This is a genomic window from Photobacterium sp. GB-56 (assembly GCF_003026105.1).
In the GTDB taxonomy this organism is placed as follows: Bacteria; Pseudomonadota; Gammaproteobacteria; order Enterobacterales; family Vibrionaceae; genus Photobacterium.
Map to the genome: position 1 here is coordinate 1 of NZ_PYNW01000021.1, position 47359 is coordinate 47359.

35 protein-coding genes are annotated in these 47359 nt (G+C 39.5%); 13 read left to right on the forward strand and 22 right to left on the reverse strand.

What is annotated here, in order from left to right; translation table 11 throughout:
- The first annotated feature begins 697 nt into the window (after positions 1-697).
- The 4 genes from C9J42_RS19290 to mnmH all read left to right on the forward strand — a co-directional run bounded on the left by C9J42_RS19290 (position 698) and on the right by mnmH (position 5362).
- The gene (locus C9J42_RS19290) at positions 698-2347 is read left to right on the forward strand and encodes an APC family permease (RefSeq protein ID WP_107302242.1); all 1650 of its coding nucleotides are present in this window, start codon (positions 698-700) and stop codon (positions 2345-2347) included.
- A 126-nt stretch (positions 2348-2473) separates the two neighbouring features.
- Positions 2474-3022 carry an NAD(P)H nitroreductase gene (locus C9J42_RS19295; RefSeq protein WP_107206121.1) on the forward strand — a complete coding sequence of 183 codons (549 nt, stop codon included), beginning with the start codon at positions 2474-2476 and terminating at the stop codon, positions 3020-3022.
- Positions 3023-3236: 214 nt separating this feature from the next.
- Positions 3237-4271: a selenide, water dikinase SelD gene (selD, locus tag C9J42_RS19300; RefSeq protein WP_107259701.1), complete on the forward strand. Its 1035-nt coding sequence runs from the start codon at positions 3237-3239 to the stop codon at positions 4269-4271.
- Positions 4271-5362 (forward strand): tRNA 2-selenouridine(34) synthase MnmH, encoded by a 1092-nt coding sequence (gene mnmH, locus C9J42_RS19305; RefSeq protein ID WP_107287156.1) that lies wholly within the window; start codon positions 4271-4273, stop codon positions 5360-5362. Before selD ends, mnmH begins: the two co-directional genes overlap by 1 nt.
- Positions 5363-5430: 68 nt before the next feature.
- On the opposite strand, the gene C9J42_RS19310 is transcribed toward mnmH, so the two are convergent.
- The gene (locus C9J42_RS19310; RefSeq protein ID WP_107206124.1) at positions 5431-6210 is read right to left on the reverse strand and encodes a glucosaminidase domain-containing protein; all 780 of its coding nucleotides are present in this window, start codon (positions 6208-6210) and stop codon (positions 5431-5433) included.
- A 166-nt stretch (positions 6211-6376) separates the two neighbouring features.
- On the opposite strand from C9J42_RS19310, the gene C9J42_RS19315 reads away from it, so the two are divergent.
- Entirely contained in the window at positions 6377-8362 is a 1986-nt protein-coding gene (locus tag C9J42_RS19315; protein ID WP_107302243.1) for a DNA topoisomerase III, read from the forward strand.
- 55 nt (positions 8363-8417) lie between these two features.
- Here C9J42_RS19315 and C9J42_RS19320 read toward each other — a convergent pair whose 3' ends face one another.
- Positions 8418-10037, reverse strand: a complete 1620-nt coding sequence (locus tag C9J42_RS19320; protein ID WP_107302244.1) for a GGDEF domain-containing protein — start codon at positions 10035-10037, stop codon at positions 8418-8420.
- 280 nt (positions 10038-10317) lie between these two features.
- Between C9J42_RS19320 and C9J42_RS19325 the strand changes: the two genes are divergently transcribed.
- A complete protein-coding gene (locus tag C9J42_RS19325) occupies positions 10318-10593 on the forward strand; it encodes a hypothetical protein (protein WP_107206127.1) in 276 nt (91 codons plus the stop codon).
- Between the two features lie 57 nt (positions 10594-10650).
- Here the strand turns inward: C9J42_RS19325 and C9J42_RS19330 are convergent, their stop codons facing one another.
- Both C9J42_RS19330 and C9J42_RS19335 read right to left on the reverse strand, forming a co-directional pair.
- Positions 10651-12534, reverse strand: a complete 1884-nt coding sequence (locus C9J42_RS19330; RefSeq protein ID WP_107206128.1) for a DUF3413 domain-containing protein — start codon at positions 12532-12534, stop codon at positions 10651-10653.
- A gap of 51 nt (positions 12535-12585) precedes the next feature.
- Positions 12586-12804 (reverse strand): YejL family protein, encoded by a 219-nt coding sequence (locus C9J42_RS19335; RefSeq protein ID WP_045083319.1) that lies wholly within the window; start codon positions 12802-12804, stop codon positions 12586-12588.
- A gap of 75 nt (positions 12805-12879) precedes the next feature.
- Between C9J42_RS19335 and yejK the strand changes: the two genes are divergently transcribed.
- Both yejK and C9J42_RS19345 read left to right on the forward strand, forming a co-directional pair.
- The gene (gene yejK / locus C9J42_RS19340; protein ID WP_107206129.1) at positions 12880-13893 is read left to right on the forward strand and encodes a nucleoid-associated protein YejK; all 1014 of its coding nucleotides are present in this window, start codon (positions 12880-12882) and stop codon (positions 13891-13893) included.
- Between the two features lie 326 nt (positions 13894-14219).
- The gene (locus tag C9J42_RS19345) at positions 14220-16220 is read left to right on the forward strand and encodes a methyl-accepting chemotaxis protein (RefSeq protein ID WP_107287155.1); all 2001 of its coding nucleotides are present in this window, start codon (positions 14220-14222) and stop codon (positions 16218-16220) included.
- Between the two features lie 51 nt (positions 16221-16271).
- Here the strand turns inward: C9J42_RS19345 and C9J42_RS19350 are convergent, their stop codons facing one another.
- The gene (locus tag C9J42_RS19350; RefSeq protein ID WP_107206131.1) at positions 16272-16883 is read right to left on the reverse strand and encodes an HAD family hydrolase; all 612 of its coding nucleotides are present in this window, start codon (positions 16881-16883) and stop codon (positions 16272-16274) included.
- A gap of 275 nt (positions 16884-17158) precedes the next feature.
- Here C9J42_RS19350 and C9J42_RS19355 point away from each other — a divergent pair, with 275 nt between their 5' ends.
- A complete protein-coding gene (locus C9J42_RS19355) occupies positions 17159-17554 on the forward strand; it encodes a nitrous oxide-stimulated promoter family protein (protein WP_233217614.1) in 396 nt (131 codons plus the stop codon).
- Positions 17555-17667: 113 nt separating this feature from the next.
- Here C9J42_RS19355 and C9J42_RS19360 read toward each other — a convergent pair whose 3' ends face one another.
- The 3 genes from C9J42_RS19360 to nhaC all read right to left on the reverse strand — a co-directional run bounded on the left by C9J42_RS19360 (position 17668) and on the right by nhaC (position 20776).
- Positions 17668-18789, reverse strand: coding sequence for a M20 family metallopeptidase (locus C9J42_RS19360; RefSeq protein WP_107206132.1), 1122 nt, complete (start codon positions 18787-18789; stop codon positions 17668-17670).
- Positions 18790-18917: 128 nt separating this feature from the next.
- Positions 18918-19073, reverse strand: a complete 156-nt coding sequence (locus tag C9J42_RS21545) for a hypothetical protein (RefSeq protein WP_158259266.1) — start codon at positions 19071-19073, stop codon at positions 18918-18920.
- A gap of 251 nt (positions 19074-19324) precedes the next feature.
- Positions 19325-20776, reverse strand: a complete 1452-nt coding sequence (gene nhaC / locus C9J42_RS19365) for a Na+/H+ antiporter NhaC (RefSeq protein ID WP_107206133.1) — start codon at positions 20774-20776, stop codon at positions 19325-19327.
- Positions 20777-21486: 710 nt separating this feature from the next.
- On the opposite strand from nhaC, the gene asd reads away from it, so the two are divergent.
- Positions 21487-22605 carry an aspartate-semialdehyde dehydrogenase gene (gene asd / locus C9J42_RS19370; protein WP_158259666.1) on the forward strand — a complete coding sequence of 373 codons (1119 nt, stop codon included), beginning with the start codon at positions 21487-21489 and terminating at the stop codon, positions 22603-22605.
- 73 nt (positions 22606-22678) lie between these two features.
- Here asd and C9J42_RS19375 read toward each other — a convergent pair whose 3' ends face one another.
- From C9J42_RS19375 to sodB, 3 genes are all read right to left on the reverse strand, one after another.
- Positions 22679-25771, reverse strand: a complete 3093-nt coding sequence (locus C9J42_RS19375) for an efflux RND transporter permease subunit (RefSeq protein ID WP_107302245.1) — start codon at positions 25769-25771, stop codon at positions 22679-22681.
- A complete protein-coding gene (locus tag C9J42_RS19380; RefSeq protein WP_107206135.1) occupies positions 25758-26915 on the reverse strand; it encodes an efflux RND transporter periplasmic adaptor subunit in 1158 nt (385 codons plus the stop codon). Before C9J42_RS19380 ends, C9J42_RS19375 begins: the two co-directional genes overlap by 14 nt.
- 232 nt (positions 26916-27147) lie before the next feature.
- Positions 27148-27732, reverse strand: coding sequence for a superoxide dismutase [Fe] (gene sodB / locus C9J42_RS19385; protein WP_107206136.1), 585 nt, complete (start codon positions 27730-27732; stop codon positions 27148-27150).
- A 329-nt stretch (positions 27733-28061) separates the two neighbouring features.
- Here sodB and C9J42_RS19395 point away from each other — a divergent pair, with 329 nt between their 5' ends.
- Positions 28062-28400, forward strand: a complete 339-nt coding sequence (locus tag C9J42_RS19395) for a Grx4 family monothiol glutaredoxin (protein ID WP_107206138.1) — start codon at positions 28062-28064, stop codon at positions 28398-28400.
- A gap of 109 nt (positions 28401-28509) precedes the next feature.
- On the opposite strand, the gene C9J42_RS19400 is transcribed toward C9J42_RS19395, so the two are convergent.
- The 4 genes from C9J42_RS19400 to rnt form a co-directional block, all read right to left on the reverse strand.
- A complete protein-coding gene (locus C9J42_RS19400) occupies positions 28510-29832 on the reverse strand; it encodes a Na+/H+ antiporter family protein (protein WP_107206139.1) in 1323 nt (440 codons plus the stop codon).
- Between the two features lie 280 nt (positions 29833-30112).
- A complete protein-coding gene (locus C9J42_RS19405; protein ID WP_107302246.1) occupies positions 30113-32509 on the reverse strand; it encodes a VolA/Pla-1 family phospholipase in 2397 nt (798 codons plus the stop codon).
- Between the two features lie 37 nt (positions 32510-32546).
- Positions 32547-33809, reverse strand: a complete 1263-nt coding sequence (locus tag C9J42_RS19410) for an outer membrane protein transport protein (RefSeq protein ID WP_107206141.1) — start codon at positions 33807-33809, stop codon at positions 32547-32549.
- 274 nt (positions 33810-34083) lie between these two features.
- The gene (rnt, locus tag C9J42_RS19415; RefSeq protein ID WP_107245882.1) at positions 34084-34749 is read right to left on the reverse strand and encodes a ribonuclease T; all 666 of its coding nucleotides are present in this window, start codon (positions 34747-34749) and stop codon (positions 34084-34086) included.
- 228 nt (positions 34750-34977) lie between these two features.
- Between rnt and C9J42_RS19420 the strand changes: the two genes are divergently transcribed.
- A complete protein-coding gene (locus C9J42_RS19420; protein ID WP_107259676.1) occupies positions 34978-35871 on the forward strand; it encodes an OmpA family protein in 894 nt (297 codons plus the stop codon).
- Between the two features lie 68 nt (positions 35872-35939).
- Here the strand turns inward: C9J42_RS19420 and C9J42_RS19425 are convergent, their stop codons facing one another.
- Together C9J42_RS19425 and C9J42_RS19430 are read right to left on the reverse strand one after the other, a co-directional pair.
- Positions 35940-36383, reverse strand: coding sequence for a DUF2753 family protein (locus C9J42_RS19425; RefSeq protein ID WP_107206144.1), 444 nt, complete (start codon positions 36381-36383; stop codon positions 35940-35942).
- Positions 36384-36417: 34 nt separating this feature from the next.
- Positions 36418-37032, reverse strand: a complete 615-nt coding sequence (locus C9J42_RS19430; RefSeq protein WP_107245884.1) for a superoxide dismutase — start codon at positions 37030-37032, stop codon at positions 36418-36420.
- 180 nt (positions 37033-37212) lie between these two features.
- On the opposite strand from C9J42_RS19430, the gene C9J42_RS19435 reads away from it, so the two are divergent.
- The gene (locus C9J42_RS19435; protein ID WP_107245886.1) at positions 37213-37662 is read left to right on the forward strand and encodes a hypothetical protein; all 450 of its coding nucleotides are present in this window, start codon (positions 37213-37215) and stop codon (positions 37660-37662) included.
- 581 nt (positions 37663-38243) lie between these two features.
- On the opposite strand, the gene C9J42_RS19440 is transcribed toward C9J42_RS19435, so the two are convergent.
- From C9J42_RS19440 to C9J42_RS19460, 5 genes are all read right to left on the reverse strand, one after another.
- Positions 38244-42353 carry a triacylglycerol lipase gene (locus tag C9J42_RS19440; protein WP_107302247.1) on the reverse strand — a complete coding sequence of 1370 codons (4110 nt, stop codon included), beginning with the start codon at positions 42351-42353 and terminating at the stop codon, positions 38244-38246.
- Positions 42354-42830: 477 nt separating this feature from the next.
- Positions 42831-43760 (reverse strand): DUF6236 family protein, encoded by a 930-nt coding sequence (locus tag C9J42_RS19445; protein ID WP_107302248.1) that lies wholly within the window; start codon positions 43758-43760, stop codon positions 42831-42833.
- 135 nt (positions 43761-43895) lie between these two features.
- Positions 43896-44849, reverse strand: a complete 954-nt coding sequence (locus C9J42_RS19450) for a hypothetical protein (RefSeq protein ID WP_107302249.1) — start codon at positions 44847-44849, stop codon at positions 43896-43898.
- A gap of 284 nt (positions 44850-45133) precedes the next feature.
- Positions 45134-46120: a hypothetical protein gene (locus tag C9J42_RS19455; protein WP_107302250.1), complete on the reverse strand. Its 987-nt coding sequence runs from the start codon at positions 46118-46120 to the stop codon at positions 45134-45136.
- Between the two features lie 592 nt (positions 46121-46712).
- Entirely contained in the window at positions 46713-46985 is a 273-nt protein-coding gene (locus C9J42_RS19460; protein WP_107302251.1) for a hypothetical protein, read from the reverse strand.
- Positions 46986-47359: the final 374 nt, after the last annotated feature.

Consider the following 47359-nt stretch of genomic DNA (forward strand, 5'->3'; position numbering starts at 1 on the left):
GGGGAGATTTTGATAATAAGAGACATGATACATATTGGATGAATGATTTATTTTCATATTGAATAAAAGTAAGGGTGATAAATATACCCATCGCTAATTGATATAAAAAACACTTAGAAATATTCCATGTTTTTAAATGAAACGTGTAAATATATTTACTTAAAGATGTGGTATAGATCTTAAAAATGCGTAGTGCAATTAATGGTGTTTCAAAGTAAATGATGGGGCTTTGCTTTTATCTTTATGTTTTTAAAGTGGATTTTTTGATTTTCTTGGTGGTGGTAAGAAAAGGAAATTGTTCTGTTTTGATGATATTAATCAGATGTGGCGAATAAACATTAAAATAATATATAAAAAAGTGAAAATATAAATGTGAAATTTACGCCCATTCCCAATATATTCAATACTCAGAGAATAAAATAGAAATTTTTAGTTGGTACTGTCGTGTTAGTAAAAGACTGTCGTTATTGACCTACGACTTTATGAAATGATAAAAAATATAGGAATCGCTAAAAACATATAAGTAAACGCTTCTGCTTAGTTACCTCTGCTACAGCATTATTAATATTACAACTACAAAACCACTTTTTATTAATGTTAATTTTTTGAATTTTCACTTTGGATAGCATTGTCTGCTTTTAGTTCTAATAAGAGCAGTTTGTAAAGTCAGTATTAATAACAGGAAGGATAACTATAAATGAATAATAATTTAGAGCTAAAGCCTAAAAGGAAGATGGGCTTAGTATCATTAACCATGACAGGTATTGGCTCGATAATTGGTTCGGGGTGGCTTTTTGGCGCCTATCACGCGGCAAAAATTGCGGGACCTGCCTCACTCGTCTCATGGGTGATAGGCGGTATAGCTGTGTTGGTTGTCGCGTTGACATATACCGAGGTCGCAACCTTGTTCCCTAAATCTGGTGGTCCTGTTCGATTTTTAGAGCTGACTCATGGCTCCATTGTTGGCTATATGGCGGCTTGGGCTACTTGGCTTTCAATTGTGACCGTTATTCCTATTGAAGCTGAAGCCTCGGTACAGTACATGCATTCTTGGCAGTGGGAATGGGCTAAACCTATTACATCAACAATATTTAATGCTCAAACCCAAAGTTTGTCGTTCGTTGGGTTACTTATTGCGGCGGGATTAATGCTGATTTACTTTCTACTTAATTACTGGAGTGTCAGTTTATTTAGTAAATCTCAGACCAGTATTACGATCTTTAAAATAGCGATCCCAATTTTCAGTGTCGCTTCGATTGTCGCAGCTGGATTTCATCCGCAAAACTTTACCGCTGTTAATCATTCCTTTGCGCCCTATGGATGGGCTGGCTCACTAACGGCCGTAGCAACAGCAGGTATCGTTTTTGCTTATAATGGCTTTCAAAGCCCGATGCACTTTGCTGGAGAGTCTAAAAATCCCGGTAAAGATTTACCAAGAGCAATCATTCTGACGCTTATCATCGCTGTATTTTTGTATTTAGGGTTACAAGCCGCTTTCATTGGTGGTGTTGAACCATCGGAGCTTGCTGTAAAAGGTTGGAGTTTGGATTTCTCATCACCATTTGCTCAATTAGCGATAGCACTAAACCTTAACCTTGTTGTGATGTTGCTTTATGTTGATGCTTTTGTTTCTCCGTCTGGGACTGGTATTACCTATATGGGGACAACAACGCGGATGTTATTTGCGATGAGTGAGTATGGCCACCTACCAAAATCGTGGTCAAAATTACACCCTAAATATCATATTCCCCGTGCAGCATTGTGGGTGAATTTATTTGTCGGCTTTATTTTCTTATACCTATTCCGAGGCTGGGGACAATTAGCTGGGATTATTTCTGCGGCAACGGTTGTCACCTACATTGTAGGTCCGATGGCGGCGATGTCACTGAGAAAGCTTGCTCCAGATGCTGAACGTCCTGTTCGTTTAAAAGCGTTACAAATCATTGCACCATTAGGTTTTGCTATCTCATCTGAAGTGCTTTATTGGTCTCGTTGGCCGTTGACGGGCAAAGTGATCTTTATTCTACTGCTAGGGTTTGTGATTTATGCTTACTTTCAAAATAATCGCGGTTGGAAAAATATTAAACAACACATGAAGTCGAGTGCTTGGTTACTCGGTTATTTTGTCACTATGGTTGTACTTTCGTTTATTGGCAGTGATCAATTTGGTGGGATCAATATTATTCCATTTGGTTATGATATGGCTGTTGTTGCTGTAGTCAGTTTATTTTTCTTTTACTGGGGAGTTAATTCAGCGTGGTTAACACCAAAATTAGAGCATGAGTTAGCGCAATTGGAAGTGAAATCTGAGCCAGCAAAAGCACTATTGGTTAAGCACTCTATCTGATATTGCTGCGATAGCCCTCTATATTTAGACAGGTTATGAATATACTAAAAATAAAGGGTTAGAATCTTAATCTCTTGTAGTGTCCATGATACATTTAAAAAATAACTATTTTCATTTGAGGTTGTCATGGACGCGTTATCACTATTACTCAATCGTCGCTCTATTCCTAAACTTGTTGAACCTGCACCTGAAGGGGAAGCATTGGATAATATCTTTCGAGCGGGTCTGCGTGCCCCCGATCACGGTGGTTTAATGCCATGGCGTTTTATTGTTTCTCAAGGTGATGGATTACAACGTCTTGCTGATATTTTAGTTTCAGCGGCTAAAGCCGACGATCTCGAAGAGTTTGTAATTGAAAAAGCATCTAAGGCTCCATTTCGTGCACCCATGGTCATTACGGTTGTCAGTAAGGTAACAGAAGGGCATAAAGTCCCTGTGATTGAGCAACATTTATCAGCAGGTTGTGCGGTACAAGCGATGCAGATGGCGGCGGTAGCACAAGGCTTCTCTGGATTTTGGCGCACAGGTTCATGGGCTTATCATCCCGTAGTACGTGAAGCATTAGGCGTACAAGGTGAAGATATGATCGTGGGCTTTTTATATTTAGGTTCGGCGAATTGCCGTGAAGCTAAACTGCATGAGCGTGACTTAAACCAGTTCGTTGAATATCTTTAACGCTAAAGCATTTCAAAACTATATTTTAAAGAGGTGATACCTATTCGGTGAACAATACCGTGAGGGGTGTCACCTTTTTTAGCTCAGATTGATTGTTTTTAACGCTATTTTTGATTTATATCAATGGAAAAATAGCATGATATTCGCTCTAAAGATGACAGGTGTTAGGGGCAGGAGTAGAATCCCTGACTCTTTCCCTTTTTTGGAGCGTGTCATGGAAAATGTTCGCCTAACTCAATACAGTCACGGTGCCGGATGTGGTTGTAAAATTTCTCCCCAAGTTCTCGACACCATTTTACGCACCCAGTTAGCCCCATTCTCAGATCCTAACCTTTTGGTGGGTAATGAAAGTAAAGATGATGCTGCCGTTTATGATTTAGGTAATGGTACAGCAGTGATAAGTACTACCGACTTCTTCATGCCAATCGTTGACGACCCATTTGATTTCGGTCGTATTGCCGCAACGAATGCGATCAGTGATGTGTACGCGATGGGTGGTAAACCTATTATGGCGATTGCTATTTTAGGTTGGCCTGTCAATATCTTAGCCCCTGAAATTGCGCAACAAGTCATTGAAGGCGGTCGCTCTGTATGTCGTGAAGCAGGGATCTCACTTGCTGGCGGCCACTCTATTGATGCCCCTGAGCCAATTTTTGGTCTTGCTGTTACAGGTATTGTTGATACTGCTCGTGTGAAGCGTAATGACAGTGCTGAAGCAGGCTGTAAGCTGTATATCACTAAGCCATTGGGTATTGGTGTATTAACAACAGCAGAAAAGAAATCTAAGTTGGCTGATGAGCACCAAGGATTAGCACGCGATTGGATGTGCAAATTAAATAAACCGGGCGCAGATTTTGCTGACGTTGCGGGTGTTAAAGCCCTAACGGATGTCACAGGTTTTGGCTTAATGGGTCACTTAACAGAGATCTGTGAAGGCAGCAATTTAAAAGCAAAGCTGTGGTTTGATAAAGTGCCCACATTGCCTGGTGTGTATGAGTACATTGAGCAAGGTTGTGTACCAGGTGGTACTGAGCGTAACTTTATGAGTTATGGCGATAAACTTGGTGAAATGACCGATCAGCAAAAAGCAGTATTATGCGATCCACAAACATCGGGTGGCTTATTATTAGCAGCAACACCTGATTGTGAAGCTGAATTAATTGAAATTGCGAAAAAATACGACATTTTGCTGGAAGCGATTGGTGAGTTAGAGCCGATGGATGGCGATATCTTAATCGAGGTTTGCTAATGCAACGTCCCAATTGCGAAGATTTTCGCAGTCTGTTTGTTAATGATACACCGTTAATGGATATGCGTGCGCCGGTTGAGTTTACTCAAGGCGCATTTCCTACTTCTGTTAGTCGTCCTTTGATGACGGATGATGAACGTGCAGCAGTAGGTACATGTTATAAAAATCAAGGCCAACAAGCAGCGATTAAACTGGGTCATGAATTAGTCCATGGCGAAGTAAAAGCAGCACGTGTTGCCCAGTGGAAAGCGTTTTGTGAAGCGAATCCTAGCGGGTATTTATATTGTTTTCGTGGTGGATTACGTTCACAAATTACCCAACAGTGGCTTAAAGAAGCGGGGATTGATTTTCCTTTTATTACTGGTGGTTATAAAGCGCTTCGCCGTTTTTTAATCGATACCATTGATGAAATCGCACAAAAGCCTACTGTGATTGTGGCGGGTAATACGGGGAATGGTAAAACCATTATGGTCAATGAGCTTACGAATGGTATTGATCTTGAAGGTGCAGCCCATCACCGTGGTTCATCATTTGGTCGGTTTGTTACCCCACAGCGTACGCAAATCGCTTTTGAAAACGATTTAGCGGTACAAATGCTAAAAAAACACGATCGTGGTGTGACACAGTTTATCTATGAAGATGAAAGTAAGAGTATTGGCTGCGTGATGGTGCCATTATCGCTTCAAGCTGCGATGAAACAAGCATCCATCGCCGTTATTGAAGATCCAATAGACGTGCGTTTAGGCCGTTTATTGGATGACTATGTGATCACCATGCAACGTGATTATGTAGCCCACTACGGTGAAGAGCAAGGCTGGATCTTGTTTGAAGAATACCTTGAAAAAGGCATGTTTAATATTCGTAAGCGTTTAGGTCTAGAGCGTCATCAAGAAATACTCGATGCGCAGAAACATGCGATTAACGTGATGCAATCAACGGGATCTGTGTCAGATCATGATGGCTGGTTAGTGCCTTTACTTGAACAATATTATGATCCAATGTACACCTATCAGTTAAGTAAAAAGGCAGAACGTATTGTTTTTCGTGGTGATTATCAAACAGTAAAAGCGTGGTTTGAAGCGCAATCATAATGTGATTGAGAACATGAAATAGAAGCTGATCAGTTAATGCCATCATTAACGATCAGCTTTTTTAATATCTATGAAGAAGACGTGGTTGGAATAAGATCTTTATTTGAGTTTATTAGGTCTAATAAGCGTTGGATGTATTGATGCCCAATTTGCGAATATTCGAGTAAGCCATGAACTAATGCTTGTGCGGTGATCGGTTTATTATCCTGTTGCAGTTTTGCACGAATATTACGCAGTTCACTATAAGCATCATTAGTATTGATGTTATTAAAATAAGATTCTACTGCTGCATGGATAGAAGGAAAACTTTTCACTTCATGATAATGTTCAAGATCAATATCTAATGGCGGAATACCGCACCCTTCGGTAAAGCACCATTCGCCAAAATAACTATTTCCTTTTTCAGCAAAGCGTGATGTTCCCCATGATGATTCTAATGCGGCCTGTGCGAGGACTAATTGTGTAGGTATAACATTAACGCGCTTTAATAATTCTGTTAGCCATTGCTGGGTAATTGTTTTTTTTGGTAATGGCAGATCATATTGCTGACTAAGCGTTGTAATCAAGTCGTTATCTAAATCTATCTTGGCTGGATCTTTACTCAGGAGTTCTAGTTGTTGACGATCTTCTAAGATCTGGTGATTAGTTTCTTCAACAAACGGATATAGATAGTCAAAGAAGGCTTTCTTTTTTTCGTCAATGTTGAGGAAGGCACCAAAGTTTGGTTTATCGGGATGGCTGAAATCATTATGTTCAATAAAATCATGCAATGAGTCTCTCCCAACCCAGAGCAAGCCAAGTAGCAATACAACAGCGAATACGGGGGTCAATGTTTTTAAATTAAGCATTTATCTCTCTTATGAATCGACTGTTCAGTATTGATTAAGACGCATTTTATCACATCTAAGAAACAAAATTAGGCGTTGCCAACTGGTTTTATATCCAGTATTTCTTGCTGCACTGCGCTGTTTTAGGTACAGTTTCAGCATTATTCACTGTCATATAAAGATTTTGATGAGCCGTTTATATATTGCAGAAAAGCCAAGTTTAGGTCGGGCGATTGCCGCAGTGCTTCCTCGACCTCATAAAAATAATAATGGTTATATCGAAGTCGGTAATGGCGATATTGTTACGTGGTGTATTGGACATCTACTTGAACAAGTCGAGCCTGATGCTTATAACGAGCGCTATAAAAAGTGGAATTTAAATGATTTACCCATCATTCCTGAAAAATGGCAGCTTATTCCACGTAAAGCGGCGAAACAGCAATTAGCGGTAATTAAAAAGTTAGCTAAATCGGCTTCAGAAATTGTCCATGCTGGCGATCCTGATCGTGAAGGGCAATTGCTGGTGGATGAGGTGATAGATTACGCTAAATTACCTACGACAAAGAAAAAGACCGCATTACGGTTACTTATTTCTGATCTTAACCCAGCCGCAGTTAAAAAAGCGTTATCTTCTATGCGCAGTAATCATGATTTTGTACCATTGTCGGTATCAGCCTTAGCTCGCTCTAGGGCTGATTGGCTTTATGGTATGAACATGACTCGAGCTTATACTTTACTTGGGCAAAAAGGGGGGTATCGGGGGGTATTGTCTGTTGGGCGAGTACAAACACCGATTTTAGGTTTAGTGGTGCGTCGTGATGATGAGATCGCTAATTTTATTCCTAAGCCTTTTTATGATGTGTTTGCACTTATTCCTTATGCAGAGCAAGAGATTCAGGCGCGATGGCTACCAAGTAAAGCTTGCGAGCCTTATCAAGATGAAGAGGGAAGAATACTCAGTCGGCAGCTTTGTGAAAATGTGGTGAGTCGTATAAAAGGACAAGCCGCGGAAGTCACCGAATCTGAGCGTAAAGAAACCAAGCAAGCGGCGCCTTTACCTTACTCTTTATCAGCATTACAAATTGATGCTGCTAAACGCTATGGTATGAGTGCGGCAGATGTTTTAAGTATCTGTCAGTCGTTATATGAAAAGCATAAAGTGATCACTTACCCACGTTCTGATAGTCGCTATTTACCTAACGATCATTTCAAGCAAGCTGGTGAGGTTTGTGGTGCTATTGCCAATACAGACAATAGCCTATCGAATGCGGTTTCTGGCGCAAATACAGCATTAAAGTCCAAAGCATGGAATGATAAAAAAGTGGATGCTCACCATGCAATTATCCCTACGCCAAAAGCGGTGAACCCACAAAGCTTAAGTTCCAGTGAAGCGAAGATCTATCAGCTAGTAGCAAGACAATATTTGATGCAATTTTACCCAGCAGCGATTTATGCGGAAGCGAAGTTAGTCTTTACTATCGCTAACGGGCAGTTTGTAGCAAAAGGACGTCAACTAATGGATGCGGGCTGGCGGGTATTATTAGGGCGAGATGATAAAGGTGATGATAACGATCTGGCTGATAAAGTGCCGCCGTTGACAAAAGGTACGGTATTAACTTGTCGAGATGGTGTAATAAAAGACAAAATGACGGAGCCACCCAAAGCGTTTACGGAAGCGACCTTATTGCAAGCAATGACGGGGATTGCTCGCTTTGTTTCTGATCCATCGTTAAAGAAAATTTTACGTGATACCGATGGTTTAGGCACTGAAGCGACACGTGCTGGGATTTTAGAAATTTTATTTAAGCGTCAGCTATTACATCGACAAGGTAAAACCATTCATGCAACCGAGGCAGGGAGAGGCTTGATTTATGCCTTGCCGAATGAAGCAACCTATCCTGATATGACAGCGCATTGGGAACATCAACTACAGGATATGGCAGATAAAAAATATGCTTATCAACCCTTTATGGGCGCACTAGAGGTACAGATAACAGCCCTGATGGAAAAAGTAAAAGTCTCCGATATTCCACAAAGCTTACGCGATCTAAAGTCACCCGAATGGAGTAAGGGGGGAGCGAAGCGTCGATACTCAAAGAAAACGACAAGTGCAAAATCTTCATCTAATACTGCAGGTAAAACAACGCGAAAACGAAAGCTAAAAGAAAAATAGAAGATACAGAGGACACAAAGTGGTTACGTTATTGAGTCGCCACTTTGTATTGAAACTAGAGTAAGAGTCTGTAACAGTTTCGCCCTTCATCTTTTGCGCGGTACAAGGCCTTATCAGCAGTATTAAATAGCATTTTATAACTACTGCCTTGAGTCGGTACCATAGAGCTCACACCAATACTGAGGGTGACTATCGGATTTTTTTTCGTTTCTGACTCTTCATTCTGCGGGAAAGGCAATGCCATTTCATTCATTGTGGTTAAGATCTTTTTCGCAGAAAAAACAGCGGCTTTACTGTCTTGACCTGGAAGTAATAAAACAAACTCTTCACCACCGAAACGAGCAAATAACGCCCCTGCTCGTCTTTCAATATCAGCTAGCCCGTGAGCTATTTTCTTTAAGCAGAGGTCACCCGCGTCATGGCCTAAATGATCGTTATATTGCTTGAAGTGGTCAATATCCATGATTAATAAAGAAATAGGCAACTGATGTCTTTCAGCTCGACGCCATTCATCTGCAATCGATTTATCAAATACGCGACGATTAGCGATATTGGTTAATGGGTCAAGACGAGAAATTTTTTCCAGCATCTTATTAACGTTATTAAGCTCTTCAGTACGGGTAAGTACGCGCTTTTCGAGATCTCTATTGAGCCGTTTGAGACGATCTTCAGCCTGATGACGAACGAGATGCTGCGAAATGATAAACCCGTATTGTTTTAATAACTGGTGGTGATAAGTACGGAAAGGGCGACCTGTTAACAGATTATCGCAAGCAATCCAACCTATTGGGGTATCTTCATCCCATAAAGCAATATAGGCGCTCCAGCCAAAGCCAACCTGCTTTAAATCGTGATAAAGCGGGGTGTTTTCTTGAACGGCGAGGTATTCTTTTTCTTCAAGTGTTCGTGCGGCGTACCATTGTTCTGGGATCACTGACTCAAAATAATATTCATCAATAGTATTGCCCGCAATATCAGTACCATAGGTACCATGCATGCGGTATTCTTTATCAAATAGAAAGACTGCCATACGATCGATTTCGAGTTGTTTTTTTCCTTCATCAACGGCAATAAAGAGCATTTCTTTGATTGATTTTGTTCGCCATAGCATGAAAGAAATACTATGCATAGCTTGGAGTTGCTCAAGTAGTAGATCTTGTTCGTATTGGCTGTTTCTTAATTCTTGCTCTACATGTCGGCGAGAGCTATTTTCAGTTTTAATTGTTTGCGATAAAAGGTTGGCATCAATTTCAGTGGCAAGGAGTGTACACAATTGACTAAATGCCCCAATATCTACTTTCACGGCATGAGGAAAATCTATAATTAGCCAGCCGATACGTTGTTCACGACGTTGTAGTGGCAGCCACACTCGATGAAAATCAGAATTAGAAGTAGTGAAAGGTTGTGTGCTGTTTTGCCCTAAAAGTGATTGGTAAATATCGGCATGTGTTTCTTCTGAAATGACAACAGGTGGAAAACTATACTGGATACCGGCTTCATTCTGTTGCACGAGAGACTGCCAATGTCCTTTATAAGCCACAATAAGCTGGCAATGATGGACGTTAAAAAACTCCATAAGATTACGGCAAGTTAGTTCACATATGGTACGTAAGCTATGCGCATTCCCCCATTGCTTTGTAATGTTTTGATAAAAAAGATCAACGTGCTTCTTCATTAAAGGATATATTCCAATTGAGCCTAATTCATTTTTAATATTATTTTTAATATTTATAACAGTTTATATTTTAACGATTCATTGATAAATAGGCGCGATATAACCCACAAAATTGTACTGTTATTGAAATTAAGCGTTAAAAATGCGATCAGATCGAGGCTTAAACTGTCTTTTTATTTAGACATGAAAAAGTGATTTTCACCACTATACTTATGTGAAATGCAATTATATTTATAGTGAATAATTGTGAAGTGTAAACAATATTAGGTGAGTGTTAATAATGAAGTCTTACCCACTTTTCTTTTATGTTTGTTTATATTTTATATTAACGGGATGCACGACAAGTCGTCATCAACAGCTTTCTGAGTTAGGTTTTACACGCCCTTATCTTGATGGTTATCAAGATGGGTGTCACAGCAGAAAGCTTGATGAAATGATGCATAGAGAGGGGTTTAGACGTGATCCTGAACGAATGGCAAAGCAAGGTAAGTATTTTAATGGTTGGCAAGATGGATTTAACCATTGTTATAGTGATGCAAGGGATGATTACCACTGATAAATAAAAAGCAGCGATTAATTAACGCTGCTTCTTATTTTAGTTTACGATAAATAATTACTTGTCATTATCTTGATTACGGTTCGGTTCATAGAAACGTTTTAATTCATTCATGACCTGCATTAGTGTTGAAAGCTTTGGTTTGCCTTCGTCTTCTAATTGGTAATTTTTATCGTAGACATTGTAATTACCATATTTATCAACCACGGTTGTTTGTTTATTTTGAACAACGACAATATCAGAATCATCTCCAGCTAATAACCAACGACGAGTATTATTGTTATCAAATAAACTCACACCTGAACTGTAATTTGAGCTCGCTGAAGCGACATTAAGTAATGATTCCATCAGTGTCGGTACCAGATCTAAATTACTGGTTAAGCGTGTCACTTCTTGCGCAGAATGATCTGGCCAGTGAATGATCAGCGGTACTTTTATTTGGTATTGGCTGTAGTTACTGCCAGAGCCCCAAGTGTTGTTACCTGTCTCATTAAATTCAGTGCCGTGGTTAGAGGCAATCACCACGATGGTATTTGCCATATCACCTTTTGCTTCTAACTGAGCAAACACTCGTCCGAGCATTTCATCAATATGATACGCCGCATTACGGTAACTATTTTTGAGCAGCAATGTGGAATCGACCCCTTTTTCATTAATGGCATTGCTGCCTAATGACGGAGTGAAGCGAGGTTTATAATGTTCACCTTCTTTAAACTGTTGAACAGAGGTCAATTCAAGGAAGCTAAACCATGGTTGATTTTGTTTTTGTTTATTTAACCAATGATCCCAATCTTTTATTGCATGAGAATCACTTTCAATGTCATGAGAGTGTCGTGAATCTGTTACTGCCAGTTTAGCATTGGCAAAAATAGCTTCACGATAAATCGGTAAATCAAAATTCTCGCCACTGAATAAACCAAAATGATAACCGCGTTCTTGAAGAGTATTGAGTAATACCGGTGATTTTTTCTCAGCGCGAATACTATTGATATAGCCACTTGGTAAGCCATATAGCAGGCCAAATACGCCAGTCGAATTGCTATTACTTGAACTGTAGTTATTGGTGAAATTCAGATTGTTTTGAGCAAATGCCGTTAAGTTAGGCATAACCGTTGATGTCAACATATCACTGCGTAGACTATCAACCATAATGATCAGAAGATTTTGGTCTGTGCCTTGATCATTAAAACTTAACTTACTGATCGGATAGCGAACAAATTCACTGTTTTGCACGCCTTGCTCTGCACGACGTTTAGCATATTCTTGTCGATCTAATAAACCATGCTTTTCCATGAAGGTTTTTGCCGTCATCGGATAAGAAAATGGGAAATTAGAACGTTGCATCGTAACGGGACGGTATAAATTTGCATCCGCCCAGATGTAAATGAGATGGCTACCTAGAAAGCAAACCCCAAAAACAAGGGCGATAGGACCGCCAACATGTTTGCGGGTTAGCTTTCTAAGTTTGCGCCATACCCACTCTGAGCACATTAGCTCAAAGAGGAAGATGACTGGAACAACGACAAATAGATATTGCCAGCTGGCATTTAATTCTGTCTTATCGCCACTTAACAATAAATCCCATACCAATGGGCTTAAATGTAAATCTACTGTTTGATAAGCATAGGTATCAAGCAATAGGGCGGTTAAACCAACGGTGCTGACTAATACCCCAAATAAACGCATTAAACGTTGCGAGGGGATCAAAAAGCTTGCTGGAAATATAATGAGAATATAAATGCCAAAAACAAGAAAACCGAAATGACCAACCCAACTTAATAAAAGGTAAAGTTGCCCGATCAGCGTTGCTGGCCAGTCTGAATGTGTAATATATCGCGTACCCAATAGCATGGCTGCGATGATATTAAAGAAACTGAACCAATGTCCCCAGCTAATTAGCTGTGAGACTTTCTCTTTGTAGGTATTTCCGCTGGCGACCATAAATGTCAATTCTTCTCAGTCTTCAATGCAAGTTTAATATGACTATTAAACTTAGTCTTTTTTAATTGAGGTCTGCAGAGCTTTAGCAAATTTTTCTGCAATCACTGCGCGTTGAGCAGCCGGCACATTCGCGTTAATAATATTGGTTGCAATATCACCAACAACCATCAGTGCTAATTCTGGTGATGTTTTATGTTTTTCAAGTACATCGAACATGTCATCAATGATTTGTTCAACTTGTTTAGTGCTGTATTTTGAAGTAATTGGCATAAGAAATCTTGTTTAATGTTTACATAAGCGACTTATGATAACCTAGAGTTCACTTTTCTTGAAAACCTTTTCATTATGAGCCTAACACTTTCTAATGTCATTCTTCATCAATTGACAAAAAACGACCAAGATGAACTAGAAATACATCTAAGAAATCAGACTCTTGAGAACGATGCATCGACTGAAGATCTCGTGGCTGAACTCCATCGCATTTACAGCAGTAAGGGGGCGAAAGGTTTTGCACTTTTTGCTCAAGACAGTGAGTTTTCTCATTGGCTGAAGCAATTCCGTCAAGGCGAATTAGATTTCTTAACGTTTTCAGATATGGCGGTTAAGCGTTTACAAACAGAATTGGCTAAATATCCTTTTGCTGAAGCGGGTACGGTTGTGATGGCGGAATACCAGTCATTAGCAACAGATTACCTGTTTATTGGTATGTTACCGACCTGTCACAGTATGAAAGTAACGGAGCAATTAAGTATTAGTGCGACTGACTACCTTGATATTGCCAAAATGGATATTGTTGCGCGTATTGATCTGTCTTCATGGGAAACCGATCCTGAATCTAAGCGTTACTTAACGTTCGCGAAAGGGCGTGTGGGGCGAAAAATTGCAGACTTTTTCTTAGACTTTATGCAAGCAGATGTTGGTTTAGATGTGAAAGAGCAAAACCAAGTGCTGATGCAAGCTGTGGAAGATTTCTGTGCTGATTCACGTTTAGATAAAGAAGAAAAACAGCAATACCGTAAGCAGGTTTATGATTACTGTAATAGCCAACTGCAAGCGGGTGATGAAGTCGCGGTAAAAGAACTTGCAGGTGAATTACCGACCTCAGACGACGGTACAAACTTTTATGAATTCACGTCAAAGCAAGGTTATGAGTTAGAAGAAAGCTTTCCTGCCGATCGCACAGCAATGCGTAAACTTACGAAATTTGTTGGCTCTGGCGGTGGTATGACGCTTAATTTCGACAGTATGTTGTTGGGTGAGCGTATTTTCTATGATCCAGAAACAGATACGTTAACCATTAAAGGCACACCGCCGAATTTAAAAGATCAGCTATTACGTCGTTTAAACTCGGATAATTAATCTTTATAAGCGATATCGGCCATACCATTCTCTTTTTCGTTGAAAGTATGGCCGATGTTGAACATGTTACTCTGTTCTCTATTTACTTATCGTAATACTCAAAAACACGTCTTAATTTCTTCTCACGTTTGATTATTTTCTTTAGCCTCAGCATGGCATTGAAGCGTCAAAATTATGGCGCTTTGTTTTTATATAACTCGTTCTATAAAAAAGCAATTTGCAGTAGATCTCTAAATTCGGATAAATGTTAATTATTTTTATTGTTTCATTTAACAATTTGTAAAATTTAGCTATATTTTATTAATATTTTTATCAGGAGTTTATGGATGAAACTTACGATATCAAGGAAGTTACAACTGAGCTTTGCCTTATTGGCATTGCTTTTTATTGTTTCTTCGGTATTTACCTATCGCAATATATCGACGGTTGAACAATATGCATCTTCTTTGCTGACTTCTGATATACCGACCGTCGATACGAGCCGAGGTATACAGCAATCGGTACAAGCATCGCTATCTTCTATCCGTGCTTATATGTTATTGGGAGGTGATGATCAGCATAGCCAACAATTGAATAAGGATGTTCACAAGACGATTGCTTCTATTGATGAGTCTTTGCCAACGCTTCAAACGTTGATTTCAGCACAAAAGTTCAACACCATTCAAGAACAATGGCAATCTGTTAAAAAATCATTGAATCAATTGCTTGTTTTAAGCCATAGCCGTGAAAATTTACCCGCCCATAACCTTTTCATTAATGAAGCGGCACCTATTGCTGAGGTCGCATTAGATCAGATCCAAAGTTTGATTAATGAAGAGTCCAGTAACCCGTTTGGCGGTGAGAGAAAAAGACTCTTTAAGGTTTATGCTGACAGTTATGTATCACTAGCAAATGCATTGGCTTCACTTCGCGATTTTTTGTTATACGGACAACAAGAGTACTTAGATAAGTATCGAGATCTCATTGAGTCACATAAAAAATCAGTGGCTGAAATTGATAAAAAGTTAGATCGATTAACGGAAGAGCATGCATCCCTATGGGCGCTTTTTAAAGAGATGCAGCAACTTTACTTTCCTTTAGCGGAGAATGTAATAGCCCTTCGCCTTTCACCAGAATGGAATAAATCAAATCAACTCATGGCAAATGAGCTGTTACCTTCAGCCGTAGCCCTTGAGCAGAGTTTAGAAACGGTAGTGCAAGCACAGCAACAACGTGCAGATCAAAGCGGGCAAGGAATTAATCAATCAATTCAAAATGTACTAACGACTATGTGTATTGCCATTGTATTAATTGTTAGTTCGGCAATTGCTATCTCAAAGTATATGGGAAATACCATTGGTCGCCGTATTTCATTACTGTCTGAGAGAGCAAAGACGATTGCTTTTGGTGATGTATCTCAACCTCCTCTTAAAGTCGTTGGGAATGATGAGTTGGCCGTTTTAACTGAGTCAATAAATAGAATGAATGCTTCACTGTCAGAAATTGTTTCTGGTGTTACTGATAAAGCTCAACAAGTTGATGTAAGCATGGAAGAGTTGCTGACTTCTGCACATGTCACATCATCGAATGTGGTGCACCAACAAGCGAGCATTGAGCAGATGGGAAACCAACTAGAAGAAATCGCTTCTGCCACAGACAATACGTTAGAACAGGTTACGTTATCGGTACAAAAGTTGTCAGATTCCAAAGGAGAAATTGAGTTAGGGCGTGATGCACTTGAGCAAAATAAAATTACAATGGAAACCTTGCACAACAATATTGCTACGGCGAGCACTCAGGTAACGCGATTAAGTAAAGAAAGTGAAGCGATTGGCCGGGTGACGGAAGTGATTGAAGGCTTAGCTGAGCAGACGAATTTACTCGCACTTAATGCCGCTATTGAAGCTGCAAGAGCTGGAGATCAAGGCAGAGGTTTTGCTGTGGTAGCAGACGAAGTTCGAATGTTAGCAACCAGAACAACCCAATCGACGACAGAGATTAACGATATCATTAATGCGATTCGACACTCTACAAACGCTGTGGTTGAAGAAATTGATAGTAGCCAATCTCTTGCCGATCAAGGCGCGGAACATATTGAAAAAGCAGTGTCACGGTTACTTTCGACCACAAAAAAAATTAGCCAATTAAATGGTCAAATGGAAGAGCTTGCCGCAGCCGCAGAGCAGCAATCACATGCAACAAATTCAATTACCGTACTCATGGCAGATATTACTGATTCTGTAAATCAGGTATCCAATCATAGTCAAAGTGCAGCAGAAACGTCTTCTAAGGTAAAAGAACAAGTTACTGAACTTAATCATCAAATGGCAACATTTGTCACCCACTAAGTCGCTGATGATGATAACTGATTTAACAAGACTATCTTTATGATGGTCTTGTTAGTTCTTCTTTACTGATTGAAATTGAACAAGTAAATCGCTTAGCTCATTTAAAGCTAATGACGCTGCATCACTAAACGCTAACGCCTTACCATGATGGACCAAGCAAGACGGCATCCTAGCGTTATAAGCTGCTTGCAAGTCATAAAAATAATCACCAACGTAAAGTATTTCATTACTCATCAGTCCCCAATCCTTTGCTAATGATTCTAAAGAGGCTGGATTGGGTTTCGGTGGAAAACATTCGCGGGTAATTACACGTTCAACACTGATTTGATTCTGAATGAGTTTTCTGTGGGTTGCAGCCAAGCAGTTTCTGGTAATGATTGCTGTTTTAATCTTATTTGTTTGCAAATATATCAGTAGTTCATGGCAGCCAATCATGGGAAAAGAGCTTTCTGCATCAGAAAGCTCATGTTCAAAAACAATATTATTGGCATGCATCTTTTGATCAGCGTTAAGCGTTTCAATATAACTTAATAAATCGATATCTTGAGGACAGCCTAGTTGTTTGCGTAACTGAGAAAAGTTTATGTTTGAAGTAACCAAGGTGTTATCTAAATCAAAAATAACAGCTTTGATTGTTTTTAAATCGAGAGAAAATGGAATCATAGAATCCTCAACAATATTGATTAGCAACAAAGGTGATAAATGATTAAGAGGTATTACTTTAAGCGATGTACTTTTCCGTCAACAGACATAAAAATTGGAGTATAACTCCAGTTTAAGTATTTATGAAAATGCGTAGAAGGTCATTTTCACATTCAGTTCTTTTTTTGAACAATGTATTAAAGTATGTCTTTTAATCAATTTTTTGGCTCGTATTTCGATATTTGCTTATAAATTTACGATTTCTTGAAAAAATTGATCTTTATCATTGGATCTTTATGGCCCCAGTGGATAATAACGCCACTATGATAGTTCAAAACAATCATTCAGTTCGATCGCAACGTGAACTGAACGCAGTGAAAGCGATGATTCGCCTATATTGTAAAACGTTGCACCGTGGGGCAATTATTTGTCCTGAATGTGAAAGTCTTATCGAGTATGTTGAGGAGCGCGTAACAGGTTGTCGACTAGGTGATGATAAGCCAAGTTGTTCGCATTGTATTGGGCATTGCTACCAATCTGCCAAACGATTACAAATGATCCATGTGTTACGTTGGACATTTCCACGTTACTTATGGCGTCATCCAATTAGGGCTATACAATTTAAATTAGACAATTTACATAGTGCCCAGATATCAGCAGGAAAGGCCGAGATATTCACAAAAACGGGCTAAATCAGGAGTGGTTTAGCAAAGAAAACTTGAACGGGTTGTGTTGTTCTCTACGGGTGGAGTTAGCTACATCCAAAGAGAACAAAAGGCTGCATTGATGCAGCCTTTTGTTGTTTTTACGCTGCTAACTTTTCTAAAATACGTTGTAATAAACGGATACGCGGCTCAATCGAAGTGAGATCTAGCCATTCATCAGCACTGTGGAAACCTGCACCAATAGGACCTAGACCATCTAATGTTGGAACACCTAACACTGCAGTTAGGTTTGCATCAGATCCACCACCGACGGCTTGCCATGTAATATCAATACCCAAGTCTTTACCGATCGCTTCAACTTGTGCCATTAATCGCTCTGTTTGTGGGCTTGGCACCATCGATGGTTTATGCGCTTCACGCTCAGCAATAACTGTGATGTTCGGAGTAAAAGGAGTATCACACAGTGCACGAATTTTCTGATCTGCGGCTGCATACTCATCGTTGTCCCAGAAACGTACATCAACAATCGCTTCAGCAAAATCAGCCACAATATTGGCACCAGCTCCCCCTTTAACTACACTCACATTAAAAGTAGTACCAGAAACGAAATTGGTTAGCTCATTGATCGCAATGATCCAGTGTGCCATCTCACTGATTGCACTACGGCCATTTTCAGGTTCATTTCCTGCATGTGCTGCTTTACCATGGAAGCTTAAGCGATAGCGTGCCATACCTTTACGGGCTTTAACTAAAGAGCCGTCAGCGCGAGCCGCTTCAGCGACGAAAACATGCTTTGCATTAACGGCGACACTTTTAAGCCATGCTTCAGAATGTAATGAGCCAATTTCTTCATCTGGGTTCATGCATACACAGATAGAAAGTTTATCTAAGATCTGCTGATCTAAACCACGTAGTGCGTAAACAATATTTAATAACCCTGATTTCATATCAGAAACCCCGGGGCCATAAGCTTTTGTTTCATCGGTTGTCATTGGGCGAGCAGCTGCTGTACCAACAGGAAATACGGTATCCATGTGGCCGATCAGCATGGCATCAATATGGTCGGCTTCAGGTTTGTTACGAATTTCTAGGCCAGTTCCTGCAATACCACAATCGACACGTTTAATGTGCCATCCCAGATCTTGGTATTTTGTTGCCATGGTCTCAGCAATAGCATTAATACCGTCAACGGTTAGCGTACCGCAGTCAATATTGATTAAAGGACGAAGTTCTTCTAAGTAAGCATCAAGAGAAAAAGACATATAAAGCTCCAAATAAGGGCTGTGTAATGATCAATAGGTGAAGAATAAAAGCAAATATGCAGCGCTATTATGAAAAGTTCATGCAATGAAAAGGCTTGCCGTGAAAGGGCCCACGGCAAGTTAAATATTCACACTAAGATATTCATCACAAACATAGCAGCGAAGGCATTTAGCACTGAAATTGCAATCATAACTGGGATATAACGACCTTCAGTACCAATAGGCCCCATGATACGTCCCATGTATTGAACTTGTGACCCCATGAGGTAGATAGCAGGCGCCATAATGACAAGATCTAAATCCGTTACGTCACGATGCGCTATTAAGGAAAAAGGTATGAGTATGTACCTGTTTATGCACGGTTTTAGTGAATAAAGACAATGACTACACGCAGCGGTGGGAACTCGAGGTTATTATTGATTTTTTTGTAACGGAAGGAAGGGTTGAACGACGAAATGAGTAATAGGTATAGAAACAAATAAGCCCCATTATATTGGCTAATATAATGGGGCTTATTCTTTATGCTTAATAAATATTATGAAGTTAACTGTTTAACAGCAAGTGCTTCTTCTTCATCATCTTGTGCTAATTGGGCTTCTGATGCTGGTGGACAGCGATCCACAAACCACCCCATGAATGAACAGACAATGGTTACGATAATACAAACGAAGCTTAACCACATAAATGGTGCGTATGAGAACGTAGCAACACCTAAAATGCTTGCCATATAAATACCGTTATCACTCCACGGCACCATACCTGAGGTCAACGTACCACCAAACTCAGCGTTACGAGAAAGGTTCTTACGTTGGTAGCCTAGACGGTCGTAATTTTTTGCACAAATTTTAGGTGTAAGGATCAGCGAAACATACATCGCAGAACCAAATACGTTACCTAGAAAAGCAGTAGCAATAGTGGAAACGGATAGGCTACCTGCGGAATTTACGCGTTTTTCAAAAAGACGGGCAATAGTTTGCAGTACACCGACCTTATCTAATAGACCACCAAAACCAAGACCGAAGATGATCACGGCGACTGAGCCAAGCATTGACGACATACCACCACGGTTTAGGATCGCATCAATAAACTCAACACCAGAGCTAATAGAAAATGGTGCCCATGCAGTATTAAAGGCAACTAAAGGATCCATACCTTGGATCATCACTGCCCAAATAATACCCAATAGAGAACCTAGTGTAATAACAGGGAATGATGGTAAGCGTAAAGCCAGTAACACCAAGACAATAGCCACAGGAATAAAAGACAATGGTGAGATAACAAATTGCTTATCCATTGCTTGAATCACTGAATCAACTTGCGTCATATCTACATTGCCTGAGTAGTGGTAACCCACAACAGTAAATAGAATGGCCGTGATCACGTAACTGATCAGTGAGATAGGCAGCATACCTTTGATATGTTCCATGATTTCAACGTTAGACATAGAAGATGCCAAGATCACAGAATCTGATAGTGGTGACATTTTATCGCCGAAGTAACAGCCAGAAAGAACAGCACCAGCAGTCATCGGAGCGGGAATACCTAAACCTTGGCCAATCCCCATCATAGCGATACCTGCCGTACCTGCTGCACCCCAAGAAGTACCGGTTGCTAACGCTGTTAATGAACAAATGATCATTGTTGCTAACAAGAAAATGGATGGGTGGATGGCTTTTAGACCGTAGTAAATAATGGTTGGAACAATACCACCTGCAATCCAAGTACCCACAAGCGCACCAACCGCAAGCAGAATTAATACGGCACCGAGACCATTAGCAATACCTTTTGTGGCGGCTTTTTCTAATGATTTGTAATCATGGCCTAGTTTTATACCTAACCCAATGATAATGAACCAGCCGATGTAGAGTGCTAGTTGAATAGGTAAATTTAACTTAGCGGTAAATGAGAATGCTAGTGCAAGGAAAATACCGAGAGCAACAAGAACTTGCATCAACGAGGGTAGTTTCACGACAGTCTGTTTTTCCATACTTCTAACCTTGTTTATCGTACCTGTAAATGAGCTGCTAGCCCAAAGTCAGTAATGAATATTTCTATACTGGTTAATAAATCACATGCATCACAGCTTGTAACAAACTTCGGCTACTGTAGCAGCTAGCCTTAAAACCGCGATAAATAATGTTTCTATATGTGACCTGAGTCTTTTGCTTTAAAAGATGAGCAAAAGTGCTGCTTTTTTGTGTTTATTTTGTTAAATAATGGTTTTTATTTTGTGTTTTTATATTGGTTTTATTATTCTGGTTATTTATTTCAAAACATAAAGATAATGTTTAAATTAGTTTAAAAAACCAAAATACATTCATTTTATAAATAATATATCCAATAAAGTTAGGTTAGAGAGATTATCAGGATAGCCGGGGGTTTTCAAAGATATGTATTTAATTGAATTATATGGTCTTGAATGTTTAATTTCATATTTAGAGTTAAAAACATACATTAAGTACTAGTTTTTAAGCCTTTTTGCTGTTTTATTCTTCTTTGCTGTTGCATTTTTGAACTTATAAAAATAACTAATACCAGTAATAAGAAATTCAAATATCGATAAATTAACAAAGATTGTTACTCTTTTTTGCGATAGTATTTTGAAGTGGATATTAAAATTATGCTTGTTTTTAAGCCTTTAAATCTCTATAGATGGAAACAGCAGCCGTTAAATTACGACAGGGAGTGTAGTAGCAAATGATGAAAGTAGGTTTAGTTGGTTGGCGTGGTATGGTCGGTTCTGTACTGATGCAACGTATGGTCGAAGAGGGTGATTTTAAACTAATTGACCCTGTATTCTATTCAACCTCTCAGATTGGTATTCCAGCGCCTAATTTAGGTAAAGATGCAGGCATGCTGCAAGATGCCTTTGATTTAGAAAGCTTAAAAAAACTTGATGCCATTATTACCTGTCAAGGTGGTGGCTACACTGAAAAAGTGTACCCAGCGTTACGTCAAGCAGGCTGGAAAGGTTACTGGATTGATGCGGCATCAACATTACGTATGAAGCCAGAATCAATTATTACACTTGATCCTGTTAACTTTGATCAAATTCAGCAAGGTATTCACAATGGTACCAATACGTATGTTGGTGGTAACTGTACAGTTAGCTTAATGCTGATGGCTGTCGGTGGCCTATATAAGGCAGGACTTGTTGAGTGGATGACGTCACAAACATATCAAGCAGCTTCTGGTGCGGGTGCTAAGAACATGCGTGAGTTGATCAGCCAAATGGGTGTGATTAACGATTCAGTGACAAGCGAGCTCGCGAATCCATCAACATCGATTCTTGATATTGACCGTAAAGTGGCAGATACCTTACGTTCAAGCGATTTCCCATCACAAGAGTTTGGTGCGCCATTAGCCGGTTCTTTGATCCCTTGGATCGATGTGAAGCGTGAAAATGGTCAAAGCAAAGAAGAATGGAAAGCGTCTGTTGAAACGAACAAAATTCTTGGTTTAGAGGATTCTCCAATCCCAATTGATGGTACTTGTGTACGTATTGGTGCGATGCGCTGTCACAGCCAAGCACTAACATTAAAGCTGAAGAAAAATGTACCGCTAGATGAAATCGAAGAAATGATTGCATCACATAATGATTGGGTAAAAGTTATCCCGAATGATCGTGATGTAACAGTGCAAGAGTTAAGCCCTGCTAAAGTAACGGGTACACTATCGGTACCGGTTGGTCGTCTTCGTAAACTTGCGATGGGTGATGATTACCTGAACGCCTTTACTGTTGGTGATCAGCTACTATGGGGTGCTGCTGAGCCACTTCGTCGTACACTGCGTATTATCCTTTCTGAAAAAGCATAATATTCGTTAGTTGAAAATAAAAAACGCCTGCAGTGATGCAGGCGTTTTTACTTATAGCAACGTTGATTTAGTGTTATTTTCGTTGACGGAAACCACGGCCACCTAAGATGGTTTTTAGTACGTCTTTTTCTCTTAATCTACTCATCCCGACATAAGCAACTGGAACAAGAAATAGTGAGAAAAATGTGCCGGCGGTTAATCCTCCCACTAAGACCAAACCAATATTTACGCGACCTAATGAGCCAGGACCTGATGCAAATGCCAGGGGTAGAGCACCTAAAATCATGGTTAATGATGTCATTAAAATTGGACGTAAACGTGAGCGAGCACTATGGATTGCCGCCTCAATGGCAGTTTTACCATGCTTACGTTGCTCATTGGCAAATTCAACCAGCAAGATCCCATGTTTAGTGACCAATCCGACTAAGGTTAATAAGCCTATTTGTGAGTAAATATTGAGGCTTTGACCAAAGACCCAAAGGGTCAAAACAGCGCCTACAATACACAAAGGAACGGTAAGAAGGATGATCAGTGGATCAACGAAACTTTCAAATTGCGCAGCTAAGATCAGATAGATGAAAATGAGCGCCATTAAGAATAACGTTTGTGTACCATCTTGTGAGTCCATTAATTCTTTAACCACACCGTCGTAGGCATAGCTCTGTGAGTCATCAAGTAGCTCAGGTACATTTTCATCAATGTAATTACGGACATCACTCGCAGTATAACCTGGCATTAATGTCGCTGTGATCTCAGCACTATTTTGTCCCATATAAGTTTTAAAACTGGACTCAGATGTTACTGCTTTAATTGAAACGAATTCAGACAAAGGGATATTTTGTCCCGATTCTGACGCTACATAAAGCTTATCGATAATATCAAAGTTACCCAGATCTTTACGGTTTACTTGAACGCGAATAGGGTAGGTATAGCCGTCATCAGCCTGTAAGTTTGCCGCTTTCAATGAGCCAAGGAAGGTCGATAGTGCATTGGTTACGTCAGTATAAGCCACGCCTGACAAGATGATTGCGTTACGGTCAATGCGTAAGTCATATCGCAGTTGATCTCGAAGTAATGAGCTTTTAACACGCGTTAAGCCTTTATACTCACTTAACTTTTTAACGATACGGTTAGCGGTGTCATTAAGCTTTGTATTATCTCGATTAACGGTTTTAAGCTGCAGTTTCAAATTGGTTGCTGCATTTAGACCATCAGCAGAGCGCACACTAAATGACATACTGTATGCAGACAGAGTACTTGCTGCTTTTTCAGTTAACTCAGCTACAATCTCATCTGCCGGTTTAGTACGTTTGCCCCAAGGTTCGAGTAAAATATGATTGGATGGTGTTGCTTCGATATAAGATAAATTTGCAGCAATATCTTTGTTATCTTCCATAACCGTATTTAGCTCAGAGTTATGCTTAATATGATAACGACGACCGACACCGGTCGGTGCTTCTGAACTACCATCAATAAAGCCAGTATCTTCTATTGGCAACAATACTTGTGGCATCGACCATACCGCAACACCCGAAAGTGCGATAAGTGCCAGTGCAATACCCCCCATCAATGCTTTACGATCAAACCATTTAGATAATTGTTTCGTGTAACCTAGTGATAGTTTGTGAATCTGCTTATCAATTGCAGCAAACCATTTAGGTTGTTGTGCTACCGGTTTAATTAAATACGCACACATCATCGGTGACAGTGTTAATGCAACCATACCTGAGATGATCACTGATGCTGCAAGAGTAAAAGCAAATTGGCGGAACAGATCAGCTGTCATACCTGACATTAAACCAATAGGCAGGTAAACCGCTGCAAGGGTCATTGTCATTGCTATTACTGGGAAGATAATTTCATTACTGCCCTTAATGGCGGCATTAAGCGGTGTTTCACCTTCTTCTATATAGCGATAACAATTTTCAACCACCACGATAGCATCATCAACCACAAGGCCGATCGCAAGAATAATGGCTAAAATAGTCAGCACGTTAATGCTGAAACCAAGAAATGACATTACTGCAAAAACACCAATAATACATACAGGGATAGTGATAATTGGGATTGATGCAATACGCAGTGAACCAAGGAAAAGTACCACAATTACGGATACTAAAACGATAGCTTCAAAGAGGGTATGGAAGCCTTGGTCGATAGATTCTTGAATGAAATCGGCTTGGTTATAGACCATCTTCATTTCTAAGCCATCTGGCAAGTGTTGCTGCATCTTGGTGATTTCAGCTTTTACACGAGCAGCTACATCAACCGGGTTCTCACTTTTCAGTGGTAGCACCTGCAGTGACATTGCAGTTTCACCATTCACTTTAAGTTTGCTTGGTGTCAGGCTATTTTCACCCATTTTGACATCAGCCACATCTTTGATGCGAATGATGTTGCCATCATCGACGCGGATAACGAGATCTTGTACATCTTTAACACTGGTTACTTGAGTCACTGGGTTAATTTGGAAATTACGCGCTTCACCAACGATCTGACCAACTGTGAATGATGAACTGTATGCACTGAGTGTTGTTACAATATCAGCGGGCTTAACATTGAGTGCCATCATACGGTTTGGGTTCAGCCAAACACGGACAGCTTTTGCTGCACCACCATACGGTCCATATACCCCACCAACACCTTGAATATGTCTAAACTGTGGTTTGATTTGCTGGCCAATGAAGTCGTACATCTCTTGCGAACTCATCTTCCCTTTATTGATAAAGGTAATAATGTTACTAGCTGAGCCCTTATCACCGGAATCATCGGTAACCGTCGGTTTATCAACCATACTTGGTGGAAAATCAACGATAGCTTCAATGCTACTACGTAACTTATTCATTAAGTTCGCATATTCAACATCAGTAATACCATCGCTAAATTTTACATTTAATGTACATTTACCTTGGGTACAGTCAGTCGTCATAATATCGACGCTTTCTAACCCTGTTGCGGCATTAATTAAATGTGTTGCGACATTTCGTGACATGAAGTCTGCGCTAGCGCCATCAATACTGGCGGTAACCGTTGCTTTAGGCGTGTTGTGATCAGGGAAATATTGAATTGCAAGTTTTTGGAAAGAAAACAAACCAATAAGAATAATTGCAATACTTAACACTGAAGCAAAAACAGGATGTTTAATACAGACTTCAGGTAGTCTCATTGCTCTGCTCCTTCACTGATTTAGTTTTTTCCTGTCCTGCTTTTGCTGGATCGGTTGTTTTCTTTTTTTGCTCTTGTGCTGGTGCATCAGCTGTTGATGCTTGAGTCTTGATGATATTTACTAAAGTTTCATCATCGATTTTTTGATGACCAGTGACAACAACAATGTCATCTACCTTTAAGCCTTTTTCAACAATTACATAGCCATTATTAAGGTTGTTACCTAAAGTTAGGTAACGCTTAGTAGCAACATTATTTTTATCAACGACCCATACGTAACGATCTTCATTATGAGCAAGAATCGCGTTTTGTGGCGCGACAATTCGATTAGTTCGACCATTCACCATTTGGCTCACTTGAGCAAACATACCGGGTGCTAGAATATGATCTGGGTTTTCGATACGAGCATGAATAGCCACACGCCCCGTGTTTTTATTAACGGCTGGTGCGACGTAATCAACAATACCGTTAAATATCATATCCTTGTATGCTTCAACAGTCACAGTGATGGGCTGGCCTTTTACTGCTTTACCAAGATCGTTTTGGCTAATGGTGTAGGAGACTTCAACAGGGTTGAGGTTATAAATACTTACCAGAGGTGTTGTTGCATCAATCATACTTCCTGCTGATTTAGTGAAGTTGGTCAGTTCACCATCAAAAGGAGCGGTAATGGCATAATCTTTCAAAATGGCTTGTTGCTGGCGGTAATCGGCCGCTGCAAGGTTCGCGGCATCTTGAAGCTCTTCAAAATCTTGCTTAGATAATGCGCCAGGTTGTTTTCTATTTAACTCAGCAACACGTTTTACTTTGTTTCTTGCTGTAGTTAAAGAACTTGCCGCTTTATCTAAATCAGCTTTTGCTTTACTACTATCTAGTTTTGCGATTAGTTGACCTTTTTTAACCACATCACCATCTTTAAAGTTTATGGCAACAAGTTTACCGGGAGTACTGAATGTGAGTTCAGCAAAATCAATCGCATTGATTTTACCTACTTCATTTAATGTAGCGACAAACTCTTTGGTAGAGATAGGCTCGACAGTAACAGGAACTGCTTGTTGTTTCTCGTCATCTTTTGCGTGAGCAAAGTTCGATATTGTTAAAGCCATAAGGGTAAATAGGAGTGGGGATAACTTTTTGTAGTGCACGTCGTATAACTCTCTTATTTCAGGATAAGGGTGTCAATCTTAGTTAATTTATATTAAATAGCCATATGAATTGTCAGTGAATGGTTAGCTTATCATTGCATCTTGGCGCATATCTATTTGGATGTCGGTTATATTTCTAATTTAGCTGATAGGAATTCAGATACAAAAAAACCGTAAATAGATGCTTCTATTTACGGCTTTAATTTTGGGTTTGCGCTTATTTTATGAGCAATTATGCTGCTAGGTTTTTAGCAACGAAATCCCAGTTTACTAGTGACCAGAAACCATCCATGTAGCTTGGACGTAGGTTGCGGTAGTCGATGTAGTAAGCGTGTTCCCATAGATCAACAGTTAGTAGCGGTGTTACGCCTTCTTCTGTGATTGGGCAACCAGCGTTAGAAGTGTTAACGATAGCTAGAGAGCCGTCAGCGTTCTTCACTAACCAAGTCCAAGAAGAACCGAAGTTGTTGATTGCTGAATCTGTGAATTTAGCTTTGAACTCAGCGAAAGAACCGAATGCTTTTTCGATTGCTGCTGCTACTTCACCTGTCGGTTCGCCGCCAGCGTTAGGCGCTAAACAGTTCCAGTAGAACGTGTGGTTCCAAACTTGAGCCGCATTGTTAAATACACCGCCAGTTGAAGTTTTAATGATGTCTTCAAGTGACTTTTCAGCAAGCTCTGTACCTTCAACAAGGCCGTTAAGCTTAACAACGTAAGTGTTGTGGTGCTTACCGTAGTGGTACTCTAGAGTTTCTTGAGAAATGTGTGGCTCAAGAGCGTTCATTGCGAAAGGTAGAGCTGGTAATTCAAATGCCATTGCTCAATTCTCCATATTGGTTTGGTGGCGTTTGCCACGACATTATTGCTTCCAGTAAGCATCGAGGCTTACTTAATTTATTTTTTGAATCTGACCGTTTTATTTTAGCAAGTTTTTTCTTTATTAAAAGACTTGGCTATAAAAAAATACCCTATACCTCGTTAGAGGAATCGTCAATAACCTTTTAATTATAAAGGTTAAATGATGCTCTGATTAAAGATTGAATTAAAAGCAGTCGGTTAGGTGCGGGAAAGTATTTTTATTGGTGACGATAACCAAGTAGAATGGTAGGGTTTAAGTAATTACTATTAAAGTTGTACGAGGAAGCTATGGAAACTATCGACAAGATCAAGCAGCAGATCGCTGAAAACCCAATTCTACTTTACATGAAAGGTTCACCTAAGCTACCAAGCTGTGGTTTCTCATCTCAAGCGTCTCAAGCGCTAATGGGCTGTGGCGAAAAGTTTGCATACGTTGATATTCTGCAAAATCCAGATATCCGTGCTGAACTTCCAATTTACGCACAGTGGCCAACATTCCCACAATTATGGATTGAAGGTGAGTTGATCGGTGGTTGTGACATCATTCTTGAGATGTTCCAAAAAGGTGAGCTTCAGCCACTAATTAAAGAAGCAGCAGCACGTCGCGACGCAGCTTCAGCAGAGTAATTCTTCTGTAACGCCAATTGTTTTAAGGTGATATGATTTTGAAGTCTATCACTTTTAGGCAATAAAAAAACCGCCAAATTCGGCGGTTTTTTTGTCGCTAAGGAAAGGCTTATAGCACCATAGATGCTAACCAACCAAATCCAATTAATGGCAAGTTATAGTGGATGAATGTTGGTACAACCGAATCCCAAATATGATCGTGCTGACCATCCGCATTCAAACCTGATGTTGGACCTAAGGTTGAATCTGATGCTGGAGAGCCCGCATCACCTAATGCCGCTGCAGTACCTACTATCGCAATGGTTGCCATTGGTGAGAAACCAAAAGATAGACAAAGCGGTACGTAAATTGTGGCTAGAATTGGAATGGTGGAGAACGAAGAACCGATCCCCATGGTGACTAATAAGCCCACAACCAGCATTAGCAGTGAAGCAAGAGGTTTGTTATTACCAATCACAGCTTCAAGAGAATTCACTAAGGTTTCAACCCCGCCAGTTGCTTTCATGACGGCTGCAAACCCTGCTGCTGCAATCATAATAAAGCCGATCATCGCCATCATATGAACACCTTTGGTAAACACATCATGGGTTTCTTTCCACTTAATGACGCCCGTGAAAGTAAACACCATAAAGCCAACAAGGCCACCGATGATCATCGAGCCACTGTATAATTGTGCGCCTAGTGCGGCAAAAATAGCAGCAACTGCGACATAGACATGACGCATGTCGATTTCTTTTTTCTCGGGCTCACTGGCAAGAATTTTCTCAACAGAATATTCGCGAGGTTTACGGTAGCTGACAAAGGTTGCAAGAAGTAAACCAAATAGCATGCCACATGCAGGTAGGATCATTGCGACAGGTACTTGACTTGCTACGACATCTAAACCGTTATCGTGTAGGTTTTTTAATAAGATGTTATTTAAGAAAATACCACCGAAGCCAATAGGTAGCACCATGTATGGCGTAACTAGACCAAATGTCAGTACACAAGCAATTAGACGACGATCTAACTTCAGTTTAGCAAAGACATGCAGTAGTGGCGGAATAACAATTGGGATGAAAGCAATATGAACCGGAATAACGTTCTGAGAAGAAATGGCAAGTAAGACTAGAATGATAAGAACGCTGTATTTGACGCCCGTTGCAGCCGCGGCGTTATCATGCCCACTGATTTTCTTGATCACTTTTTGTGCTAAGATATCAGTAATACCAGAGCGTGAGATTGCAACGGCAAACGTACCGAGCATGGCATAACTTAGCGCTGTGGTTGCACCGCCACCAAGACCACCTTCAAAGGCTGATACCGCATCAGTGAGAGACATTCCACCAATAAGGCCGCCAACAATGGCACTAAAGGTTAGCGCGACGACCACATTCACTCGCATTAATGCGAGTATCAGCATGATACATACCGCTATAACTACAGGGTTCATAAAGCTTTGATCCATCCGTTTTATTGGGTAATTGTGAACTACACGAGTTTGACTGTTTCAAAGTGAGTACATAATCACAGAAATAGAGGGGTGAAATAACACCGTTTTTATCAGTTTGCTTAATTTTTTGCACATGTCGAGGACAAAATGTGTTTTGCCGCACATTTTATTGAGGTTGTATGATTTTAAATCACTTAAAAGGAGGTTCTAGAATGGATTATCAGGCAATAAAAAGGCTAGCAGAATGCTAGCCTTTGGTGATTTTTGGTAGGTGTATAAGTTAAGGTTGTGAACTTAAAACAGACGTATCTGTGATAGTTAATGTTTTGCCATCACCATTAATAAATGAATGCATTTCTGATTGCATTTCAGTTGTTACAGCAGTATCCGATGATGGATCGAGTAATGATGAATGACTTCCTGCGTTAAATAACACCGCATTTCTCACTAGTGTGCCATTAATCGATGCGGTTGTTGGTGCCAATTGCATCGTTTTGAGTAGAGGCGTAGTGCCTGTAAACGGTGAATAAGGAACAGAAATTTCTGTGCCCGTTACTGTTGTGCCAGGTGGTGTGAGATTAGGGATCGTTTGATCATTTTGTACTTGGGTTAGGTAAACAGAAGCCGTGCTTGGCACTAATAACGAATGGTTAATAGGATCGACACTATCCAGCACTGTTTGTGCGGCATAAGCAAACTGTGTAAATGAGTCATAAATTGTGCTTAGCGTTGCTAATGAGGTTTCACTACCATCACTAATTAGTCCTGCTTCATAACCTTGATAACAAAGTGGTATCGGTGTATCGCCACATTGGTTTTTAAAGTCAGCATTTGAGCTTGCTAAAATATTCCCTTTGATGAGATTACCAAATTCTCCTGAATTTAAGAGTAGGTAAGGGATCTCAGCGCCAGGATTTGCAAGGGCAAATTGATCAATCGCGAAGAACTGATCTGCGGCGTCGTTGCCAGTTGGACGATTGGTCACATTTGCCACATTAATCCCAGTCATTGCACCTAATGAATGACCAACAAAATTAACACTAGCTGTCGGTTTTAATCTTGCTAATGGGCCAAGTGCTGCAAATTGCTCAGGTGTAAGTGATGAAAATTGACTAAATAATCGGGTTATTGATGCTTTTAGATTGATCACATCAATCGTACTTTGACGTAAATTATCACGGGCAACCGTTAGTGCACCAAGGTTTAAATAAATAGATGGATTGTCCGCTGCGGTCACGCCACCGATATCTCGATCACCATGCAATGGAAGGTTAATCGCAAAGATCGCACGGCATTGATCACCTATGATAGTGTCAGCAAGTGCTGATTGAGTTAGGGTATCTTTACTACTTGTTACTCCATGTTGGTAAATGGTAACGCTGTTTGAAGGACAGTTTGTACTATCTGACGGTAATACTAAAGTGTACTCGATTGAGGCAATCGAGCGCAGTTTAGGCACTGGGCTGTAACGGGTGATCAGTCTTGCTTCATCTAACTGTTTACCATCTGGCAGTATGATTTCTGAGCCGAGTAGTGCTGCTAATACACGTTGCTGTGCCGCAGGATCGGTGGCGACATTTGCAAAGTCGGTTGGATCGATGTTGAGCTCTGTAATTTTGGTTTGAACGGCAAGTTTTTCAGCATCTGTACCATTGGTTAGAATATATTGAATTCTTGCAATGCTAGGCAGGCCACTTTGCCAAGGTGTAGTTAAGAATTTATTTGGATCGTTGCTTAAGAAGTAAGGTAAGTGAATCGTACCTGTGAATACTTCCCCTTTACCTAATGGTGTCGGAGTACCAGGAGTGGTAGGTGGATCAATATTAAATAAAGAGGCATCTAAAACCGTTGTATCAAGACTGCTGTCGATTGCTGCGCCTTTCCAAATATCAGACGGTTTACTATTTATCGCTAATGCTGTTGCGGATTTAGCGGCAAAAAGCACATCACCAACAGAGGCTGTAGTAAACCACGATGAGAAAATAATGTTGTCTTTATCAACCCCTACTTGTGCAAAAGCAGCTTCGGTTGCTTGGGTCACTGCTTGAGCGGGAAGTAAGGCTGGAGATGGCGGTGTTGCCGTTGATTTTAATGTGGCGTAAGAGCCGCTGGTACCAACTGGGTTGTTTTGATCATCTTCCAGTGAGTTTGTTACTGCAAACATATAATTGCTCGCAGGATTTAAGGGCTTAAGTAAGACAGCTGTCAATGTATCACCAGAGGCTTGAACAATATAATCTTGCCCTTCAACCAGCTTTATAGGGGCTGTACTATCTGAGGTGTCAGTAGGATCGCCTGATTTTATCAGATAGAAACTTCCAGCCGCACTGTCTGGGTTTAATGGATTACCTGTAAAGCTTACCAAAATCGGTTGACTGGTACTCCAACCATCGGTTGCACCCATAGCAACGACAGGATTAGAGATATCTGTTGGATCTGTTGCGGTACTCTCAATACTTAATGTGCCGTCTTCTTGATCCATCGCTAAATAGGTCGGCGTGACAATAACTGGCGAGCTTGGATTTGAGATAATATCAAAGTTGACTTTTGTTTCTGCATTTAGGCTGTCAGCAGTATCGGGATCAATCGTAGGGGCGCCCGTTGTTTTGCTGTCGCCACCACATCCTGTTAGTCCCAAGCTAGCAGCTATAATGATCGATAAAAAATGCTTGTTCATAGTATTCCTTACTTTCAATTCTTAGTTCAGTCTTGGGTTAAAAAGTGTAATTAGCTTGCGCGGCACCGATGAAAGCATCGCTGGTTGCGGTGAAGCTATCACCTGCTTCAGTAAATGTGCCGTCTTTGCCGTAGACATAACTAACGCCTAGATCAAAACTCAATTGGTCGCTGTATTTATAGCTTGCTCCTGCTGAGTACCAGAAGCGGTCAGTATCTGGAATACTCAATGTTGCTTTACCGCCTTGCTCATCGTAAGCAAAGCCGGCACGTAACGTGATTTGTGGATTAAGATTGTATGTACTACCAATAGCCCAGCGGAATGCATCGTCATATTTTTCTTCTTTCAATAAGCAGACACCGGGTAGTTGTCCCCCAAAATTACATTCACTGCTGGTCGCTTTTAGCTCAGTGAATTTACTCCATTGGGTCCAAAATATACTGTAGTGCAAAGCGAATTGGTTATTGAGTTGGTGAAAGCCTGAAAACTCAGCGGTAGCAGGGAGGGGGGCTGCAAGTTTTGCGTCGATGGTTGAACCACGGCGATTGGCACCGAGAACTTGCCCTGAGTAATCAGTAAAGTCACCGTCAAAATCAAGGTCAACTTGTGAACGGTAAGCTAAGCCAAAACGGTTATTCTCATCAATTTCAAATAGCGTGCCTATATTCCAGCCAAATGCCCATGTCTCTCCTTCCATATTAATGGTTTTGTCGCTGGGTTTTATTGCAGGATAAAACGGTAGTGCATTCTTACCGTAATGGCGGTAAAGCTCAGCATGTGCATAAACAGCACTAACACCAACACCGATACTCCATTGGTCATTGAGTTTATAGGCAACACTTGGGTTTAAGTTTATGGTGAGCAGTGAGGTTTTACCTGCGGATGTGCCGTCATAAAAATCATCAGGGTAATCGGTTGTAACCCCGTAATTAGAGAATAAAGACATCCCCCAAGACAAACGATCATTCAGTGGTTGAACAAAGTAAGTTGAAGGTACAAATGCCAGAGGTGCGACATCTTCGGCTGTTTGTTCACCTACTGGGGCATCATGTGCAGTGACATCAATATTAGGTAAAACAAGACTTCCTTGTGCAGAAATAGCCATTTTATCGAACTTTGTCATGCTTGCAGGGTTACGTGCAAGAACACCAGGGTTATCAGCAATAGCAGCTTCACCTGCAAATGCACGCCCTAAACCCGTTGCAGATTGTTCTGAAACTTGGAAACCAGCCGAGTAAGCCTGCGTTGAAAATAATGCAGTGGTTACGGCAATGGTGAGATAACGTTTTTTTACGGACATTATACTGCCTCTCTATATGTTGTTATTTAGCTTCTTATTCGTCCCTGAAAGGAAAAACAAAGATTAAGTACAAGAGTGAGTATAAGACCGGATTTCATTTATGTTAACTAAATGTTACGTGAAAATTAATGCTAATTTCATGTATTTAACATATTTTTAAATTGAGCGTTTAAAACGTTTAATTTAAAAATCTATAAATAAAAAAATCATAAAAAAAAAGCTCATAAAAATATGAGCTTAGAGGAGAATTTTGCGGTTTAGATGGGCGATAGATTTAGTTGCTATCCATGTCTTCTGTTTGAGGTGCCATTAAAGGCCAGCCACCTAACTTTTTCCATTTGTTAACTATTTCACAAAATAGCTCAGCGGTACGTTCTGTATCATACAGCGCAGAATGTGCTTCACGATTGTCAAATGGGATATTTGCTGTTTGACATGCTTTCGCTAATACCGTTTGACCAAATGCAAGCCCACTTAATGCGGCGGTATCAAACGTTGCAAACGGGTGGAAAGGATTACGCTTTAATTTTGCACGCTCAGATGCCGCCATAACAAAGCTGTGATCAAACGTTGCATTGTGCGCAACCATAATGGCGCGAGAACAATCAGAGGCTTTTTGTTCTTTACGGATCTGCTTATAGATTTCTTTTAAAGCGTGCTCTTCAGATACTGCACCACGTAATGGACTAAAAGGATCACGGATCCCATTAAAATCCAACGCTTCTTTATGTAAAATCGCGCCTTCAAAAGGAGATACATGGAAGTGGATGGTTGTTGCTGGCTTTAGCCACCCATCTTCATCCATTTGTAATGTAACGGCGCAGATTTCAAGTAATGCATCTGTTTTAGCGTTAAATCCCGCGGTTTCTACATCAATGACGACGGGAAAGTAGCCGCGAAAGCGACTTTTTAATGTATTGAATTCGTTATCTTGGCTCATAACACTGCTGTCAAAATAAAGGAATGGGCTATTATGTCAGATCCATCCCTTGATACCAATTTGATCTGATGTATAAACAAAAATGGTCTGTCTCTTTTTTCTTAATGTGAAACGGGTTCTGAATTGTTAAAGCAATGGATGTTATGGTCGATATAAAGAAAGGTTTAATTAGTATCAATTAAAAGTCAGCCTTTATATTTCGAGACGTTAGATTAAGACATTTGGATAATGACATTTCTTATTTTTAAAATATGGCCTAGGTCATTGTATATATTGATTTTATTGTTTTCATTGCCAAGTTTGGCGGGAAAGCAATATATCGCATCGCCTAATCAGTCACAGTGGAATGTTATTGTTGATACGCCGCTAGAGTGTCGCTTGTCACATCATATACCGGGTTACGGTGACGGTGAGTTCGTAGCACGTTCCAGCAAAAAACAATCTGTTGCCTTTGAATTAAAAATGTATCGTCCGATGGGAGAAACACGAAACGTCCGTCTAACTTCTATGCCTGCTCGTTGGATGCCTGGTGATTCAGCCAATACCATGACACGACTTAAATTTTTTAAGCAGTTTGATGGCTATATTCAAGGGAAAGCGGTGTGGAATATGCTTGCTGAATTAGAAGATGGGCGAAATCCTACATTTATGTATCAAGATTGGCAGCGACAAAATCGCTCATTAGAGGTTGGATTATCTGCCGTTTCGTTTCAAAAAGGTTATCAATCATTTAGCCAATGTCTGAGTAAGCTATTACCTTATGGATTTGAAGATATCGCATTTTCTGTCCTCCACTATAGTGAAAATAGCGACACATTAAATAAAATATCACAACAACGTCTGGCTCAAATTGCCGACTTTGTTCGCTATTCTGACGATATTGATTTGGTTTTAGTTGCCGCGTTTAATGATTCGATTGCCGGTACTACGGAAAGCCAAGAGATGTCAGAGCGACGAGCTGACAAACTGCGTCAGTATTTTCAATCGTTAGGGTTACCTGCCGAGCGTGTTCAAGTAGAAGCGTACGGAAAGCGGCGTCCTATTGCTGATAACTCAACCCCTATCGGACGAAACTTAAATCGTCGAGTTGTGATTTCATTAGGACAAAGTCCGATTTATTAATCAGTAATGGAAAACTGGATGGGATGGGGCTCGTTATTATTGAATGATGTAACGAGCCTTATTTTTTATTAATGCAGTTTAAAGGAAGCGATGAGCTCACAACTTGAATAGTTGTTAATGGCTTTAACTTGATTCGCAATAGCAGGGTTAGGATGTCGTTTTAAAAAGCTAATCAATGCAGATTGGCAACACCCCAAAGAATTTATATAGCTGTGGCATTGCGTTTGTTTACACTGTGGGATCAATGCAATAACTTGTTCAGAGGCAAGTTGTAAATACTTTAACTCGTAGTCTGGATCGCCATGTTGTCGCCAAAAATTAGCCATGTTATGGCAAGAAACGACTTTCATCGTTAAGAGATCCGTTAGTTGCTCGGTGTCAGTTGAATCTGCCGTGATTTCCTGAGCAATAGATAGCGCGAGTTGATAATGAACAATAGACATCAAAGGGTTATTGTTAGTCTTAGCATCATCAGCCATTAAGGTGTGTCTTTCCCACTCTGAAATATCCATGTCATTATCCTTTGTAAGTGGTAGTGTTTTGCGGTTAGAAAGCCTGTAACGCGCTAAGGTAGTTCATCTCAACTTGTTCCCAATCGACTAAGTGCCACCATGCGTCAATGTAATCAGGACGGACGTTTTGGTAACTCAAGTAGTAAGCATGTTCCCATACATCAAGCGCAAGAATTGGAGTCCCTTGTACTGTTACTGTATCCATTAACGGGTTGTCTTGGTTCGGCGTTGCTGAGATCTCGAGTCGTCCATCCACGACAGAGAGCCAAATAAATCCGGCACCAAAATGATTGGCAGCTAATGTTGAAAATGTCTCTTTAAACTTAGCAAAACTTTCAAAATGGGCATTAATTGCTTCTGCAAGCAAACCTGATGGGTGGCGAACGCCTTCGGGTGACATACATTGCCAATAGAGGTTGTGATTATAGAAACCACCGCCATTATTACGCACTGCTGCAGGGTATTGAGATATATTGCTTAAAATGGTCTCAATGGGCTGGTCAGTAAGATCTGTATTTTCAATTGCAGCGATAAACTTATCAAAATAACCTCTATGGTGTTTGCTATAGTGGATCTCAACAGTTTTTGCATCAAGATAAGGTTCTAGTGCATTAAAGCCATAGGGTAGTTTTGGGAATAGATGTTTCATAAATTATACCTAGTAAAAAACGTCAACTAGATACTAATGATAACTATTATCATTATCAACCGCTGTTTTGTATGGATATTAATGAATTTTTAGCTGTGAAATTATGAATTTGATGATTAGTTAACAAAGAATTTATGGTTTTTGGTTATGATTTACATTGTTTAGATAAGGATTTTCGTTATGAATAAAGTTGTTTTAATAGCTGTTGTTGTATTAGTTGCAGTAGGTGTGGGGATTTTCAGTGTGGGTAAATTGACTGAAAAAGCAGCGAATGAGACGACAAAAAAAGTATTAAAAGAAGTAGTGAGTGCTGATTTAGCACCTGTCGCAAAAGCGATTGGTAAGCTAGAAGCCTGTGAATCTGGTGCAACTGCAGAGTTAGAAGCCTTAGGCCATACCGCAACACCATTAGGCCGGAGTTTGGCTTATATTGCTTTAGCACAAAATAGTTATTTGATGGATGATAAAGATAAAGCGCGCGTGGAACTGCAACAAGCGATTGATGCGAGTACTGATAAACCCTCAGCCGAAGAGCGTAATGAGATGTTTACCAAGTTGGGTGAAGGCGCAAAACAAATGGCAGAAAAGCGTAAAGCATTCGGTTTTAAAGTAAACTGTGAACCACTTTAATTGCTGATGATAGCAGTGAAAAGGAGCGATTAAGCTCCTTTTTTATTGAATTAAATTTGTTATTAATCAGATGTCTACCTTATCTTTATAGTCTTGTTATATGAACTAAAAATCATCTTTACTCGGTGGGTGAGTGAGTGACTATCTAGTTATTGTAAGGGGTGTAGGTGCCATCGACGGTAAAAATACATTACAAATACTCTTTAATTTGTAAAGGTGATGATTTTATAAGACTAAACTCGACAAAATCATACGCAATATCCTTTACAAAAATAGTAACAAATAAATTGTAGCTGACTTTACCCAAAGTCTTGGCAAGGCGATCGCCTCACTGACCCTGCTAAAAGGGTAAAGTAAAATAATAAAGCCACTCCTGACGCTCGCACGGCTCGCTAGTCGCTAGGCGTTTATGATTTTTCTTGACCATCGGTATCACTCACAAAAGATCTCACAAAAGAGCTTTCGTAACTCGTTTTTGGACAAAAGCAAGCTAGCTCCTTTGCTCTAGATTTTGAGGTTTGGATTAGGAAATATATGGCTAACTCTCCAATGAGTAAGAGCCAGCCAGTATTCCTCTAAATTCACCATTCAAACCGTTCTTCTGATTGCCTTGAGTCTAACTCTTCGTCGGCCCTTTCTCGTTCTACTATTTTTTCTAGCTTGCTAAGTATCATTTTCGTATTTTCTACAACATCAGGGTTTTCATGGGAAAGAAGCTCCTCAAATATTTCAGCTCTTTGTTCAATTACAGATGCACGTGAACCGCTCCAAGACATCGGGATTGCAGCCCTTTCGAAAGCTTCAATCACTAACAACGGTTCAGGACTTTCGTTGACTAGAGCTTTTGCCAAGTCGGTTAATTTAAGGTGTTCACCATTCTTTTCATATGGAGTGATCGATGATGCTAGAGCTTGAAATCTGTATATGGGTGACTCTTTGCACCACGCCATAACGACATCAAGAGGGATCTTAGAAAATGGACTTATTTCTCTATAGAGGTTACTAGTTTTGATCTTAGCTGAAACATTGCCTTCTTTTAGAAATACGCCTAAGGCTTGAGTCGGTTGTAGTACGATTACAGTTGATAGAAACTCACTATAGTCAAAAGAATAAACTTTATAAGTAGCTATGCCATCGTACAGCTTCTTGAACAGAGTTTTAGCATCTTCCTCAGCCTTATCTTCCGAAAAACATACTTTAGCTATTTGCGCCAAAGAATAATCTCGCCCACCATTGTTTCGTTGATCACTACTATAATCATGCTTCAGTAAGAACTCTCTACATTTTTTGATCAAATCCACACTAGGAGCATAAGAGACTTGTTTCTCCAATCCATGGAACCGCATGGTTAGTATTTCAATAACTACACTTTGCCCATTTGGTTGCAACCAGAGCAAATCCAAGATGGTTATTAAGTCAGAGTCAGGTATTGATTCATGCCGTCTACCAAATGCCATATTTTGGTACATCCAGCTCGGAGACGTATTACTTTTTAATGATGCTATGAGCCTATTTACGGCAACTTTATCTAGCGGGCAGTCAAACTGCACCAGTGGGAATATATAGTTTAGTTTGTCGTTGTTTAATAAGAAATCTAAAAGCAGTTGTGCTTTATCTGAGTCATTATCGGAAACGTATCTAACAAAACCTTCAACAAAGTTCGAGTTTACTTTCTTTATTTCTAGTTTTTCTAGGCAGGTGGTTATATCAGACCATACCTTTTCAATATCACTTACTCCGCTAGCAACTCCGTGACCAAACCTAAACAGGTGGTTATTAGTATTTATAGTTGTAAGAATCTGAGGTAACTTGCTCATAAGATAGTCATAGTGCTCTTGAGCAACATGTCTGCCTAATTCTTCGGCGAGTTCTTGAGCTTTTTCATATCCCCATTTTACTGTTTCACCTTCTTCATCTATCTCATCTAGGCCATAGTAATTATGGTTATCAGTAAGTACATAGAGCGCCATTTGACCGTCTAAGTCTTGAGCTGCGATATTTGCCCTTAACAATTCAAGTCGGTCTTTATGGTCTCTCGCCATTGACGAAGCATCAAACCGCAACATTGCTCCTAGAGCTAACCAACCTCGTGGCCAGCTCCCATTACTACAGAAGCTTTTGGATATGGATTCGAGTTCATCATGTAGCTCAGCAAATTGCCATAGTCCTCTAATATGATTAGCAAAAACCTCTTTGATACCCTCATCAATGATTTGGCCTGATGAAGCAAGATTATCAATGAGAAATAAGTATTTGCGATACCAAGAAAGTACATCACTTAGACTTTGAGGCTCGTAACCAAAGTCTCTTGATTTAGCACCAAAATCAAAATCATAACTTGATGAAAAATGTGAAGTATTCAGTGAACTATCGAGTAACTCATACCCCAGCTCTCTTTTGTTTTCATTCGAGCTGCCTATGAGTTTGCCAATACATTTAACTCGTCGTTCCAATGTAGCGTGTGTACCTGATAGATGAAGCTGAAACAAACTACAAAGTAACCTTCTAATAGAATTATTATTTTCCCCTTTCTTTTCAGATAATGCGAAACAACAGAGCAGTTCAAAGCATTGATTGAACAAGTTATCTTCATATGCTAAAGAACGAAGAAGCCTTGTAATTGATATGTAATGTGGATTATCCCTACTTAAGAAACTAGGATCTAATTTTGCTCTTTGCTCCAGGTACGTGAGTACTTCACTTGGAATAATCGGGGCAATATTAGACAACAATGAGATCGATAAATCGTCATTACCTTTTTTAAAAAGTAAATCTATCACTCCGTCAGGTGTTAGCCACACTGATGCTAGCTTTACGGCTTCTTCGCTATCATTAAGATACCCAATTCGACGTGAGAAAGATTTGAGCAATCTTGGTTGTGTATTGCTATTTATGAACTTCATAACATTTGAATTTGGGATGTTCTGCAATGCTAAACGGGCTAGTCTATTTGCAATAGGGTGAGGTAATATCGCCATCCAAATGCTACGTTCTTGCGCTAAGTTTCGTCGCTTCAACTCTTTAGCAAACTTGTACATTTCATGAGAAGGAAGCATTACTATTTCACCGAGTAACTTTAACTCTTCACTAAAGTCATCTTCAGATTCCAACTGAAACGAATAAGCTAATGATAGGCCCTCGGCTGCTTTTTCTAAGCCAATATCAGAATCATGGCGCTGGTGAAATAGTCTTTTGAATAACTCTTCATCTTTTAATCTGGATATGCTTTCATCTTTTCCTATAGTAGAGGCTAGCGCATTAGCCACTCTTGCATTACCGCCTGAAAAATCGGCAATTTGCTCAGTAGTTTGTTTACTTAAATGAGGGAATCTTGATGAAATCATTACTTCGATAAGCTCACTAGAACTTGGCTCTAAAGTAAAAACTTCAGTTTCCTCAGGCTGATCTTCTCTAACGTCGTATTCAACAGTTAGGACTCTAGCTTTGCTGTTATCTTTACATAAATTGGTAAGTTCACGATGCAAGTCGGGGGCACAGTTATCCACTATAATAATGGACTGAATATCGTCTCTAACAAGCCGTTCGACTAAAACTCGTGGAATAGGTGAAGGAGATAGACTAATGTCCGAATAAAACACGCTCTCTTTATCAAGAGCATTTCCCCCAATTCTGTCATCAAATAGTGCTTGTACAAAGCGAGTTTTACCTACACCTGACAGCCCGACTAAACGAATAGACGCGCCAGCATTGAGTAAGCGATTTCGAAGCAAATTCAATGCATCAACTGTAGCTAACCCTTCTGAGTCATTAGAGGAAAAATTGTGAAGGCGCACAGCTTGATCTAATATGTATTCTTCCTCAACGCCCTTTGGGCATTTAGCCCAATTACCATACTCCTCCCAACCACTATAATCTCTCCCAAAATTAGCTCGTAACCAACTAGCTTGTTTGGATAGTTTATCTTCAGCCACAAACTTCTTAATATGCTTATATATATCGTCTTGTTTTGAAGACGGCTTACTTATATTAATATGATGAGCATCTATTGGAATTGCCCGTTCTTTTAAGCCTGGATCTGAGCTATCAGCCTTAACAATCCTTCCAAATATGAAATATGGCTTGGTTTCAACCAACACTAAATGCCGAATGTCTTTATCATGACACCATCCTCGATACCAAGTATTCAGATCGCGTAGAGTGGCATCGTTGCGCTCTAATGAGGCAGTTGCCGCAGAAGGTTGATGTAAGAATAACTTGAGAAACAATTGCCCGAAAAGAGAGTTACCTGTTTGCGCTAGATCTGCTCCAGTATGAGGTGAGCCTAAAAATGCCACACCAGTAATTCTATTTATAAGCTCAACCGCACCCTTACGCCCATTCTGATCGCTTGCCAATCTAAGTAACTGTTTAATAATTAGTCCGCCTAAGCTATGACCTACTAGTATCAGCTCACCTTTGCTTAGTTGCTGCTCAGCTAAGAGTGTCTCAAGTACGTTTTGCGCTCTATCAAGGAGACCCATTCCTGAATCTCGCACAGTTAATTTAGGAGCCTCGTAACCAATCGACCATATACATACATCTTCTATATCCTCATGTAACCAATTAGGCCAAAAAACTTTTTCTGAATTATTTGATTGCCATGTGGTTTCAGCATTGCCACCTAATCCATGAATAAACACAACATGTTTTCTAGCTAAAGAATCGCCAGACATCAATCGCAAGTCAGCCATGCAAACCTCTATTAGTATCAATATTATATTTCAAATATTATCCCAAACATTCAAAAGCTAATAGTTTTATTTCAATAGGTTACATATAAATAAGCTAAACACTCATGATTGGCGCGTATAATCGTAGCCACTCAAAAGCATAGACGACTCTCTCTAATTGCTTAGTCGTAAGAGCGGTCGTTAAGCTCTTACCTGTCACATTAGTTATTTTTGGTTAAAATTCGACCGACAGATAGCTTAGGATTTTTAAGAAAACCAATAAAGGGGCATTTCTGTGCTAGCCCGTTATTGGACAGAAATTTCTTAGAGTATTAGTACTACTTAGACTAATGGATATTAGGAAAAGTAAGGATTACTCTAGCCTTCTTTTTGTCATCACCCCTCATGATATTTCCAATATTTACTTATATAAGGAGGTTTGGGCTTGTCCAACACTTTGGATAGGTGTCGGCTTCGCGACACAAATCCTTATATGCTTTATGCAACACCCTTAGAAAAAGCTTCGGTCAGATAACTAAACTCAACCTGCTCTTCGGGAATTACTTTTAATTTTTTACTCTTTACTGGTTCAAGTTGAACCATACTTGTAGCAGAGCATGCTAGACCACCAAAAATGGCTGCAAGTGGATTTAATGATACACTACCACTTAGAGTTGCTCCCTTAACAAACTCACTCAAAAGTGTCGCTACACTTTGAGACCCTATGTTTACCTTTAAATCTGAGAATTTAATTGAGCGCCCAAACCGACTTCGAGATGACGCGACGATCTCATTAGTAACTTTTTCCAAGTCAGAAACAGCCAAATTTAGTGCTGTTTCACTAAACCCAGTAGGAAGTGAAACTTGAAGAGTTACTAAGTCCATGGAGTTTCGAAACTCGCTTAATAGATCTGAATGTTCAGTTTTAAACGCAACTATTTTCTTGAGAGATATATTTCCCGCAGGTACGGGGAGTTTATTGTATAGCGCAACTTGCACACAGTGTTCATCGATAGCATCTTTCGTTCTAGCGATAAACTCTCGGTACGATTGTTGCGGAACCCATATGACGTCTGGCTGAGCAATTGATTTTTTCTTTAATGACTGCGCCTGAAAGTCTAAAAATATATCTACCCAATTTTTTGCACCCTCTGATTTTAAGCTGTATGCCGACTCTTTAGTGTATAAGTTGCTGGCAAAAGGTAGATCTTGGTACTCTTTAAGTAAGATGCCCGCATCTTCTAGCACTATCTCATCAACACTTCGCTTCCAGCGCGGAAGTTGAGCACTAACAGGCTGTACAATATAGTCCCAATAAAGACAGAAGCTCTGCATCTGTTCTTTACGTAACTGAACATGAGGTATGTAAGCATCACCACCAAGGTTTTCAAAATGGGGACAAAAAACTATCCCTCGTTTTCGGGACATAAAAACTCCTCTGGCATATAACGTCCAATTAAGGTGTGAAGCACAAGACCACGACACTCAATTTGACCACTGTAAACACAAAACTCAACCCAAACCCAAAATGCCAAGCGTGATGAATCACTCTTAAATGCTTTGTTATAATGCAAGTTTCACCATATCTGATCTATCACCATTAAACCCAATATCAACCTTGCCACTATAGATACCACTGTCAGACATAGAGATATAAAGGTTCATTTTCTGTAAACCAAGCCCTTGCTCTAAAGAAAGCCACTTGCCGATCACTTCTGACTTAGCTGCGATTGGCTGCTTTAGTACATTACAAGTCATGATATCATTTAGTCCCGCCGCACTAAGGTCAACTAGACTAACTAGTTCACGATGCCACTTAACATCTACAGCACCTTGAGTACAAAAATTAATAAAATCGTATCCACTGGACATATAGAGTGGTAATACCCTATCTAATAACTTTAGAAAGTCCTTTCGGATTTTTTCATTTCCTGATGGATAGAAATCATCTTCATTGTCTGACATCCAGAAAATCGGCTTATCACTTGGTAACACCGATGCCGTCAAAAAAGAAAACATATGGGTAATACGCAGCGCTGTTTCAATACTTTGTTTAGGAAAATGAAGAAAACCACCATCCTCTAGCGATTGCTTCAAATAACTTTTGCTTCCCCTTTGGTCTTCTGAAAATAGCGTGTTTATCTTTTTATCTACTACTACATTCACAAGCAAACCTGGCAACAGATTATTCGAATGACGCAAAGCGTCTTGAGCTACTGCAAGCATTTTAGGATTATGTCCCATTTTTTTGAATGATAACTCACCACGTTTGAACCCCCGTACCATGCGCGACTTTTCTACTGCTGCATAGTAGTTTCCGACAAAGTCCAACGGAGTGAAAAGAAAGCTATAAATATGATATTTGCCATTAGTCTTTCCTGAGTAATCCGAATACACGGCAAATGATTTGAATGGCGTAGTGTCAAAAACTTTGTCGTACTTCTTAATACAACCATCTAAAACAATGCCTAGTGCGTTCCCCTTTGCTATCGGCAGACTCGGGATTTTCTTATACATACTCGATACTCCAATTGCCTAATAACTCTCGGCACACCAGCCGAGCGTAGTGCGGTCCGCATGCTGCCGCTTATTAGTTTTCATCTCTTCTTTCCTTGGGAACATAAATACAGTACCTCTCCTTATAGAGAGCCCCCATTTATGTGCCAAACTTACCGATGCTCATTTGATCCTGTTGTGCTTCTTCGATGATTGAATCGTCAGACATGAGCTAGCTAAGAGAACTAGCTCATTGCTGGACATAAATAAACTTATTAGTTAAATTTATTTATGTCGATTTATAATTAACGATAATAATATTCATCTTCTTCATTGAAGATAACTTTTTTCACATGATTTTCGTTAAACCATTCCCGACCTATAAAACGATTAAAGTGAGAATGTGCTTCTCGAACATCGTCTTCATCTAAGAACAGCGATTCAATAACTTTGGTATACAGTTTATCAATTATATCAATTTGATCTTTTGATATATCATTATCCCTTAAAAATAGCTCTTTATCTTCGCTCTCATGAAAATGACTGAATATTTCTAATTCTTGATCTGATATATCACTTTGAGCTAAAAGTGCCCCCAATTGGATTTCGTATTTTATTTCATAGGATAAGTTATTAAGTTCATCTTTTGTTATATCCACTCCATCTTCTTCAATACTAATTTCTTGATAATCTATTAGTGACTCGATATGCATGTATCTAGGCTTATTTATACTTAGTTCCCAAATATTTTTTAGATCATATCCATCACTTACATTAAAAAAGTGAAATAAATTAATATTTGGTGTCTCATCAAAAAAATATTTCTCAGGTAAATTTACATAATTCCATATTACTGGATTGACGCCTGCAGCCAACTCCCATCCTTTACCACCACAAACAAGAATATTCCAAGAGCTAAACTTGAAATCATCAAATGTCATTGATTCTAATTGTTCTTGTTTCATCCCTTCTTTTTTTAACAATGCCTTAAGGTTCTCTTCGGGATAAGTGTTAAATAGGAAGTCATAGAATAATAGTTGCCCTAATGTTTTCCCTTTTACTAACTCGTCAGCATCGAGCATTTTAGCTTCCCACAAATGAAACTTACCATTCTCATCAATTTCAATGAAGTCTGTTTGAGAGTAAGGCATCGTTTTACTCTTTATTCTTTCGGGTTTATTTGAACAATAAAACAATGGGACTTCTTTTAAAAAAGTAGAACCTAAAAAAAAGTCATGGCTATTTACAAAATTAAAGAATTTTTTCTGATAATAATTTTCGTTTTTTTTCATATATATTATTTTAATAAAAATTTCATTTAAACAATCAGACTGTTGTACTTATTAGTCAATTTCTACTGCAGAAGTAAGTTACCAGAGTAGTTTTATCTAAAGGTAGAAACCTTACTTTCATACTAAATCCTTTCAATAGCTAACAGTGTATTAAAAATACATTCTTACTTTAACGCAAAATATACTCAAAAATCACCTTTATTATACTCGATATAATCTATATATATCATGATGTTGATAGTGTTTTTCACATTAAACTCTTTTGAAAGGGTCTGAAGAGTAATAAATATATTTAATAACCCTGATTAAATACAAAAACTAATCCAAAATCACGTTAATACGATATGACTGATTAAAAGGTCTAAATGATAATGGGGCAGATATGAGCTAGCTCGTTGTTGGACAAAACTTTGTTAGATAGCCAGCTCTATTCAGGCTGGTTGATATTAGGAAAAGTATTGGTAACTTCTTCACAAAGTACCTTTAGGGTACAAAGACCGCCACTATGGGCGGTCATATTAACAATAACGATGTTTATTTGTATCAATTAGCATAAAAATTTAAAGTGCTCAATAGCCTGACTTTTTGAGAGTTACTTTCTTATAAACTCTCTTTTTTCTGCTGAATATATATATGTTGATGACTTTGGCACAATATCACTAGAATTGAGAGCTGTAATGATTTTTTCTTTTATTGCCGCAGTGTCACCAGATGAAGTCACACCATATGGAATATGGAAAATATAAGAATTATTAACGAAACGATACTCCCTATCATAATTGAAATATTCCACTTCAAAATCCATATCATATTTTTTAGTGAAAATAGGTAAAAGTACTTCTTTAGCTTGCTCAAGTGTTAACAAAGTTTTCTTTCCTCTATGTGATACCTAAGAACTTATTAGTAAGTCTTATTGCAGTCATGTAAAAGAATGTCCCTAGACCCTACAATCTTAATCACTTTAACCTCTAAATATCATGAGCTTGATTGCATTATTTTGTTTCAAAGTGTTTATTGGAATGTGGAAAGTGATAAATGTATATAACCAGTCTGATTAGCATAGGAATATGCAAATAAAACTAATCTAAAAATCACGTTAATAAGATATGACAGAGTATTTGATCTAACATGATGTATGGAATCCACTCCCTCTCTGCCAACCTAAACTTAGCGGAGTGAAATTATCTCTGAGGGTTCCAATATGTTAACTAGCAACGTTATCGCTATCGATTTAGCCAA

What these genes read in the sequence shown, in the direction of transcription:
- C9J42_RS19295 (WP_107206121.1), top strand. Translation starts at nt 2,474, where the DNA reads ATGGACGCGTTATCACTATTACTCAATCGTCGCTCTATTCCTAAACTT.
- C9J42_RS21545 (WP_158259266.1), bottom strand. Translation starts at nt 19,073, where the DNA reads ATGGCGCCTGCTATCTACCTCATGGGGTCACAAGTTCAATACATGGGA.
- C9J42_RS19395 (WP_107206138.1), top strand. Translation starts at nt 28,062, where the DNA reads ATGGAAACTATCGACAAGATCAAGCAGCAGATCGCTGAAAACCCAATT.
- asd (WP_158259666.1), top strand. Translation starts at nt 21,487, where the DNA reads ATGATGAAAGTAGGTTTAGTTGGTTGGCGTGGTATGGTCGGTTCTGTA.
- C9J42_RS19355 (WP_233217614.1), top strand. Translation starts at nt 17,159, where the DNA reads ATGGCCCCAGTGGATAATAACGCCACTATGATAGTTCAAAACAATCAT.
- sodB (WP_107206136.1), bottom strand. Translation starts at nt 27,732, where the DNA reads ATGGCATTTGAATTACCAGCTCTACCTTTCGCAATGAACGCTCTTGAG.
- C9J42_RS19375 (WP_107302245.1), bottom strand. Translation starts at nt 25,771, where the DNA reads ATGAGACTACCTGAAGTCTGTATTAAACATCCTGTTTTTGCTTCAGTG.
- C9J42_RS19360 (WP_107206132.1), bottom strand. Translation starts at nt 18,789, where the DNA reads ATGTCTTTTTCTCTTGATGCTTACTTAGAAGAACTTCGTCCTTTAATC.
- nhaC (WP_107206133.1), bottom strand. Translation starts at nt 20,776, where the DNA reads ATGGAAAAACAGACTGTCGTGAAACTACCCTCGTTGATGCAAGTTCTT.
- C9J42_RS19320 (WP_107302244.1), bottom strand. Translation starts at nt 10,037, where the DNA reads ATGAAGAAGCACGTTGATCTTTTTTATCAAAACATTACAAAGCAATGG.
- selD (WP_107259701.1), top strand. Translation starts at nt 3,237, where the DNA reads ATGGAAAATGTTCGCCTAACTCAATACAGTCACGGTGCCGGATGTGGT.
- C9J42_RS19430 (WP_107245884.1), bottom strand. Translation starts at nt 37,032, where the DNA reads ATGAAACATCTATTCCCAAAACTACCCTATGGCTTTAATGCACTAGAA.
- C9J42_RS19440 (WP_107302247.1), bottom strand. Translation starts at nt 42,353, where the DNA reads ATGGCTGACTTGCGATTGATGTCTGGCGATTCTTTAGCTAGAAAACAT.
- C9J42_RS19315 (WP_107302243.1), top strand. Translation starts at nt 6,377, where the DNA reads ATGAGCCGTTTATATATTGCAGAAAAGCCAAGTTTAGGTCGGGCGATT.
- C9J42_RS19330 (WP_107206128.1), bottom strand. Translation starts at nt 12,534, where the DNA reads ATGGTCGCCAGCGGAAATACCTACAAAGAGAAAGTCTCACAGCTAATT.
- C9J42_RS19400 (WP_107206139.1), bottom strand. Translation starts at nt 29,832, where the DNA reads ATGAACCCTGTAGTTATAGCGGTATGTATCATGCTGATACTCGCATTA.
- C9J42_RS19405 (WP_107302246.1), bottom strand. Translation starts at nt 32,509, where the DNA reads ATGAACAAGCATTTTTTATCGATCATTATAGCTGCTAGCTTGGGACTA.
- mnmH (WP_107287156.1), top strand. Translation starts at nt 4,271, where the DNA reads ATGCAACGTCCCAATTGCGAAGATTTTCGCAGTCTGTTTGTTAATGAT.
- C9J42_RS19435 (WP_107245886.1), top strand. Translation starts at nt 37,213, where the DNA reads ATGAATAAAGTTGTTTTAATAGCTGTTGTTGTATTAGTTGCAGTAGGT.
- C9J42_RS19455 (WP_107302250.1), bottom strand. Translation starts at nt 46,120, where the DNA reads ATGAAAAAAAACGAAAATTATTATCAGAAAAAATTCTTTAATTTTGTA.
- C9J42_RS19445 (WP_107302248.1), bottom strand. Translation starts at nt 43,760, where the DNA reads ATGTCCCGAAAACGAGGGATAGTTTTTTGTCCCCATTTTGAAAACCTT.
- C9J42_RS19325 (WP_107206127.1), top strand. Translation starts at nt 10,318, where the DNA reads ATGAAGTCTTACCCACTTTTCTTTTATGTTTGTTTATATTTTATATTA.
- yejK (WP_107206129.1), top strand. Translation starts at nt 12,880, where the DNA reads ATGAGCCTAACACTTTCTAATGTCATTCTTCATCAATTGACAAAAAAC.
- rnt (WP_107245882.1), bottom strand. Translation starts at nt 34,749, where the DNA reads ATGAGCCAAGATAACGAATTCAATACATTAAAAAGTCGCTTTCGCGGC.
- C9J42_RS19335 (WP_045083319.1), bottom strand. Translation starts at nt 12,804, where the DNA reads ATGCCAATTACTTCAAAATACAGCACTAAACAAGTTGAACAAATCATT.
- C9J42_RS19345 (WP_107287155.1), top strand. Translation starts at nt 14,220, where the DNA reads ATGAAACTTACGATATCAAGGAAGTTACAACTGAGCTTTGCCTTATTG.
- C9J42_RS19410 (WP_107206141.1), bottom strand. Translation starts at nt 33,809, where the DNA reads ATGTCCGTAAAAAAACGTTATCTCACCATTGCCGTAACCACTGCATTA.
- C9J42_RS19425 (WP_107206144.1), bottom strand. Translation starts at nt 36,383, where the DNA reads ATGGATATTTCAGAGTGGGAAAGACACACCTTAATGGCTGATGATGCT.
- C9J42_RS19450 (WP_107302249.1), bottom strand. Translation starts at nt 44,849, where the DNA reads ATGTATAAGAAAATCCCGAGTCTGCCGATAGCAAAGGGGAACGCACTA.
- C9J42_RS19350 (WP_107206131.1), bottom strand. Translation starts at nt 16,883, where the DNA reads ATGATTCCATTTTCTCTCGATTTAAAAACAATCAAAGCTGTTATTTTT.
- C9J42_RS19310 (WP_107206124.1), bottom strand. Translation starts at nt 6,210, where the DNA reads ATGCTTAATTTAAAAACATTGACCCCCGTATTCGCTGTTGTATTGCTA.
- C9J42_RS19290 (WP_107302242.1), top strand. Translation starts at nt 698, where the DNA reads ATGAATAATAATTTAGAGCTAAAGCCTAAAAGGAAGATGGGCTTAGTA.
- C9J42_RS19420 (WP_107259676.1), top strand. Translation starts at nt 34,978, where the DNA reads ATGACATTTCTTATTTTTAAAATATGGCCTAGGTCATTGTATATATTG.